39 protein-coding genes and 1 tRNA gene (1 of these 40 running past the window's edge) are annotated in these 57,671 nt (G+C 39.4%); 11 read left to right on the forward strand and 29 right to left on the reverse strand.

Translation table 11 applies throughout. From position 1 onward, the window contains the following. Window positions 1–72 precede the first annotated feature (72 nt). Window positions 73–1,935, forward strand: a complete 1,863-nt coding sequence (locus NF867_RS01155; protein WP_252585703.1) for a BamA/TamA family outer membrane protein — start codon at window positions 73–75, stop codon at window positions 1,933–1,935. 143 nt (window positions 1,936–2,078) lie between these two features. On the opposite strand, the gene NF867_RS01160 is transcribed toward NF867_RS01155, so the two are convergent. The 3 genes from NF867_RS01160 to glmM form a co-directional block, all read right to left on the reverse strand. Then, window positions 2,079–2,645: a porin family protein gene (locus tag NF867_RS01160; protein ID WP_252585704.1), complete on the reverse strand. Its 567-nt coding sequence runs from the start codon at window positions 2,643–2,645 to the stop codon at window positions 2,079–2,081. Window positions 2,646–2,954: 309 nt separating this feature from the next. Then, complete coding sequence (locus tag NF867_RS01165; protein ID WP_252585705.1) at window positions 2,955–4,091, reverse strand: cysteine desulfurase family protein; 1,137 nt, start codon at window positions 4,089–4,091, stop codon at window positions 2,955–2,957. A gap of 115 nt (window positions 4,092–4,206) precedes the next feature. Beyond that, window positions 4,207–5,586: a phosphoglucosamine mutase gene (glmM, locus tag NF867_RS01170; protein WP_252585706.1), complete on the reverse strand. Its 1,380-nt coding sequence runs from the start codon at window positions 5,584–5,586 to the stop codon at window positions 4,207–4,209. Window positions 5,587–5,783: 197 nt separating this feature from the next. Between glmM and NF867_RS01175 the strand changes: the two genes are divergently transcribed. Genes NF867_RS01175 through NF867_RS01185 form a run of 3 tightly spaced genes read left to right on the forward strand, consistent with a single transcriptional unit; the run spans window position 5,784 to window position 7,830 of the window. Next, window positions 5,784–6,524, forward strand: coding sequence for an SAM-dependent methyltransferase (locus NF867_RS01175; RefSeq protein ID WP_252585707.1), 741 nt, complete (start codon window positions 5,784–5,786; stop codon window positions 6,522–6,524). 3 nt (window positions 6,525–6,527) lie between these two features. After that, window positions 6,528–7,103 carry a phosphatase PAP2 family protein gene (locus NF867_RS01180; protein WP_252585708.1) on the forward strand — a complete coding sequence of 192 codons (576 nt, stop codon included), beginning with the start codon at window positions 6,528–6,530 and terminating at the stop codon, window positions 7,101–7,103. After that, a complete protein-coding gene (locus tag NF867_RS01185; RefSeq protein ID WP_252585709.1) occupies window positions 7,090–7,830 on the forward strand; it encodes a ZIP family metal transporter in 741 nt (246 codons plus the stop codon). The genes NF867_RS01180 and NF867_RS01185 overlap by 14 nt, the downstream gene beginning before the upstream one ends. Before the next feature lie 24 nt (window positions 7,831–7,854). Here NF867_RS01185 and NF867_RS01190 read toward each other — a convergent pair whose 3' ends face one another. The 9 genes from NF867_RS01190 to NF867_RS01230 form a co-directional block, all read right to left on the reverse strand. Next, window positions 7,855–8,301 carry a MarR family winged helix-turn-helix transcriptional regulator gene (locus tag NF867_RS01190; protein ID WP_252585710.1) on the reverse strand — a complete coding sequence of 149 codons (447 nt, stop codon included), beginning with the start codon at window positions 8,299–8,301 and terminating at the stop codon, window positions 7,855–7,857. Window positions 8,302–8,383: 82 nt separating this feature from the next. Continuing rightward, complete coding sequence (locus NF867_RS01195; protein ID WP_256471341.1) at window positions 8,384–8,560, reverse strand: C1orf53 family protein; 177 nt, start codon at window positions 8,558–8,560, stop codon at window positions 8,384–8,386. Continuing rightward, window positions 8,560–9,498, reverse strand: a complete 939-nt coding sequence (locus NF867_RS01200) for an MBL fold metallo-hydrolase (protein ID WP_252585711.1) — start codon at window positions 9,496–9,498, stop codon at window positions 8,560–8,562. The genes NF867_RS01195 and NF867_RS01200 overlap by 1 nt, the downstream gene beginning before the upstream one ends. Further along, complete coding sequence (gene coaE, locus NF867_RS01205) at window positions 9,491–10,090, reverse strand: dephospho-CoA kinase (RefSeq protein ID WP_341870019.1); 600 nt, start codon at window positions 10,088–10,090, stop codon at window positions 9,491–9,493. Before coaE ends, NF867_RS01200 begins: the two co-directional genes overlap by 8 nt. Next, a complete protein-coding gene (locus NF867_RS01210) occupies window positions 10,087–11,046 on the reverse strand; it encodes a YbbR-like domain-containing protein (RefSeq protein ID WP_252585712.1) in 960 nt (319 codons plus the stop codon). The genes coaE and NF867_RS01210 overlap by 4 nt, the downstream gene beginning before the upstream one ends. 81 nt (window positions 11,047–11,127) lie before the next feature. After that, window positions 11,128–11,448 (reverse strand): preprotein translocase subunit YajC, encoded by a 321-nt coding sequence (gene yajC, locus NF867_RS01215; protein WP_252585713.1) that lies wholly within the window; start codon window positions 11,446–11,448, stop codon window positions 11,128–11,130. Between the two features lie 15 nt (window positions 11,449–11,463). Further along, complete coding sequence (locus tag NF867_RS01220; protein ID WP_252585714.1) at window positions 11,464–11,892, reverse strand: DUF1573 domain-containing protein; 429 nt, start codon at window positions 11,890–11,892, stop codon at window positions 11,464–11,466. Window positions 11,893–11,910: 18 nt separating this feature from the next. Next, window positions 11,911–12,849: a transcription antitermination factor NusB gene (nusB, locus tag NF867_RS01225; RefSeq protein WP_252585715.1), complete on the reverse strand. Its 939-nt coding sequence runs from the start codon at window positions 12,847–12,849 to the stop codon at window positions 11,911–11,913. Between the two features lie 118 nt (window positions 12,850–12,967). Then, the gene (locus NF867_RS01230; RefSeq protein WP_279639321.1) at window positions 12,968–14,068 is read right to left on the reverse strand and encodes a Glu/Leu/Phe/Val family dehydrogenase; all 1,101 of its coding nucleotides are present in this window, start codon (window positions 14,066–14,068) and stop codon (window positions 12,968–12,970) included. 225 nt (window positions 14,069–14,293) lie between these two features. On the opposite strand from NF867_RS01230, the gene NF867_RS01235 reads away from it, so the two are divergent. Together NF867_RS01235 and NF867_RS01240 are read left to right on the forward strand one after the other, a co-directional pair. Further along, on the forward strand, window positions 14,294–16,087 hold the full coding sequence (locus tag NF867_RS01235) for an ABC transporter ATP-binding protein (protein ID WP_252585716.1): 1,794 nt from the start codon (window positions 14,294–14,296) through the stop codon (window positions 16,085–16,087). A 189-nt stretch (window positions 16,088–16,276) separates the two neighbouring features. Next, window positions 16,277–16,600, forward strand: a complete 324-nt coding sequence (locus NF867_RS01240) for a DUF3276 family protein (RefSeq protein ID WP_252585717.1) — start codon at window positions 16,277–16,279, stop codon at window positions 16,598–16,600. 58 nt (window positions 16,601–16,658) lie between these two features. On the opposite strand, the gene NF867_RS01245 is transcribed toward NF867_RS01240, so the two are convergent. Both NF867_RS01245 and NF867_RS01250 read right to left on the reverse strand, forming a co-directional pair. Continuing rightward, a complete protein-coding gene (locus NF867_RS01245) occupies window positions 16,659–17,234 on the reverse strand; it encodes a TetR/AcrR family transcriptional regulator (protein ID WP_252585718.1) in 576 nt (191 codons plus the stop codon). Window positions 17,235–17,298: 64 nt separating this feature from the next. Next, on the reverse strand, window positions 17,299–18,312 hold the full coding sequence (locus NF867_RS01250) for a glycosylasparaginase (RefSeq protein WP_252585719.1): 1,014 nt from the start codon (window positions 18,310–18,312) through the stop codon (window positions 17,299–17,301). Window positions 18,313–18,452: 140 nt separating this feature from the next. On the opposite strand from NF867_RS01250, the gene budA reads away from it, so the two are divergent. Both budA and ychF read left to right on the forward strand, forming a co-directional pair. Next, window positions 18,453–19,238, forward strand: coding sequence for an acetolactate decarboxylase (budA, locus tag NF867_RS01255; protein WP_252585720.1), 786 nt, complete (start codon window positions 18,453–18,455; stop codon window positions 19,236–19,238). 94 nt (window positions 19,239–19,332) lie between these two features. After that, window positions 19,333–20,430, forward strand: a complete 1,098-nt coding sequence (gene ychF / locus NF867_RS01260; protein ID WP_252585721.1) for a redox-regulated ATPase YchF — start codon at window positions 19,333–19,335, stop codon at window positions 20,428–20,430. A gap of 58 nt (window positions 20,431–20,488) precedes the next feature. Here ychF and NF867_RS01265 read toward each other — a convergent pair whose 3' ends face one another. The 8 genes from NF867_RS01265 to NF867_RS01300 all read right to left on the reverse strand — a co-directional run bounded on the left by NF867_RS01265 (window position 20,489) and on the right by NF867_RS01300 (window position 31,637). Further along, complete coding sequence (locus NF867_RS01265) at window positions 20,489–21,532, reverse strand: SO2930 family diheme c-type cytochrome (RefSeq protein WP_252585722.1); 1,044 nt, start codon at window positions 21,530–21,532, stop codon at window positions 20,489–20,491. A 32-nt stretch (window positions 21,533–21,564) separates the two neighbouring features. Then, complete coding sequence (locus NF867_RS01270; RefSeq protein WP_252585723.1) at window positions 21,565–22,776, reverse strand: parallel beta-helix domain-containing protein; 1,212 nt, start codon at window positions 22,774–22,776, stop codon at window positions 21,565–21,567. Between the two features lie 66 nt (window positions 22,777–22,842). Next, complete coding sequence (locus NF867_RS01275) at window positions 22,843–23,976, reverse strand: histidine decarboxylase (RefSeq protein WP_252585724.1); 1,134 nt, start codon at window positions 23,974–23,976, stop codon at window positions 22,843–22,845. A gap of 921 nt (window positions 23,977–24,897) precedes the next feature. Next, a complete protein-coding gene (locus NF867_RS01280; RefSeq protein WP_252585725.1) occupies window positions 24,898–25,815 on the reverse strand; it encodes a heavy-metal-associated domain-containing protein in 918 nt (305 codons plus the stop codon). Window positions 25,816–25,852: 37 nt separating this feature from the next. Further along, window positions 25,853–28,078 carry a TonB-dependent receptor gene (locus NF867_RS01285; protein WP_252585726.1) on the reverse strand — a complete coding sequence of 742 codons (2,226 nt, stop codon included), beginning with the start codon at window positions 28,076–28,078 and terminating at the stop codon, window positions 25,853–25,855. Window positions 28,079–28,154: 76 nt separating this feature from the next. Continuing rightward, a complete protein-coding gene (locus NF867_RS01290; protein WP_417765069.1) occupies window positions 28,155–28,553 on the reverse strand; it encodes an HYC_CC_PP family protein in 399 nt (132 codons plus the stop codon). A 146-nt stretch (window positions 28,554–28,699) separates the two neighbouring features. Continuing rightward, a complete protein-coding gene (locus NF867_RS01295; protein ID WP_252585728.1) occupies window positions 28,700–29,992 on the reverse strand; it encodes a type IX secretion system plug protein in 1,293 nt (430 codons plus the stop codon). 88 nt (window positions 29,993–30,080) lie between these two features. Further along, a complete protein-coding gene (locus NF867_RS01300; protein WP_252585729.1) occupies window positions 30,081–31,637 on the reverse strand; it encodes an alkaline phosphatase D family protein in 1,557 nt (518 codons plus the stop codon). A gap of 201 nt (window positions 31,638–31,838) precedes the next feature. Between NF867_RS01300 and NF867_RS01305 the strand changes: the two genes are divergently transcribed. Further along, window positions 31,839–32,411 (forward strand): Crp/Fnr family transcriptional regulator, encoded by a 573-nt coding sequence (locus NF867_RS01305; RefSeq protein ID WP_252585730.1) that lies wholly within the window; start codon window positions 31,839–31,841, stop codon window positions 32,409–32,411. A 379-nt stretch (window positions 32,412–32,790) separates the two neighbouring features. Here the strand turns inward: NF867_RS01305 and NF867_RS01310 are convergent, their stop codons facing one another. Then, the gene (locus NF867_RS01310; RefSeq protein ID WP_252585731.1) at window positions 32,791–34,713 is read right to left on the reverse strand and encodes an ABC-F family ATP-binding cassette domain-containing protein; all 1,923 of its coding nucleotides are present in this window, start codon (window positions 34,711–34,713) and stop codon (window positions 32,791–32,793) included. 121 nt (window positions 34,714–34,834) lie between these two features. Here NF867_RS01310 and NF867_RS01315 point away from each other — a divergent pair, with 121 nt between their 5' ends. Continuing rightward, on the forward strand, window positions 34,835–35,866 hold the full coding sequence (locus NF867_RS01315) for a quinone-dependent dihydroorotate dehydrogenase (RefSeq protein WP_252585732.1): 1,032 nt from the start codon (window positions 34,835–34,837) through the stop codon (window positions 35,864–35,866). A 144-nt stretch (window positions 35,867–36,010) separates the two neighbouring features. On the opposite strand, the gene NF867_RS01320 is transcribed toward NF867_RS01315, so the two are convergent. The 3 genes from NF867_RS01320 to NF867_RS01330 all read right to left on the reverse strand — a co-directional run bounded on the left by NF867_RS01320 (window position 36,011) and on the right by NF867_RS01330 (window position 37,252). Further along, window positions 36,011–36,190 carry a spore protein gene (locus tag NF867_RS01320; RefSeq protein ID WP_252585733.1) on the reverse strand — a complete coding sequence of 60 codons (180 nt, stop codon included), beginning with the start codon at window positions 36,188–36,190 and terminating at the stop codon, window positions 36,011–36,013. 94 nt (window positions 36,191–36,284) lie between these two features. Beyond that, window positions 36,285–36,355: transfer RNA gene (locus NF867_RS01325), tRNA-Cys, on the reverse strand. A gap of 135 nt (window positions 36,356–36,490) precedes the next feature. Continuing rightward, window positions 36,491–37,252 (reverse strand): TrmH family RNA methyltransferase, encoded by a 762-nt coding sequence (locus NF867_RS01330; protein ID WP_252585734.1) that lies wholly within the window; start codon window positions 37,250–37,252, stop codon window positions 36,491–36,493. On the opposite strand from NF867_RS01330, the gene tamL reads away from it, so the two are divergent. Next, entirely contained in the window at window positions 37,243–39,609 is a 2,367-nt protein-coding gene (gene tamL / locus NF867_RS01335; protein ID WP_465269303.1) for a translocation and assembly module lipoprotein TamL, read from the forward strand. The two genes, NF867_RS01330 and tamL, sit on opposite strands and share 10 nt — an antisense overlap. Here the strand turns inward: tamL and NF867_RS01340 are convergent. The 3 genes from NF867_RS01340 to NF867_RS01350 all read right to left on the reverse strand — a co-directional run. Continuing rightward, complete coding sequence (locus NF867_RS01340; protein ID WP_252585736.1) at window positions 39,606–40,133, reverse strand: hypothetical protein; 528 nt, start codon at window positions 40,131–40,133, stop codon at window positions 39,606–39,608. The genes tamL and NF867_RS01340 overlap by 4 nt on opposite strands. Further along, on the reverse strand, window positions 40,130–42,421 hold the full coding sequence (locus tag NF867_RS01345; RefSeq protein ID WP_252585737.1) for a patatin-like phospholipase family protein: 2,292 nt from the start codon (window positions 42,419–42,421) through the stop codon (window positions 40,130–40,132). Before NF867_RS01345 ends, NF867_RS01340 begins: the two co-directional genes overlap by 4 nt. Before the next feature lie 189 nt (window positions 42,422–42,610). After that, window positions 42,611–57,671, reverse strand: the 3' portion of a protein-coding gene (locus NF867_RS01350) for an Ig-like domain-containing protein (RefSeq protein ID WP_252585738.1). Its footprint extends 6,644 nt past the window's final position; only the last 15,061 of its 21,705 coding nucleotides appear in the window; its start codon lies off the right edge, out of view; it ends in the stop codon at window positions 42,611–42,613.

Consider the following 57,671-nt stretch of genomic DNA (forward strand, 5'->3'; position numbering starts at 1 on the left):
AACAGAGTATACTTTAAATGGAAAGTTATTTGCGTATATTTTAATGTTATGAAGCTTAAAAGCAATAGGAACATGTCAATAGTTTGGCTCGCTTTTTTAGCTTGCCTATTCATTCACCCATTTCCACTCTTCTCTTATGCTATTTATAGTAAGCCAAGGGATGCCCATTTATCTTTTGGCGATACCATCCTTAAACCTGGTTCAGGGGAGAAAATAAGTTTTACCATCGATTCACCAAAGCATAAAAATCCAGTTGATACCCTATATAAAATATTAAAAAATGCTCCTTATGATGTGCTAAGTGAAAGATTCTATAAGCCGTACCAAGGAAAGGTTATTCGGAATATAATTATCGGACAGGTGAACGTTTTCAACCGCGTCTCAGACGATATTCAACAGTCACGGAATAGCATTCAAAAACTGCAGCATCTCTTGGATTTTTTACACATAAACACCAAATCGAACGTTATCAGGGAAGGATTGTTTTTCAGCGAAAAGAAAGATACGGTGAGTTCATATCTGATGGCCTATAATGCTTATTACCTTCGCCATTTACCCTTTCTCCAAACAGCAGAAATCTATATTCAACCACTTGCAGATACGAAAGATTCGGTGGATGTAATGATCATTACACAAGATGCTTTTGAATTCGGAGTAAGCATTGCTCATTCTAACCTGAGACTATATAATGTAAATTTACTGGGCGGAGGCCAGCGAATTGACGTGGCAGTGAGTCTCGACAAAAATCGCACACCAAAAGTAGGAACAGCCGTCTCTTATGTAAAATACAATGTTTGGGGGAGTTTTGTTGATGCATCCATTGGCTACACAACAATAAACAATGCTATACCGATAGATACTGGCGTTTATGAAACCTCTTTCTTTGTACACCTGGATAGGCAGCTGTATAAGCCGACAGTACGCCTGGGAGGAGGTCTAACTATATCGTACAACTATTCAATGGATGTTTATTCCCGTTCATCAAGTTATTATCGCAACTATGCTTACAGATATTTTGATGTTTGGGGAGCATGGGCATTTAACGTGAAGAAACTACTTAAAAAAGGTTTTGAAAATAGTACTCGTAAAGCAATATCATTAAGGTATAGTCTGATTGATTTTACTCGACAACCGCAACAGGACATTTACCGGCTAGATCCAAATTATAATAACCGGCAGTATATAATTGGCGAGTACAACTTTTTCCAGCAAAGATATTTCAAAACCCGTTATGTATTTGAATTTGGCCGTATTGAGGATATTCCAAGTGGATATAACCTGGCTCTTACGGTAGGAGTGGAAAAATGGATCAATAGAAAACGGATTTATACCGGAGCACAATTCGAACGCTCTAAGATCTATACCCAAGGCAATTTTATGGTCACAGGCATAGGACTCGGCGGTTTTTTTAAGAATGGAATTGAAGATATTGTATTTGGCGTTAATAATGATTATTACAGCAAGCTTTATACGCTTAACACTTGGAAACTTCGTTACCAAATCAATCTGAATTATCTAATTGGCATTAACCCTCATTTTAATAAAGCGATCAACTTAAACGCTGAAAGAGGCATCATTGGTTATAATTCAGCGTTATTACAAGGTTATCAGCGTCTTAACCTTGGTGGTGAAGCCGACTTCTATGCTCCTTTTCGGTTTTTAGGGTTTAAGTTTAATTTTTTCACTGTTGCCCAGATAGCACAACTTGGGGACAAAGGTGAGCTCTTGTTTGGCAACCGACTGTACACTGTACTAGGAACAGGTATACGTATCAAAAACGAAAGTCTTGTATTCCGGACTTTAGAAATAGGAGCTTATCTTTATCCTGGAGCTCCTTCAGATATGAAAAAAGTTGGGCTCACGTTGAGAAGCATACCCAATATACGGTTCAGAACTACTCCTATCCAGCGTCCAGAATTCATCCGTTTTGAATAAAATCCTAAGATCCTATGGCGTATCGTAGCTATAGTATACCATCTATGAAAGAAATGCTATTAGGGCCTTAAACAACATATTTTTCAGAAATCACCCTTTCAAATAGCTCTTGCTTTAACAAACTTTTTTATAAAATGGAAATATTAAAAACGGTAACCTACGCCTAATGAAAACACTGTGTTTTTAACAGCTAAGCCAACAAAATTTTTAGCAATATTAGCCAAACCCAATGTGTAGCGAGCATTAAATAGCAACCCCGTTGGCAAAGCATATTCTGCCCCTACGTTAGCACCGAAATCAAAGGTGTTGTAACTTTCCTTATCGTCAAATGACACGCTGTCCACTTTAGTTTTAGCACTCAATAATAGTCCTATTTGAGGACCAGCTTCAAAACTCAACCCGGCTACTGCATTATATTTAAACATTACGGGAACATTTAAATACAAGGTATTATCACTAGCCCCTTCAAACTTGGCTCCTTGTCCTGAGATCAACAACTCAGGCTGAAGTGCCATTTTTTTTGCTAAACCTAAGGTTATAAAACCTCCCGCGTGAAAGCTTGTAACAGAAGAAACTGAAATATCCAAACCATTTCCCGAATATATATTATTAGCGAAGTTAGCACCTGCTTTAAAACCAAATTTTGTACTCTGGGCCATTGCTGCTCCTGAAAACAACATAGTTGCCAATAAAAAGTAAATTTTTTTCATGTATTAGGTTTTTAATTATTTCGGCAATATTTTCTGGCTTTTTGCCATAAAGCCGATGTTTTAGCACTGCCAGGAAACATACCACATAAAATAAACTTTTTCCTTTCGCATTATTTTTAACATAATGATAGCTAACACGAACACCAATAAGATAAAGTATAGAATGAGAAGTATGTAAACGTTATATAAAAGATATTTTTAATTCTTACTATAAATACACCAAAGGTATATAAAACAAATACGGAAGTAAATATTACAAGAAAGGCGGATTGTTCTCAATCCGCCTTTCTTGTAATATGATTAAACTGTTTATACCGCTACCGGAACAATCTGTTTTAGTTTCTCAACTGTATAGTCAATCTCTTCTTTAGTTGTCATTTTACTGAACGAGAAGCGAACTGAAGGTCTGTTTGGACAGGCACCAATACCGGTTAACACGTGTGAACCAATATTTGAACCTGAAGAACAGGCACTTCCTCCCGAAGCTGAGATACCGTTAATATCCAAATTAAACAGCATCATATCGCCCATATCTGACTCAGGGAAAGATACATTCAATACTGTATATAAGCTCTTCTCAGGATCTGTTTCTCCATTAAATTGGATATCAGCAAAATTCTGCAGCAACTGCTCTTTCATATAGGTTTTTAATTCCTGAACATGATTAGCATGCTGTTCCATTTCATGATAAGCAATTTCCAATGCTTTTGCCAAACCTGCAATACCATACACATTTTCAGTACCACCACGCATATTGCGTTCCTGAGCTCCACCATAAATCAATGGTTTGATTTTCACATTGTGGTTAACATACAAAAATCCAACACCTTTTGGGCCATGTAATTTATGTGCCGCACAAGCTACAAAGTGTACTTTCAAATGACTAAGGTCATGAACGTAATGTCCCATGGTTTGAACCGTATCACAATGGAATAATGCATTATACTTTTCGCAAAGGTCGCCTACACGTGCAATATCAAGCAATGTCCCAATTTCATTATTGGCATGCATTAATGACACAAAACTACGCTCATTAGTTTGAAGTAATTCTTCCAAATGGTTATAATCTACATTCCCCTTTTCGTCAATGTTCACGTAGCTTAATTTAATTAAACCATTTTTCTCCAATGTTTCAAGCGTATGTCCTACTGCATGATGCTCGATTTTGGAAGTAATTGCATGAGTAATACCATTATCGTTGATACCACAACGAATAGCTGTGTTATCAGCCTCGGTTCCTCCTGAAGTAAAGAAAATTTCTGAAGGTGAAACATTTAGCAATTTTGCAACGGTCTTACGAGCTTGCTCAACTACTGAGCGAACTTCGCGACCGTGTGCATGGATGGAAGAAGGATTCCCAAATTGATTCTCCATCATGCTAAACATCACCGCTAACACTTCCTTGTCTATAGGTGTGGTCGCAGCATTGTCTAAATAAACTCTCATTTTTAGGTTATTATTTTGGTATTTAGGTTAAAATCAAATTAGAAGTTAGTTGAACAAAATACAAAGTACCTCCCAGATAACTTTTGTACTCCTAACTTTCTAAATCTTACTTCAATTATATCATTTCCTTGAAATCAGAAATTATTTTGTTTGCCAAGGCATCCGCAACCGTTTCTGAACTTCCCTCTGAATAAATACGAATGATTGGTTCTGTATTTGATCGACGCAAATGTACCCATTGTTTATCAAATTCTATACGAACTCCGTCAATCGTATTGATTGGTTGTTTTTGGTATTTTTCCTGAATTTTCTGCATCAATGAATCAATATCCATTTCTGCAGTCAGGGTAATCTTATTCTTTGATATATGATATTCAGGATAAGTGCTTCTTAATACTGAAATACTTTTACCGAATTTGGCCAAATGTGTTAAAAATAATGCAATTCCAACAAGAGCATCACGGCCATAATGTGATTCAGGATAAATCACCCCTCCATTACCTTCACCACCGATAACTGCATTAGTAGCTTTCATCTTTTCAACAACATTCACCTCTCCTACAGCAGCAGCGTTGTATTCTCCACCGTGACTTTCAGTTACATCTTGTAAAGCACGGGTTGAAGACAAGTTTGATACAGTATTACCTTTTTGATGTTTCAGAACATAATCGGCAACAGCCACCAGCGTATATTCCTCTCCAAATAAGTTACCATCCTCGCTCATAAACACAAGTCGGTCAACATCTGGATCAACGGAAATACCCAGATCAGCTTTTTTCCCAACAACTGTTTTTGACAATTCAGTTAAATGCTCAGCTAGTGGTTCAGGATTATGAGGAAACTTCCCATCTGGAGTACAATATAATTCATGAATTGTTTCAACACCCAGGGCTTTAAGCAGTTTAGGTACAAAAATACCGCCTGTAGAATTAACAGCATCTACAACAACTTTGAAATTAGCATTTTTAATAGCTTCAACATCCACCAACGGTAAAGCCAAAATCAGTTCAATATGTTTATCAACATATGTATGATCAAGTTTATAAGACCCTAAAGAATCAACATCGGCATATTCAACGGCAGACTTTTCAGCAATATCCAAAACTTCCTGTCCATCGGCAGAAGAAATGAATTCACCTTTGTTGTTTAACAACTTTAAAGCGTTCCACTGTTTCGGATTGTGGCTTGCTGTAAGAATAATTCCACCTCCTGCGTTTTCCAAAGGAACAGCTACTTCAACGGTTGGGGTAGTTGATAGATCGAGGTCAATAACATCAATACCTAATCCTTGTAATGTACCTACCACAAGATTTCTAACCATTTCACCCGAAATGCGCGCATCCCGGCCAATAACAATTTTCTTATTACCGGTTTTGTTAATTACCCATTGGCCAAAAGCCGAAGTAAATTTTACTACATCTAAAGGAGTAAGAGCGTTGCCCGGAGCACCACCAATAGTACCCCTAATGCCTGAAATAGATTTTATAAGTGTCAAAGTTGATTTTTATTGATTTATTGCGAACAAAATTAGAATATTAAATTAGAATAGGCAATTACCTGTTTGTAAAGTTTTGGCGCAAGTTAAATTACTAAGAAGTTCTATGTTCAATAGAATCACCTTAATTTTTAGCAACCCCGAATAAATCATTTTTGGCTTAAAATTGCTCGTATTGGTTTTATATATTTGCTGCTATGCCTGATAAACAACAGAAGTGGTACCAAAATTGGTTCAATTCGCCTTATTATCATATACTTTACAACAAACGCGATGAACGCGAAGCAGAGCATTTAATGGATAATCTCTGCGAATATCTGACGCCATCAGCTACGGAGCGAATGCTGGATGTGGGTTGCGGAAAAGGCCGTCATGCCATTTACCTGAATAAAAAAGGGTATGATGTTACCGGTATCGACTTATCTGAAGAAAACATAAAACTTGCTAATATTCACGAAAATGGGAAACTGCATTTTTATGTTCATGATATGCGCAATTTGTTCTTCATTAATTATTTCGATATCGTGTTTAATCTATTTACCAGTTTCGGTTTTTTCGAAAAAGACAGAGATCACCAGCATGCAGTAAATATGTTTTCCCGGTCATTGAAAAAAGGTGGTGTTTTAGTACTTGATTTCATGAATGCTGAAAAACTTAAAAACAATTTGGTGCTACGCGAGGTTCAACATATCGAAAACATCGAATTCCATATTCAACGTAAAATTGAAAACGGGGCGATCATAAAAAAAATTGACTTTGAAGATAAAGGACGCCATTTTGCTTTTAAGGAAGAGGTAAGAGCCTTAAGGGTGGATGATTTTAAACGATATTTTGAAAAAGCCGGTTTTGAAATCGAAGCTACTTTTGGAGACTATGACCTTGGACCGTTTAAACCCGAAGTTTCAGACCGTTTACTATTTGTGTGCCGAAAAAAATAACAAATGCTCGAACAATTAAATTCCATTGACCAAAAAGCATTCTTTTTTGTTAACAGCGATTTATCAAACTCATTTTTTGACTGGCTAATGCCGTTAATGCGTTATCCTGCGTTTTGGGCTCCGCTCTATTTGTTTTTGATCATCTTTTTTATCAAAGAATACAAAATAAAAGGTTTATACCTGATTGCATTCTTATTAATCACCTTTGCCATAGCTGATTTTGTTAGTGCAAGTATTATTAAAGAATATTTTCGACGTTTACGTCCATGCAATGATCCGGCATTAATGGGCTTGGTTAAAGTAAGGCTTTCGCGTTGTTCAGGTGGGTTTAGTTTTATTTCTTCACATGCTTCGAATCATTTTGCCATAGCTACATTTTTAATTAGTACGTTTTACCAGCGTTGGAAATGGGTTTTACCTGTGGCTTTCTTTTGGGCAGCAATTATTTGTTTCGCGCAAGTTTATGTGGGTGTTCATTATCCATTCGATGTATTCTGCGGAGGAATCTTTGGCATAGTAGTCGGATATTCTGTATCTAAACTTCGAAAATCTTTAGTACCTATTGATGGAATTAATTAAAAGCTTAATATTATTTTCAAGCGCCTTTTTAGGCGGATTAGCTGTTTTTTTTGTTCAAAAAGGCAGCAACAGAAAGCTTAAACTTATACTATCGTTCAGTGGCGCATATTTGTTCGCTATCTGTGCTCTGCATCTTATGCCCGAAGTTTATTCGTCGCACAACCCAATGGTAGGAGTGTTCGTATTGCTTGGGTTTGCGTTTCAAATTATTTTGGAGCAATTTTCTGAAGGCGTTGAACACGGGCACATTCATGTTCACCAACATCATCATGGCCCGGCTTTCCCCTATGGATTGATGATCAGCTTATGCCTGCATGCCTTTTTAGAAGCATTACCACTAGCAAGTTCAGCCGCGCAGAATGAATTATTGTTTGGTATTGCAATTCATCATATACCGGCCGCCTTTGCTTTAGGCAGCATTTTACTTCAAAGTCATATAAGCAAGCGAACTACTGTTATTATGTTGGTGTTGTTTGCCATTATGTCTCCGGTAGGCTTTATTTTAAGTCAAAACTTAGGCCCGGCTACATCAGGAGTTCTGTCACAGTATTTCGACTATATCATGGCTGTTGTGATCGGAATCTTCCTGCATATTTCAACCACCATTTTGTTTGAAGCAAGCGAGGACCATAAATTCAATTTCTATAAAACAATTGCTATATTTTTAGGGGCAGGAATTGCAATCGCTTTGTTTTTCAGTCAGCAGTCGTATACACATACGCATTAAAAGTAATGGAGTCAGAGGCTGGTGCTAGCCTCTTAACTTATCGAGAAGATTATTCAATGTTTCAAGTTCATCTTGTGTAAGATTCTCATGAATAAAATCCTGAATTTTTTCTGTACTAACAACACTAAGCAGCTCCAATCCTTTATCAGTAATTAACAAGTCAACAGCTCGACGGTCGCTTTTACAGGTTTTTCGCTCAATAAGTTCTTTTTTTACCAAACGATCAACAATTCGTGATACGTCAGACATTTTATCAATGATACGGTCTTTAACCAAATTAAGCGTTGCCGGTTTGGGAAACTGACCGCGTAAAATACGTAAGACGTTGTATTGTTGAGGAGTAATATCATAGGGTTCGAGGACTTGGCGCATGTTTGACATCAACCAACTTTGTGTAAAAACAATATTTATTATTGCTTTTTGATAATTGTTTTCAAACTTATCCTGAACTATTTCTTTTTCAATCTGCATAATCTTGTTAGATAGTTGTTCACAAATATACAGAGCAATAACATTTAATGTTATTGCTCTGTATATTTTTATTAAGAAATTGTTATTTATTTTTTTTTGGATTTGCCTGTGAACTAATCTCTTTCACTTTTTTCGCAAAATCCCAAGGACAATTTAAGCACGAATTCATACAGCAATATCCTCGTTTTAAATGATACTCACGAGTTAAAACCATTAATCCGTTTTCATTGATAATATAATCTTCGCCGACTTTTAGCATTATTCATTTAAAATTTTAACGGTGTGCGTATTGCTTAAGTGTTTCTTTAATTCATTCCCATCACCATGCAAAGTCCAGATCTCTTTAGCTTCTGATCGTTCAATAAGCCTCAGAATTTGATTCCAATCCGCATGATCGCTTATAAACAGTTTTTCATCACAATACTCCTGCAAATTCCCCCAACCAGAGGCAAAAACCTTATAAACATCCCTGGAGTGTTTATAGCTAGAAAAAGTTAAAGGAGGAACGATATAAACGCTGTTTACAGAGTGTTTCATCGTTTTTCGATCATACATTTGCCACTTCCCTAAACTTACACCAAACTGTTCATAAATGCGGTGTATGGGCGCAATAGAATAATGGACCAATACATTTAAACCATCGCAATATTGGTTAATTAGCTGAGTTACCCTTTGAGCCTTACCTAATGCATAGGCTCCAAAAATGATATTATTATTAAATCTGTTTAGCTTAATAATTTCGTCTTCGGCTTTAGGATGCTCTGTTTCAGAAGAGGCGAACGTTGTTTCAGTAATCAAAACATCCGCTTTAACAAACTCAAAAGGTTCATTGGTAGGGTCGTGCTCTAATTTAAAATCGCCGGTATAAAGTATTCTTTTTCCTTCTATTTCAATTAATACTTGTGCAGAACCTAAAATATGCCCGGCACTATAAAAAGTAATATTAGCTTCGCCTATACTAAATGATTGACGATAAGGAACAATCTGAAAGTTTTTGCCTGCATTTTTTTTATACCGAAGGTCCATTACCGCTTTAGTAGCCTCGGTACAATAAATATTTTCAGAACCACCCACTGCATGGTCGCCATGGGCATGTGATATTACCGCATTTTTAACAGGCTTTTGTGGATCGAGATAAAAATTATAAAGAGGGCAATACAACCCGATTTCTGTCAATTTAAAATATTCTTCAATCATCTGCTCTTTTCAAAAACTCACGATGCAATGTTAAAACCTGAGGAATCAAGGCTTTTTTTTCATCATTTAAAATTATATAATCAGCCAGTTTTAGCTTTTCCTCCTCCGAAAACTGGTTTTTAATACGGCTCTTCACCTCATCTTCTGAGCTTCCGTCGCGCTGCATTACCCTATTAATACGTAAGTCCTCGGGCGCTGTAACTAAAATATTGAAATCGTTCTGTTGGTAGCTTCCACTTTCAAACAATAATGCAGCTTCCTTCAATAGATAAGGCTTTTTGTGAAATGAAAGACTCCAGCGATCAAATGATCGGAAAACTGCTGGATGAACCAATGAGTTGAGTGTTGCTAATTTCTCCGGATTATTAAACACTATATCTGCTAATAACTTACGGTTTAGTGTTCCATCGTCAAAATACACCTGGTCACCAAAATTTTGCTTGAGTCCGGTTATAAGCGTAGCGTCTTCAACCATTACTTTCTTTGCTTCGATATCGGCAATAAAAGCGGGGACACCCAATTGCTCAAAAATTTTAACAACAGTGCTTTTACCACTTCCTATTCCACCGGTTATCCCAATTTTCAGCATCATTTGGCAACTAAGAAATCAACAACTAATGGACTTATATTGATTACACGAATAAAATCAGGTGACCTGAGCAATTTAACATCCAAGCGATTTTTACCCTGATTTTTCCATTGGTTTAAATCAACCTGCGCATAAAACATATCTTCATCAACTAAAGGATATTTATTTACCGGGCATAAATATTTAAGTTTTATTTTACCCGGCAGCAAATTTACATCATAATTGCGATCATTATTTGCCAGGTTAAGCTTTACTGTTATTAAGCCTTCTGTATATTTCTCGACTGGAATTCTTAATGAAACTACATTTGGAGTAATTTTAATGTTATCAGTACTTCTTCCCGAAAGCTTGATCAACCTATAAACACTATCGGATAAATTATGCAGAACAATTTTGGGAGTTACCCAAGCTTCTATTTTTGCTACTTCATCTATAGGTCCACTTACGGTAACGCTATCTGGCTCTAAAACTAAATTCGATGAGTAAAAAAATTGCTTCTTAAACGTAATATCAGCAAACAGCTTCAATGGAATTTGCTTCACTATTCTGCTTGAAAAATCAAGATTGATAGACTCCGGCTTTATAAGCTTTATTCTCAAACCATTATTCATTTGCTGATTCAAACCGTCGATATATTTAATTAATGAAATATGATTCCCTTTAATTTGAGATATATCAAGTTTTAATGGTTTATTCAATAGGTTAACTTTCGAAAAAATCAATTGCCAACCTGTTCCTTCCACTTTCAATGTAATATCTTCTACATTTTTTACACTTAAGGTCTTATCCGTAGGAATATTAGTTAGAATAAGGGATGTATTTACATCAAAAACATATTTATTGGAAAGAGAAGATATAAGCCAAAAAACGATAGCAAATAATAAGCAAACAAAGAATAAGCCTAGCTTATGCCGTTCCCTTCTGTTTAAGTCAAATATTGATCTTTCCTTGTCAGTCATTTAACCGGTTTTACCTGCAATATAATTGAAAAAGCCATCTCTTGTTATAAGAGATGGCTTAAAAAATACTATTATCAGCAATTAAGCTTCTTTTTCAGGGATATTTAATGCTTTAGAATTGTCTAAAGAGATACCTGATTTCTGAATTTTGATACGTACGTTATGATCAATTTCTACCATAAAGAAATCAGCTCCTACCTCAGAAATTTTACCATGTACACCACCAATAGTCACTACTTTATCGCCCTTTTTCAATTCTTCAATGAATTTTTTCTGATCCTTCATTTTTTTGGTTTGAGGACGGATCATGAAAAAGTAAAATACTACAGCAATTAACACCATCATTAAAACTGATTGTGTCATATTGCCTCCTCCTGCTTGTAATAAAACGCTAGCTATCATTTTAATTTATTGAGTTTAATTTTCCTGAACTTCACCTACCAACTCCAAAGTGCTCACGGTTGGATTTGTATTTGCAAATATGGTTATATGTTTATCCTGCAAACCTTGCTTACCTTTACTATTGAATTTTACATCAATAACACCAGTCGCTCCCGGAGCAATTGGCTCATCCGGTTTACTTGGAACTGTACATCCACAGCTTGCAATGGCACTTTTAATAATTAAAGGGAACTTACCTTTGTTTACGAATTTAAATGAATGCTCAACAACCTCGCCTTCGGTAATTTTTCCAAAATCAAACTTATCCTCATCAAATTTAATAACTGTTAATTGACTTGAATCAATTTTAGCAAATAGATCAGATGAAGGCGCATGATTTTTGCTTCCTTTATTACAGGCCACCGCAAATGCTGCAACTACTAATATTAAAATTGTTTTTTTCATATAACGGATAAAAAGTAATTATTCTACTAATCCTCTTCCCACTTTTCTCACCTTGTTTTCAGCCTTCAAATCTATTAGAATCTTATCAAGAATCCCATTAATAAATACTTTACTTTTTGGAGTACTGAATTCTTTTGAAAGGTCGATATACTCATTAATGGTAACTTTAACAGGAATTTCATTAAAGTTAATCAATTCGCAGATTGCCATTTTCATCAAAATAGTATCCATGTACGCAATACGTTCTGGGTCCCAGTTTTGGGTTTTCGAAGAAATATAGTCCTGGTATTCGCCATTGTTTCTGATCGTTAACTTAAACAGATCAATCATAAAATCTCTGTCATCCAACCAGTTGGCTGATATTGGAGCAAGCTTCTGCTTAGTTTCACCAAATTCTTTTAACGTTTTGATCATCATGCTGATCACAGAATCTTTATCAATCGGCCAGTTAATAAAGCGGTCTTCCATCATTTGTTCAAATAAAACAGATTGTGGCAAGACTTTTTTAACAAAGAAAATAAGGATTTCGCGTTCAATACTTAAGGTATGCTCTTCTTCTACACAGTAGGCACTGTATTCAGGTGTTGCACTAAAGTCTTTGAATAATGTTCTGACAACTTCCTGATCATTTGAAAAATCAATCTTCTGCTTTTTGATCTCATCGACAAAAGGTGGAAAGTTTTCAACTAATTTGATAAGCTTATTTTCTGCAATGCGAGTACTTGCATTAAGGTCTTCTTCTGATGGAATGTATTTAGAGGCTCGTTCCTGAGCATCGGTTATTGAGTATTTGGCAACTTCAATAGTAAGATTTAAAACCGTTAGGTAGGCTTCATTTACTTTAGCTACACTTTGTAACAAACTCTTCTCGAAACCCTGAATATCTTTGGTTTCTGCCTGATAAAAAGCATACAATGTTTGTAATGCTTTAATGCGCAAGTGCCTTCTGTTTAGCATCTAAAAGAACAATTAAAAATAAGGCCGCAAAGGTACAACTTAAAAGTTAGATTTTAGAAGTACGATTTTAAAATTTTAGTATCTGAGTCATCTTCTAAATTCTTACTTCTTAAATTATTTAGCTATTTGCTTTTAACTGGCGAATATCTTGAATACGTTTTTCGGCAATTTTTAAGGCTGCAGTATAAGGAGTGATCTGATCTTTTTTCGACTTCCGGAAAATATCGAGCGTAACTTTGTAAATATTTTCAGCCAACTGCATAGCCCTTTTTTTTCCAACTCCTGAAATCTCCGAATTAACACTTATCAAACCTCCAGCATTTATTAAAAAATCAGGAGCATATAAAACGCCCATTTCCATTAACATTTGTCCATGCACTTCTTCATCTTCCAACTGATTGTTTGCTGAACCTGCAATTATTGAGCATTTCAATCTTTTTAAGGTTTCTGTATTTACAGTAGCTCCTAAGGCACAAGGAGCATAAATATCAACATCCAAATCATAAATCTGATGGTTTGGAACTATTATCGCATCGTGTTTGCGCGCTACATAGGTTAATCGCTCCTCATCAAGGTCACTAATATAAACACGCGCACCTTCATCACTTAAGTATTTAACCAGGTGTTCCCCAACATTACCAATTCCCTGAACAGCTATTGATTTACCGGATAAACTATCATTACCCCATTGTTCTTTTGCACTTGCTTTCATCCCCATATAAACACCATAGGCCGAAATCGGCCCTGTATGTCCACTTCCCCCAAGAGATTCAGCAATACCAGCCACATGAGGAGTTTCCATTCGGATGTATTCCATATCCCGAGTGTTGGTACCCACATCTTGCGAAGTAATAAACTCACCGTTTAAATTGTTGATAAACTTCCCAAAACGGCGCATCAAAGCTTCAGATTTGTCTTTATTTGAATCACCAATAATAACGGCTTTCCCGCCACCAAGATTCAAACCCGTTATGGCAGCTTTAAAGGTCATCCCTCTTGATAATCGCAAAACATCATCTAAGGCATCTGCTTCACTTCTGTAATTCCACATTCTGGTTCCGCCAATTGCCGGACCTAAAGTTGTATCATGAATAGCTATTATTGCTTTTAAACCTGTGGATTTATCTGAACAAAAAAGAATGCTTTTATGTGATTGATCTGCCATTTTACCAAATACAGAATCCGTATTAACACCGTTAATTTCCTTGATTTCGAGCATGAGGGGTGGTTTTTAGTTTATTGGTTAGCAATGCCTTATAACAAATCTATATAATTTTCAAGCAATTAAAACAAAACCCGCACCAAAAGATTAATAATTTATAATGATTTTTCACTTTTAGTTATTTCCGTTAAAACCATTATGTGAACGAAAATCAGAGAACACTAAAATCGTTACGTCACTTGAATGAAGAAATTGATACTTTTGTTAGGCAGAAATTAAACAATGGGTGAATTAAGCTATCTAAATAAATACTTTTTAAAATACCGCTACCGATTGATATTAGGGATAGTATTTGTAGTTATTTCAAACTATTTTGGAGTTATTCCGGCTAAAATTATCAGGCGAGCCTTTGATCTGGTAAATGAAAACATTACACTCTACAAACTTTTTTCAGGTTTTAGCAGTCACGACAGTATTTACGCTATTTTTGGTAAAACGATGCTCATTTTTGGGCTTTCTGTCTTGCTAATGGCCATATTAAGAGGTATTTTCTTATTCTTTATGCGCCAAACCATTATTGTAGTTTCCCGGCTAATCGAGTATGATTTAAAAAATGAAATTTACAATCACTATCAGGAACTTTCCCTTTCATTTTACCGCAGAAACAATACCGGTGATTTAATGAACCGGATCACTGAAGATGTAAGTCGGGTACGAATGTATTTAGGCCCTGCTATTATGTACACAATTAATACATTGGTACTTTTCCTATTGGTAATATCCACCATGGCCAGCATCAACCTCAAACTTACCCTATTCGCGTTGTTGCCCTTACCTGTTATGGCGGTGGTTATTTATTATGTAAACTCTATTATCAATTATAAGAGCGAACACATTCAGGAGCAATTATCCAACCTATCGACTTTTACTCAGGAAACATTTTCCGGCATGCGCGTGCTTAAAGCCTATGTACGTGAGGAAAAAGTACGGGAAGATTTTGAAGCACAAAGTGAAGAGTACAAGAAACGCTCGATGAGCCTAGCTCGTGTTCAGGCTTTCTTTTATCCTACGGTTTTACTTCTGGTTGGATTGAGTGTGGTTTTTACAGTTTATATAGGCGGTATTGAAGTCAAGAATGGCAATATCACTCCTGGGAATATCGCTGAATTTATCGTTTACATTAACCAGTTAACCTTTCCAATGATGTCGTTGGGCTGGGTTACTTCGCTTATTCAAAGAGCAGCGGCTTCTCAAAAGAGAATAAATGAATTCTTGAATACACAACCTGAAATTCAATCCAATACGAACGAACAGTTTAAGATAAATGGTGATATCGAATTTAGAAATGTAAACTTTACTTATCCTGATACTGGTATTCATGCCTTAAAAAACGTGAGCTTTTCAGCAAAAGCAGGTGAATTTATTGCTTTTATTGGCAGAACAGGTTCTGGTAAGTCAACAATTGCCAACCTAATTGCACGTATGTATGATGTAAACTCGGGAGAAATACTGATTGACGGCAAAAACATCAAAAGTTATACTTTAAATAATTTGCGGGATTCGATGGGTTTTGTTCCACAGGAGGTTTTCTTGTTCTCAGATACCATCAGTAACAATATTGCATTTGGATTAAATAAAGTGGATAAAGATATGATCCATGAAGCTGCTAGAAGAGCGGCAGTCTATAATAATATCCAAGCTTTCCCTAACGGGTTTGAAACAACGATTGGAGAACGAGGAATAACGCTTTCAGGCGGACAAAAACAACGCGTTTCGATTGCGCGCGCAATTATCAAGGAACCTCAAATTATGGTATTCGACGACTGCCTTTCGGCGGTTGATACTAAAACCGAAGAGGAGATTTTAATTAATTTAGGTAAGGTAATGCAGAATAAAACCAGCATTATTATTAGCCACCGAGTATCATCTATAAAAAATGCGGATAAAATTTTTGTAATTGACGAGGGAATGATCATTGAAAGCGGAAATCACGATGCTTTAATAGCCCAAAAGGGCGAATATTTTGAATTATTCGAAAAACAATTACTAGAAGAAGAGGAAATCTTAGATAATTAAATTATCAATGATTAAGCGAAGCATCTTTGTAAGAAAAGTTTACTATTTTTTCACAATAAATTCTTTTTTATTGAGCTTCAGATAATTAAATTGCAAGAAAAAAGATAGCTATTTAGTAGCTATTTATATTTGGAAAATTGAAAATTATTACTTTATATTTACGCCAAGCTAAACTTATTGACACTAACAATGGGAGATTTTGATAACAAAGAGCGCGAAGAAGTATTCTCAAAAAAGGTAAGAGCAGGAAAACGTACTTACTTTTTCGATGTTAAGTCGACTCGTGCAGGAGATTATTACATTACTGTTACTGAGAGTAAAAAACGTATGGAAGATGGAGTGTTTGTGAAACATAAAATTTTCCTTTACAAAGAAGACTTCGAGAAATTCGCGGAAGGCTTGAATGAAGTGGTTGATTATATCAAATCTAATCAGGACGTTGTTGAAAAACGCTATGAAGCTTTTGAAAGCAACGGTGTTCACGACAAAGTTGACGATGATTTTTCATTCTAAACCAAAAATAGGTTAAATAAAAAAATGCATGAATTAACTTCATGCATTTTTTTTGCCTTTACTTTTTAACGCTAAGCCAGCATGACTCTATTATCTCTTCGATGATAACATCCTCATTAAGATTGATTTCATTAGTTTGATGAAAGCGTACCAAAGCCACAATGGGTCCATAAACCAATGATAAGAGCGCCGTCAAGTGCATCGGCTTTAAATATCCCTTGTCAATGCCCATTCCTAAAATTTCATAAATTGGAGCTAATATCTTTTCGCCTTTCCTTTTTGTGGCTTCAACAATAAATGGGGAACTTGAATACTGTTCTATAAACCTGAACACCTGCAAATTATTCAGGTAAAAATCATATAGGCTATGCCATACATTGGCAAAGTTTTTTTTGTACTCCTCCTCTTCATCAAAAGCATTTTGCACTACATCGTTTATTTTCCTCCTGATCTCCAAAAACAGTTCATTGATCAGCTCTTCTTTACTTTTAAAATAGAGATAAACAGTACCTGAAGCAACTCCGGCATTGTCGGCTATTACTTTCATTGATGATCCATGAAAACCATACTGTGTTATTATTTCTAAAGAGGAATCTAAAATCGATTGACGCCTATCTGCTATTTGTTGTTTCATAAATAAAGATTGATTCTATTAAATATAGCAGTTTTCATAAAATGAACCCTCATTCATAATAATATTAAAACAGACTCTTCCCGTTTATAACAAGTTCTTCCTCGGCTGATTTTACAGAATAAGTAAAACCGGGCTGCAAACAGAATGCACCATACTCACCCTGTTTATTAAGCGCAATAAATCCGATTTGCACTTCCTTCGCCTTTTTGGGATCTCGTTTGGCAATACGTTCAACCGCTTCCTGACATGCCTGCTGAGGCGTTCTACCCTGGCGCATAAGTTCTACTACTAAAAAAGAACCTACAATTTTTATAACCTCTTCACCTACCCCCGTCGCTGCGGCTCCTCCAATTTCGTTATCCACAAACATACCTGCTCCTATAATGGGTGAATCTCCAACCCGGCCATGCATTTTAAAGGCCATCCCGCTGGTTGTACAGGCACCCGACAGATTACCATTGGCATCCAGAGCAATCATTCCAATAGTATCATGGTTGTCTTTTCCACCCGGTAACTTTTTAGGGGCTGCGGCCTTATTCTCAATATTTACAACAGGTTCGTACTTTGAAGTTTTCAGCCATTCATTCCAGGCTTTTTCAGAAGCCGGAGTTAATAAATTTTCTTTCTTAAAACCATTTTGAAGTGCAAACTGCAAAGCGCCCTCTCCTACCAACATTACATGCGGAGTTTTCTCCATCACCAAACGAGCTACAGAAATGGGATGAATAATATGCTCTAAGGCAGCCACGGAGCCTGCATTCCCATGTTCGTCCATTATGCAGGCATCCAGGGTTACTTTTCCATCCCTGTCAGGAAATCCACCATAACCAACTGTTTGATTATTAGGATCGGCTTCCGGAACATGCACACCTTTCTCAACAGCATCAAGCGCTCGTCCTCCATCCTTTAACACCTCCCAAGCAGCAGCATTGGCCTCCTTGCCAAAGTTCCAGGTAGAAATAACTACAGGCTTTTTTATGGCTAAATTATTTTTTGATGAAGCTAAAGCATCGAAAACATAACTCGAGGAAACAGCAGCTAGTCCTGCAGCTTTAACAAATTTTCGTCTGTTAATCATATTTATAGACTTGAATTGATTTGCAATAAATTTAGAATCCTAAAGTTAAATCGGCAATCTTTTTAATATTTTAAATACCTAAAGATTCAGCAAACATTACTATCATTGAATTAGCAAAACAAAACCCTAAAACTTCTATTTTGAAACTTAGACTTCTACTCCTTTTCTGTTTATTGTTAAAGTCGATAAGCAGTTTTTCACAATCAGCTAACCCCTTCAATCAATTTTATCAATATGGTATTGCCGATGCATTTATCGGTGGACTGTACAAAGGCACTCTCACTCTTAATGAGTTAAAACAGCATGGCAACTTCGGACTAGGCGCCCCAGATCTGCTTGATGGAGAGTTGATCGTTTTGGATGGTAAGGTTTATCAAACAAAAGCCAATGGCGAAACCTTCGAACCCAATAATAAGGTTACTACATCCTTATCATTTGTTACCTTTTTCAAAGCAGATACATCATTCGTCATTAATAGTCAACTTTCTGAGCAAAGCGCATCAGCTTATATCCTGAATCTGTTGAAAAACAAAAACAGAATGTATGCCATTAAAATAACCGGAACGTTTGATAAAGTAAAAACAAGAGCTTTCCCTCCTTTTAAGCAAGAACCTTTTCCTCCGTTATCAAGCATATTAGACCAACAACAATTCTTTAATTTCCAAAATATTGAAGGCACACTGGTTGGATTTTATTTGCCTTCTTATTTAAACGGGGTAAGTATAGCGGGTTTGCATTTCCATTTCCTTTCGAGTGATAAAAAACATGGCGGACATATACTCAACTATTCAGGCAGCAATTTTAAGATTGAAATAGCTCAACTCAAAAGTTTTCATTTAGAAGAACAGCGAGACCCTGCCCTACAAAATTTCCAATTCAAAAAGACCGCAAATGAATCATTGGAAAAAGTTGAGAAAGGTCACTAATTAACTAATGCTTTTTGATTCTTTGCTGGGTAGTCCTTCATCCTTACTAATAAAAACTTATCTTTGCGCCTGATTTTAAAAAACCGTACAAGAAATGGCTTTACAATGTGGTATCGTTGGATTACCTAACGTGGGAAAATCTACTTTATTTAACTCTCTTTCAAATGCTAAGGCACAAGCGGCAAATTTCCCGTTTTGTACCATTGAGCCAAACGTAGGCGTAATTACCGTTCCTGATGAACGTTTAAATAAACTTGCTGAGCTGGTAATTCCTCAACGCGTAGTTCCAAACACTGTTGAGATCGTTGATATTGCAGGTTTGGTAAAAGGCGCCAGCAAAGGCGAAGGTTTAGGAAACCAATTCTTAGCTAACATTCGTAATACCAATGCCATTCTGCACGTTTTACGTTGCTTCGATGATCCAAATGTGGTTCACGTAGACGGTTCAGTAGACCCGATCCGTGACAAAGAGATCATTGACACCGAGCTTCAGTTAAAAGACCTTGAGTCGGTTGAGAAGAAATTACAGAAGGTTGAAAAATCAGCTAAAACAGGTGATAAAGATGCCAAAAAAGCGGTTGAAGTTTTAACGCTGGTGAAAAACCTTTTATTAGAAGGAAAATCAGCTCGTGCAGCCCAGTTAGAGGAAAAAGACCTTGAACATCTTGAAGATATTCATTTATTAACGTTAAAACCGGTAATGTACGTTTGTAACGTTGATGAAGCTTCAGTTAACACCGGTAACAAGTATGTTGATATTGTTCGCGAGGCTGTTAAAAATGAAAATGCGGAAGTATTAGTTATTTCTGCAAAAATTGAAGCGGAGATTGCCGAACTAGAAAGCTACGAAGATAAGCAGTTGTTTTTGGCTGACTTAGGTTTAGAAGAATCGGGTGTAAACAAACTGATTCGTGCTGCTTACCGCTTATTAAACCTGGCTACTTATTTCACTGCCGGTGTTCAAGAAGTTAGAGCCTGGACCATTACTTTAGGAATGACTGCGCCACAGGCTGCAGGTGTTATTCACACCGACTTTGAAAAAGGCTTTATCCGCGCGGAAGTTATTAAGTATAATGATTATGTGACCTTAGGCTCGGAGAACGCTTGTAAAGATGCCGGAAAGCTGGGTGTAGAAGGAAAAACTTATGTAGTAGAAGACGGAGATATTATGCACTTCCGTTTTAACGTTTAAGCATAAACAAATAAAACTAAAAACGCCTTTCCGATTTACCCAGAAAGGCGTTTTTAGTTTATTTCATATTCCTGATCCACTCTTTTATCAATTCTACGCCTTCCTTATGCACCTGCTCTCTACCCAATTCAGGCATAGCAACTCCGGGATCTGTTGATTCCATTCGATATACTAAAATAGATTCTTCGGGTTTACCCGGAACAATGTCATAACTCCGATCACCGGAACCTCTTCCTGCAGCAATTGGCGCTTTCATAACACCTAAAACCGCTGGTTGAGTTTCACCTACATTTAGAAATAATCCCGAAGTATTAGCAGGTCCTTCTTTTCGATGACAATGACCGCAGTTAACATCTAAATAAGCCCGGGCTCGTTGATCGAGGGTTCCTGTTGAGGGATCATTCCAAACTGCTAGTTTGGGTATATCTTTTAAGTAGGGTAAATTATCGACCATCCCAATCTTTTGCCAATGCTCCAGCTGGTTTTCAGCTTTTGAAGCATATTGCTGGTTACGATTCAATTCCATTGCGGAAGGCCCAATAGGTTGCATGCTTTGATTTTTATTATGACAACCTTTACACTGATTCTTATTCGGGATGACATAATTGGTTACCACCTTTTTTCCGTGAATATCAACATAAGAAATCTGACGAGTCTCACCGGCTACATCGTAAACAGCATCCGTTTGCTCTTCGTTCCAAATGTATGGCCAAGCCACCCATTCATTCTCTTGCCTTACTAATAAACGTGTTTCAATAATTCGCCTGCCTTTCTTTGGATTGCGAAAGTCATTTGGATAGTAAAAGTTCTTAATGAGAATGGTTCCAACCGGAAACTCTAATGCTCCATCTGCTGTATAAGTGACCTTTGTACCTTCAGGTATTCTAACAAAGCGCAACTTTTCAGCATAGTTTGAAAATAACGGAGTATTTAAGCTATAAGGAACAACCCCTCCAGCAGGGGCGAGATCAGCCATTTTACCACTAAAAAATCCGTATTCAGAGAGCTTATCTTTTTTATCCAGTGAAGGAGTTTTTACCACCTTAAAACTCAATGTACAAGCAACTGCAAGCAAACAAGCAATAACAATAATTTGTCTCATACTCCTCAAATCTTTAAATCGTCACTAAAAAATTATTGAATACTCAATACCACTTCCTTCTGTTTTATACCTTCGCGTTCAAAAGGTTTTATATCGCGAGAAATATTTTTGAAACCATTTTCTGCGTCCAGATTGGCAAAGGATTGATTCTTATTATTAAGGAAACAAATACCAAGCTCAGGCTTTAAACTGCCATCTTCATTTTTAAATTTAGCATCCACAATTCCATCATATTGAATGAACGGAACATCTTTCCCAAATTTCAATTTAAATCGATACATTTTACCCATCCGTCCTTTCATTGTGGCACGTTCGTGTTTGCGTTCAAACACATTATCATGAATATAAATATTGGTTGGATAAGGATAATATTCTTTGTCTTTGATAGGAATTTCAGAAATGTAATAACTCGTTATGGCTGTGCCCACTGTGCGGTTATTGATAATTTTATTATCGAAGATCTCCACATTGTTGGTGGCCAAGATCATCACACCCGTACCCTGAGGCACCTTGGCTACAATATTACCTTTAGGGGCAAAGTTCACGTGATTGTTATCGTGGATATTATTGTTGAACACGCGTACAAATCCGCCTTTCTTTTGCATTAAACCTGGTAAATCAAATACTAAGACACCTCCAACATTATTTACCGCTTCATTTTCGTAAACATCAGCATAAAGGGTGTTTTCAATTTCGATACCTGCTACATTTTCATGCGCTTTACTGTTGCGAACAATTACATTTTGCGACTGACCAACGTAAATACCTGCGTCAGATGCAGCTATTGCTTCGCAACCCTCAATCAATACATTTTTGCATTGCACAGGATATAAACCATAACCCCCATTATCTTTATTTGGACCACCAGTCCATTCCACTTTTACGTTCCTGAAAACTATTCCATCTACTTTTTGGGTTTTAATGCAATCCCCTTTAGAATCCTGAACAGTTAAATCTTGCAAAACGATGTTTGAACCATCAGTAACTTTAATCCCTTCGGCACCACTAATTTGTCCTTTAAATGATAGAATGGTTTTATTCATCCCTTTTCCTTTAATGGTCAGGTTTTTCTTACCATCAATTGAAAGGCTCGCATCTAAATGAAAGGTTCCTTCTTCCAATTCAATCACGCTGCCATTTTCAGCTTCTATAAATTTTGTCTGAAGTTTCTTCTGAACATCTTTTTGTGCAAATGCAGGAATTGTTAGAGCGAGAAAGCATACGGATAGTAAAACTCTATTCATAAAGTTGGCTACAATAAATTGGTTAGAGGGTAAATATATCCATTGTTTTGTGAGTTCCAAGCGCTTCTATAAAAGAATGGTTTCTTCACTATATTTCATTATATCTGCTATCAGTTCATCTATCTGAGCTTCAGTTACATTAGGCATGCAGATAATATGTGACAATCCTTTTTCTGATGCTAACTGCCATTTTTTACGTACCATTTCATGTGGCTGCGGAAACACAACGGTTATTGCATTATGATTTCTCCATGCCTCAATTCCAATGGATTTTAAACGCTCTTCGGCATAAGCAGCAATATTCAAACTATGTTCAACACGCTTCTTTAATCCTTCGTATCCCAAGGTTTTAATGGCGTACCATAAGAAGATTGGGCTGTGACCATTTCGAGAGCCGGTAATTGTCGTGTCAAGACTACCGATATAGGCCACTGAACGAGCTATTCGATCTCTGTGAGATTTCTTTACAAGCAATACTCCAGAAGGAGTTGGTGAACCAATAAACTTATGTCCGCTAATTGCGATACTGTCTGCTCCATCAGCAAAATCAAATGCAGGACGTGGTTCTAAAAACGGACTGATACTACCCGAAAGCGCTCCATCGCAATGAATGTAATAGTTTTGAATAGCGGCATCATTTAAGATCGCTTTAATTTTATTGATATCGTCTTTGGCTTCGGTCATGGTGGTACCAATATTGGCCATGATAATAACCGGCATATGACGATTCATTCGAATGGTATTGCTTAAATCTTCATAGTCAATTTCACCGTTCTTTTGCGTACGAATAACAATGTTAGGCATGTTTAGCAAATGAAGATTCTTATGAACGCTGTAATGCGTGGCAGCAGAATAGTAGACCATTCCCTTTGGATGTAGCTCTCGAGCCATGTAAAGACCGTACATATTGCCTTCGGAACCCCCATTAGTAACATATCCCCACCAGTCGTTTTTAGGAGCACGGAAGATCTCTGCAAAAAACTCCAAGACTTCACGTTCCATCTCTCTTGAATCGACGGCATAAGTACATTCGGCAAATGGATCACCAAGGTTGTTAACGGGGTATTTGAGCAATTCTACTAATTCGGAATAATCGAAATCCTTGGAAACGGGATAACCCAGGAAGTTTTGTGTATTCTTTTCAATTTTTTCACACAATGCCGATAGCTTGCGCTGATCTTCAACACTTAGTCTATTCATAATTATTGATTGATTGGTGCCCAAAGATGGGAAAATTGCAGGAATGTTGGATTGTTATATTGTACCTGCTCTGGACAACAAATTAATACCTTTCAGGTACTAACTTCTCTTTCCGAAGTACTAATTAATACCTCTGAGGTACTAACTTCTCTTTCAGAAGTACTAATTAATACCTCTGAAGTACTAACTTCTCTTTCTGAAGTACTAATTAATACCTCTGAGGTACTAACTTCTCATTCTGAAGTACTAATTAATACCTCTGAGGTACTAATTACTCTTTCCGAAGTACTAATTAATACCTCTGAGGTACTAATTACTCTTTCTGATGTACTAATTAATACCTCTGAAGTACTAACTTCTCTTTCTGAAGTACTAAATTATCCTTGATAGGTACTAAGTTCTTCATCTGAAGTAGTAATTACTTCTTCTATAGTATTAAGTTCCTCTTCGGAGTTACTAAATTGATTGATGGAGGGGGGGTAAAAATTGCAGGAACGCTTCAAGAAAACAAATTAAACACAACTGTATAAAAACTGGGAATAAAATAAATGAGTAACTGACAGGAGACAAAAATTGAGGCAAACACAATTGAATAAATCACCTTGTAGTCTTTTCTAAAAGCCAGGAAAATTATATAGGTGACACTAAATAAAAGCCAAAAACCTTTAGGTATTGGTGCTTGATATTTTTCATCCAAATACACAAACATTGGATATATACCTGAACATATGAGTACAAGTATCACATACAGTAGTAACGTCTTTTTTGTCTTCATTATTCTTTCATTGCTCATTAGGAACAAACCTATACAAATAAGCAAATTCTTCGATATTAAAAAAGGCCATTCCTTTATTACAGGAATGGCCTTTATGGTTTGTTGAGAGCCTGATAAGAAAATCTAACTCCTTTGGGCAAATTTCTCTATTGTGTTACCACTTCGGCAGAATATTTATTGCTTTCACCATTATCGAAATTCTGAATGACCATTTTCATTTGATCAACTGAAATTTTGGTTGAATCAAAAACAACTTTGGCTATTGAGGTATTAAAGTTAACCTCACTTTGCTTCACCCCTTTTTGCCCGTACAGTAGTTTTTCAATGCCTTTAGCACAGCCGTCGGCACAAGTCATGCCTGCTACTTTAAAATATACCGTTTGGATTTTTCCTTTTGAAGCAGGAATAACTGTCGCTGAACTTGCTTGTACATCACGAGAATATTGACAGCAAGAATGCAAATTACTGTAAGCTTCAATAGTTGTTTTTTCACCTTCTGTATCGTAACCTGCAGCAGCGATAGCTTTTTGAATTGCTACTTTATTTGCAGGTGCCACATAACTCACTTTCAATTGCTTACTTTGCTCATCCCAATCTGCTGAAGTAACCCCCTTTACTTTTTTGGTTGCTCCTTCAATATTATTCTTACACATTGAGCAATTGCCCCACACTTTAAAACTTTCGGTATTCCCATCCTGTTTCTCTGGAGCAACTGAAGTTTCTTGAAAGCCCTCACGTGGATACTGGCAGCATTCATGCAATTGATTATAAGACTTTGCAGTTGCCTTTTCCACTTCTGTATCATACCCTACTGCAGCTATTGCTTTTTGAATAACGGGTTTAGTGGCAGGGGCTGAATAACTCACTTTTAATTGTTTGGTATCTTTATCCCAATTGGCTGATTGCACCCCTTTCACTTTTTTTGCGGCGCCCTCAATATTGTTTTTACACATTCCGCAGTTTCCCAAAACTTTAAAACTTTCTGTCGTAATGTCCTGAGCCAAAACCAACTGTGAAACAAGGCACATTATAGCAAACAAACCTATGAACTTATTTTTTTTCATTTTATATCTCTTTTTTTAATATGAATTATCGTTTTTATTATCTATCAATTTTATACCTAAATCCGGCATATACTCTACGACCTTCAATAGGCCCCCAAATATAAGATGCATCAAAGAAGCCGTCGTAAGGATTCGACGCCCCTACAATGTAATTATGCTGCCGAAAGTCAAACAAATTTTCGGCGCCGAGATACATTTCAAAGTTTTTCCAATGACGGGTTAACTGCAAATTAACCATAGAATAAGGGCGAGAAGAACTACTGTAACTACTAATTTCATTGCGTTGAGCCTCATCTAAATAGGGCATCTTTTTGCTTCCAAACCATTGCCAAGTCACATTTGCATTCCATTTACGATTAAAAGATTCATAAAATAACGAAGCAACCGTGCGGTGACGAGGCACATAAGGCTCGGTGATTCGAACTCCATCAGATTTGCGGAATACATCAAGGTATTTGTAAGCAAGCTTTAACTCTACAGGTTTTAAGATATAGTAAGAAGCTTCAACCTGAACATTGTTAGCCAATGATTCCCCGGTTAAATTTGAGAAATACACTTTGGTTGGATCCGTATCATAGTCAGGAATGATCTTATTAGCAAACTGGGTTCTGTAAAGATCCAATCCTACACTTCCTTTGCGATAGTTAAGCTCGAATTTACGGTTAATGTTAAAACCATAGTTCAACGCCTTTTCAAGTTTTAAAGGCTCTGTTATTACAATTTCACGGTTACTTACCTTGATGTTGGAGTTTTCGGCCAAAATATTCGCTGATCTGAAACCGGTTCCTGCTGAGAGTCGAACGTCGGTGTTTTTATTAAGTTCCCATTTAACATTACCTCGAGGCGTAAACACCAATTCACCATTAGCCACATCAGCACGCAGGCCCACAATAACTGAAACCGGACGTTTACCCTGACTCGTAAAGGTATTTTCGGCAAAAACACCGGGCATACTTAAGTCATTGTTGAGATAAAGATCACCAAATTGCTCCTTGATCTTATCTAGACGATAGCTGGCACCAAGATTTACTGAATTATATTTACCCAGGTTTTGATTGTAGATCAAGCGGAGATTTAAGCTTTGCTGCTGGCCGTCATCTTCTCGTAAACCATAATATCCATCCATGTTATGCAGTACATAAGTATACTGCAAACCAAGGCTTTTATAATTGTCTGATGGCATCACAAATCCTGTGCGACCGTAAAACTCGAGACGGTTGGTAACCAATTGCTGGCCATACATGGAGTGATCTGCATGAGGCTGATCAAAGTTAAAATCCATTTGTCCGCCCTGGCGATCCTCATGCAAGTACTTAATAGAATTTTGCGAAAACAAGCCGTTACCCGACTCATATTTCCACTTATTCAGCACGTTGACGTTTTGAAGCATTGGATTATCCAAAAATGAATCGCCGTTCTGATCCATTTTTTGCTTATAACGATCGATATGAAACGAGAATAACGTATTGAGATCTTTCGTAACCTTAAGTGTTTTATCCACATTTAATTCGGCACGAGCAAAACCATCAACATAACCGTTTACGAAGAGGTTATCGGCACGCATTGGATCTTTCAACTCTATATTGATCATTCCGCTGATCGACTCGGGGCCAAAAATCACAGACCCGGGACCCTTAACCACATGAATTTGATCAATTTGGGTTCCGGGAATTCCATAAAGCCCATAGGTAGAGCCAAGCCCCGTAATAGTGGGTGCGTTTTCAGTCAATAGCTGAGTATAGGCTCCAGCCAAACCTAAAACCTGCAATTCCTTGCTGCCGGTAACCCCATCACGATAAGTAACATCAACCGTTGTATTGGTTTGAAAACTTTCGCCCAGGTTGCAGCAAGCTGCTTTTTTAAGCTCTTTCGAAGTAAGGATCTCGGTTTTACGCGGTTGAATAGAAACCATTGAAGCTTCACGCTGATGCGTAATAACCACTTCATTTAACTGCTTTCCTGTTTCAATTAAAACAATGCGCAGGGGGGTATTAGAGTTTACTTTTATAGTATCAGGTTGAAAGCCCAAACATGAAACAACCAATCTTCGATCCGTAATATTAGTTGTTTTCAGGACAAATTTGCCATGGGCGTCAGACAGGGTTCCTACATTGGAGTTTATCCACACAATACTCGCTCCTGCAAGGGGAAGTTCCTTTTTGCTGGCGTTGCGCTCGAACACAGTGCCGCTTATTGTTTGTTGCGCGAAAACCTCAAACCCAAACGCAACTAAACATAAAAGAATAGCTAAAAATCTTTTCATTAAAAATCAAATTCTGTTTTAACAATAAAATCCAGGTAAGTCCATAAGATTACCCTAAAGTTTAAAACAGAAATGATCAGATAAGAAATACTTGTGTGAGATGCCGAATAGAACAACTTCGGAGAGGAGGACTCTTTAAATTAAATGAAACGAGTGTTTCAGGCGCTAATTGTGCATCCAGCGTAAAATGGAATGCAACTAAAAACAGCTGTACCGGAAACAATTTTACCGTTTCAGCATGTGCTAATGAAAGATAACTGTCTTCAATTTTAACAATTTTAACATCGTTACGACAGCAGTCATCCACTGGGGTACGACTATCTTTATCATCATCACCTTTGCTACAGCAACATTCAGGCTTAACAGCAATCCTTGTATCCTGTCTTGTAGTACCGCAATAATGCGTGTATACACCTACTCCTATTGTATTAAGGAGAAAGAATAAACACATTATTATGCCTACAATTTTTTTCATCGCCCCAAAACTAAAAATTATACAACGATAAGAAAGTAATGTTTTTGTTACTGAAAACAAGTGTTTTACGAAGGCTATTTTTCGAAATAAACAATAAAAAGAGAACCTAACTTATACTTTATTTTTATTCTCTAAGCTGCAGATTCTTACCTTATTATAAAAAACATCTTTGAATTAAACCTCCTCACTCCTACCAGTTCATCATAACGTTTGCCCGGGGGTTTAAAATAAACGTAGATCGTGTACACATTATCAGTTTCGAAATGGCAGCCTTCGGTAGCGCACTCATCAGCTACTTTTTGTCCATTAGGAACAAACACATATGAATAGTCATAATAGCCTTGTTTAACCATTTGCTGGGTTTCCAAAGCGCGAGTTACTTCGTTAAAATAAAGCTTATAATCATCTTTGATCTGATAATCTGTAAGTTTTCCGAAGAGGTAATAGTCGCCCGTGGTTGAAGGTTCGGTTTTGGTTAGGGCGAAATGAACTCTTGTATAATCCGCGTCCACCTCAGAGTCTCCTCCTCCGTCCTGGTTTCTGATAGCATAGCTTCCATTTAAGTCGACCACAGTTGAATAGGCAGTTTGTCCATAATTATCGTCTCCAAAAAGGTAAACATCCGTTCTGCTCTTTTCTTTCTGAATATCCTGGATGTGCTGCGAGAAAAACCGCAAACTTCGGGTATCGAAATTCCTAAATTCACTGCCTCCAGTAAATGTCCCCGAATCCATATCGTTATACACCAATTCATTGGTGCGAATAAAAGTTGGACGCATTCCCGAAATCACATTATCCGGTCGATCATTCTGTGTAATTACCGTTTTAATTTCGGCCATAGGGTTCGAAACATTCAATGCAGGATGCTGAATAGTGAAGTTTATCTTTTGCGTTTGATTCCGGTTCTTTATTACGGTTCCGCGCGTTACTTCGGCTGTAATATTCACCTGCTGGCGGTTCACATAAAATCGTCGGGTTAAAACCAAATCATTCGGATCATTATTCAGGTAAACCTTTAACAGGTAGTTTCCGGGAATCAATGGCTTCATGGTATTGGATGGAAATACCAATCCATAATGCGTATACGACTGGATGGTATTAAAAGAATATTTGTATTCGATAATCCGATCTTCGGTATAACCTTCCAAATAATCAATTGATGAAATGTTGCTGGGTTTCCAGTCGGCGGTGCAATGTACTATGGTATAGTAATAATCTTGAGTGCCTGCATTTAAATCATCAAACTGAAGCAATAACTTTTCGGAACTAACCAAGGGAATTACCGGCGCAGGCGAATCCTGGCTGGTAACATTATCAAACTGAACGGTTTTTATATAAGGTTTATACACCCAATCCTGATACTTTAAATCTTCATTTTGGGCGTTTACCTTAACGGAAACAAAAAACACAATAAAAAATAAGGCTAGCTTTATTTTCATTACAGCAGAAATTTCAGCTAACGTAATAAAAAAACCGCTATCAAACGACAACGGTTTCGGGTTTACTTAGGTTTGGTAATTGGTTTTATTATTCGAACGTTGACTTACCGTTTGGAATACTTAACTGAACGGTTGACTTCAACTTCGACTGATTATCAACAATGATATCTTTTATGAAATTCCATTTAACATCGATTCTTTTCAATGAAATATTCATTTCCACAAACCCATGGTCTTTAAAATTGGCCATTTTAATTTGAGGATTATACGTTTTATTAAGGCAGCGAACTTCCGTTTGGATACCAGCAGAAGAGTTTTGATCAATCTGACTCGGAGTAGTTACAGACGGTAAAGTAATTTCCACAAGCTGAGCATATTTTCCTGCAGTCGGGTTATAGTCGGCTTTATTCACAGCTACTTCATTTGCTAATGCCGCTTTAAAACCGCCGTTTGTCACCACCACGTTTTTCAAACTAAAGGCTTTAATAAATTCTAAGAGTTGCGTTTTTTCGGCAGGATGATTATCCCATCGATCAATATCATTCCCGGTACCTGAATCTAAACTTGCATTATTTATCGAGCCAAAAAGATTACTGGTTGTTAAAATCTTCCAGTTTGCGGTCGAATTATTAAGCAGCTTGGTTAGCCAATCGTAATGTATTTGTTCAATAAACGGAGCCGGTTTAACAACAGCCATTTCAGTACTTGCCACCATTCCAACTTGCTCGGTTGGATTGGTATCCATTAGTATTAAATCAAGCATCTTACCAAAACTAAATGAGCGATGAAGCTCTCCATTCTTTACCCGCACAGGCATCCACTCTAGAAAAGCCTGCTCAGCCGCTTTTTGTTTGTTATCCCAGTTAGCGGCTTGCTCCTTACTTCCTTTTAGTGATTGATCTTTCCAAATAGCGATAAAAGGCACTTTAGCATGAGTTTCCATCAGGTTATTATCCAAATGATATTGAGCATAACGAAATCTGAAATCTTTCAAACTTGAGGGTTCGGCTGCCGGTATTTCCCGACGATCGATCAATGTTTCAGCAGTTTCGCCTTCATTAATATATCCCGAAAGCATCACCACTGCATCAACATTCTTTAACTCATTAATACGTTTGTAGGTATTGAAATAGCCCGCTGAATAATTATTTCCCTCAACAAATATCAATTTAACAGGCTCTTGGGAATCATCATCCATTAAGGTTTTAGTTATACCTATCATTGATTTTTTTCCAAAAGCCTCAAACTGATAGTAATAAGTAGTGTTTGGCAATAATCCGGTTACATCCACTTTAACAGTAAAATCCTTCAACTCATCCGTAGCTATATCACCCGACTTAACAATCTGTGAAAAAGCAGTGTCGGTAGCAATTTTCCAATTTACCGGAAAAGCCAGTTTCCAATCGGCATTAGAAGCTTCATTTTGAGAAGGGGTTACCCTTGTCCAAATAATTACGCGATCAGACATGGGATCACCTGATGCTACACCATGATAAAACGGAGCCAGATTTTCATTGAGTTGAAAGCCCTGATTTTTAAGATAGTCAACATAAGAGATATGCTTTATTTGAGCAAAGTTGTTTGTGAATGATGTTAAGAATACTAGCAAAAAAAAGACTAGTAAATGCTTAGATAGATGTTTCATGAGCAAAAAATTTGCGTTGGGTTTACATTGCAAACTTCTCTTCTATATGTTAAGTTTAGGTTTTTAAATATTTATAATTTAGTTATCTTATTGTTAGTTATTTATAGATTATAAAGCATTTTTGTTAACAAATAGTTAAAGCCATCAAAATAAACCCCTTTAAATTCTATTTTGTATCTTAAGCATAAAATATCTGTATCTATGGATGCTTTCGAAAAAATACAAGAATACTTTTCTAGCTATAGCCCACTTTCTGATGAAGCCAAGGAGGCTATAATTAAAGAGGCTGAATACAAAGAATATCCACCCAAAACAGTCTTATTGTCTGAAGGACAAGTTGAAAAACAACTCTATTTTTTAAACAAAGGTTTAGTAAGAGGCTGCTTTAATATGGTTGATAGAGCAATTACTCTTTGGATTTGTTATGAACCTGGCCCTTTTGGTAATCCTGAAAGTTTTTTTAACGAAACCCCTAGTGATATATACATTGAAACCGTTGAACCATCACAAATATTAACAATATCTTACCAAAGATGGCATGAGTTATTGGATCAATTCCCAGAAATTGAAAGAGCAAGTCGAATGATCAGTCAATCGAATGTTCAGCGATTATATCAGAGAATTATGATTTTACACTATGGAACCCCTGAGGAAAAATATAAATATCTATTAGAAAATGAGCCTCAGATTATACAGCGAACCCCACTAAAGTTTATTGCTACCTACTTAAACATCACTCCTGAAACGCTCAGCCGTATCAGAGCAAAAATCTAAAATCAGGCAATAGCAATTCTCAATAAATGACTTAAATCATTTATTAAAAATCTAATAGCCAATAACTTTGTCTCATCAACAATGAGCATATGAGGCAACTTCGTAAATTTTTGAACAAGTATTCCGCTCTATTTATTTGCATCATTCTATTAATCTTTATAGTTCACCGAATGATACAGCACCGCTCCATATTACAAGGTGGTGGTACTCCAATTGTAGAATCAATAAAACATTGATATAACTCGTAAAAGAGTAGATTAGCTGGGAATCTCTGTTGGCTTGGGCTGGCAGGGATTTTTTATTGTTTTAATGAAGACAAAATAGCCCTTGCTTTAATCAAGGGCTATTTGTCTATTCAGTCTGACAATTGAGCAAATTATCAGGCTTCCAGTTCCATTATTTTTTCAGCCATAACTTCCCACTCATTTTGAGCAGAAGAAAGTTGGGCTTTTACTTTCTCATAGGAAGCATTGACCTCATTCAATTTTTTACTATCAGAAAACACTTCTTCTTTGGCCATTTCAGCTTCAAAATTCTTTTTCTGGTTTTCAAGATCCGAAACTAAGTTTTCCAATCGCTCAAGCTCCTGATTCAGTTTTTTAAGCTCTTTTGATCTTTCTTTACTCTCCGAACGATTATCTTGCTTCTCAACCTTAGGTTGTTCAACTTGTTTTTTCGGCTCTTGTGGAGCTTTTGATTGCTCTTTCAACCGTTTATCCTGCCATTCTTCATATTCATGGTAAATGCCCGGATATTCCTTTATTTCTTTGTTTTCAATGAACCATATTTTATTGGCCACATTCTCGATCAGGTAACGATCGTGTGAAACCAGAATAAATGTTCCTTCATATTGTTGTAGCGCCTGAATAAGAATATTAACCGACTGAATATCCAAGTGATTGGTAGGCTCATCCAAAATCAGGAAGTTGGCATCAGAAGTTAAAGTTTTGGCAAGTGCTACCCTTGATTTTTCACCTCCTGATAAAACCTTGATTTTTTTAAATACATCATCACCTGTAAATAAGAAACATCCCAGCAATGAGCGTAGTTCCGTATCAGTACGTGTTGGAGCAAATGCCTGGAGCTCTTCAAGAATAGTATTCTCCAAATGCAGCGATTCTAATTGATGTTGAGCAAAAAATGATTGGAAAACATTATGCCCCCTGTTAATTTCACCTTCCGCTTTATCGGTTCCTGCCACAAGGCGAAGTAAGGTTGATTTTCCTTTACCGTTGGCTCCAATCAAGGCAATTTTATCGCCTTTTTCAATATCTCCATCGGTATTCTTAAGCAGCTCTAGTCCCGGATATGCTTTTGAAATATTTCTTAACTGTACAACGCTTCTGCCTGAAGGACGAGAAAAGCTGAAACGGAAAGAAACCGATGGATTATCATCGTCAACATCAGAAACACGTTCCATTTTGTCCAAAGCTTTAATACGTGATTGCGCCATTTTAGCTTTAGATGCTTTAGCCCTGAAACGTTCAATTAAACGTTCCTCCTCTTTTATTTTTTGTTGCTGGTTCTTAAACTGACCGCGTTGAATTTCTTCACGCAGCGCTTTTTCTTCAAGATAGAAACTGTAGTTACCGGCATATTGAATTAATTGTCCTCCTTTAGACTCAACGATTTTTTGAACAGTTCGATCAAGGAAATATCGATCGTGGGAAACAATGATGTAGGCTCCTTCAAAACTTGTCAAATAATTCTCCAACCATTTAATAGATGGTAAGTCCATGTGGTTGGTAGGCTCATCGAGTAATAACAGATCTGGTTGTTGTAGAAGGATTTTGGCAAGCATTACACGCATACGCCATCCTCCCGAAAATTCTTTCAATGGTCGAACTGAATCTTCAGCACTGAAACCTAAACCAGCTAAAATTTGCTCAGCTTTATACTGAATATTATAGCCATCGAGATTTTCAAACTCGTGCTGCTTATCACTTAACTTATGAAGCAAGTCATCAGAATAATCGTTTTCGAGTTTTTTAAGTAATATCTCAATTTCATCATGTAATTGGTTTTGGCGCTCAAAAGCCTCCATTGCCACGTGCAAAATGCTAAAGTCAGAATGAACAGAAAGTAAATCCTGGTTCAGATAACCTATTTTAAGGTCTTTGGATTTAGATAAGGTTCCACTTGTTGGTTTGTAATCCCCTACCAGCAATTTTAACAAGGTGGTTTTACCGGTTCCGTTGGCACCAATCAATCCAATTTTCTCTCCCGGTTTAATATGCCAGCTCGCTTCATCATACAATGCTCTGGCTCCAAATTCAAACGTAATATCGTTCAGTGCAATCATCGGGCGCAAAGATAGGGCAATACAATTTGAAAATCAGGAATTTTGGAAATTTTGGCAACCAAAAAACATATTCTCTCTTGTAATTATTCGCTCATTCTCTTACCGTGCTTATATTTGCGCCATGTATAATCTTATTAAGCCTATATTTTTCAAATACGATCCGGAAGTAATTCATCATAAAGTATTTAACTGGATCAAAACTGTCAACAAAATTCCGGGAGTATCCTCAGTTATCAGAGGCGTTTATTGTTTAGAAGACAAAAAACTTGAACGTGAAGTATTCGGGATAAAGTTTAAGAACCCGGTTGGTTTAGCTGCAGGATTTGATAAGGATGCCAAACTGTATGAAGAGCTCAAGAATTTTGGTTTTGGCTTTATAGAAGTTGGAACCATTACACCGGTGGGTCAACCAGGAAATGATAAACCTCGTATGTTTCGCTTGGTTGAGGATGAAGCCCTAATCAATCGTATGGGTTTCAATAACGAAGGAGTTGACGAAATGGTTATCCGATTAAAAAACCGTAAAAACAGTTCGTTAATTATTGGCGGAAATATTGGCAAAAACAAGGTTACTCCTAACGAAGAAGCTGATGAAGACTTTGTTAAATGCTTCGAAAAGCTTTTTGATTATGTTGATTATTTTGTAGTGAATGTAAGTTCGCCAAACACCCCCGGTTTGCGCGATCTACAGGATAAAGAGCCATTGAAAAAACTCCTTTTCCGCTTACAGCAACTTAACCAGGCAAAAGTTAAATCAAAACCGATCTTATTAAAAATTGCTCCTGATTTAACCAATGAGCAGCTTGACGATATAATTGAGATTGTTCAGGATACAAAAATTGCGGGTGTGATTGCTACCAATACTACTATTTCGCGTAATGGCTTACGGTCAAACCCTGAGCTTGTAAAACAAATGGGGGGATTAAGCGGTATACCTGTGAAAGATCGTTCAACGGAAGTTATCCGTTATCTGTCGCAGAAGTCAAATAAATCGTTCCCAATTGTTGGTGTTGGAGGTATTCACAGTGGCGATGACGCTATTGAAAAATTAAAAGCCGGTGCTTCGCTGGTTCAAATCTATACCGGTTTTATTTACAAAGGCCCGGGATTAGTGAAAGAGATCAATCAGAAGATTTTGGAAGAAGGGATATAAATTGTTGAATTGATAAATTGTTTTATTGTTGGATTGTTACTTTTAACAATTTAACAATAAAACAATTTGACCACATTAATATAAAAACAAAAAAATCCCGATCAAAAACTGACCGGGATTTAAAGTATTGTTTTAAAGCAGAAATTATTTCGCAGCTTTTTCTAGTTCAGCGATAACATTACGGTTTTTAACAACCTGACTTGTCGCTTTTTCTCTTGAACGGCTACCTAATTCAATGTTAGTAGCTAATTTCAAATGTTGAACCTCTAAACGCGAAACAGTTTTATTCTTTCTGTCTTTTCTTTTTAATCTTGTAACTGCCATGATTTCCCTGAAGTTAATATTGTTAATGGTTAATGTTAATCGCGGTTTACTTCTATTATTAAATTAACAATTCACCACATCGATTAACAAGTTGAGGTCGGAAGCGGATTCGAACCGCTGTAGGAGGTTTTGCAGACCTCAGCCTAGCCACTCGGCCATCCGACCTTCTTTCAACGAGGTTGCAAATTTAAGAATTAATATCTGTTTACCAAGAACTCTTTTTAAATATTTTATGTCCTGCTGATTATCAAACTACTATTCTTATTTAATTTTTATGCCGGTAAAGAAATTTGATCTCCTCTATTGCCTGCGACGCATTTCTGAACAAAAAATTGCTGTGGCAATTCCAACGTTTAACGACTCTGCTTTGCCAAAAGAAGGGATCGAAAGTGGAGCAGTTATATACTTCCTGATCTTCTCTGAAACCCCTTTCGATTCATTGCCCATCAGAATAATTCCGGGTTCATTAAACTCTGCTTTATAAAGGTCTTCTCCTTCCAGTAAGGCCCCATAAATTGGCACTTCAACCTGCTTAATCACTTCTTCAATATCCACCCTTAATACATTCACCCTAAAAATTGAACCCATTGTTGATTGAATCACTTTGGGATTGTAGGCTTCCACCGAATTTATAGAAGTGATCAGCGTTTTAATGCCAAACCAATCAGCTATACGAATGATCGTCCCCATATTGCCCGGATCTTGCACATCATCCAACATAATTGTCCATTTACCTTCAACATCATCCTTGTTCCAAGTGTTGGTTTTAAAATCTTTTGGCACTTCGACAAGTGCTAAAACCTCATTCGGAGTGTGTAAACAGCTTATCTTTTGCAGTTCGGTTTCCGAAACCACATTGACTTCGGTTTTTTTATCTATCCGATTTATATTTGTAAGGTTTTTTAGATAATTTTCAGTCGTAAAAACAGATTTTATACGATAGGAAGATTCGAACAGTTCATTCACCATTTTAACGCCTTCAACAATAAATAAACCGTGTTCATCGCGGTATTTTTTATTATGAAGTGATTTAACAAAACTCAATTGCGACTTTGAAATCATTTACATCTAAAAATTTAAACAAAACTATACTTATATTTTTAATCTCACTAACAATGGTGGGATGTAAACCTTCTCGCTATTTAAAGGAAAATGAAGTTTTGATTGATAAAGTTGTAGTACGTGGCGTTGATAAAGACCTTGAAGAAGATGCACTATCATTTGTTCCTAAAGCTAACTCAAAACTACTTGGCAAAAAAATATCTTTAGGCCTTTACAATACATTTAACACCAAAGACGGAAAATACAAAAGCAAAAGAAAGAAAATAGGCCAAGAACCAGCAATTCTCGATAGTGCCAGAGCAATTCAGGCATCACAAAAAATGAGTCGATTTTTGCAGAATAAGGGCTATTTCAATAATGTGGTAAGCCTTAAAATTGATTCTTTAGGAAAGAAAAAAATTAAACTAACCTATACCGCTATTGAGCGAAACAGGTTTACTGTCAGAAATTTCAAGTTAAATATTCTTGATACAGCCTTAAAGAGCTTGTACAGTAAAAAATATAAAGCTCCAATTGATTCGGGTGAATATTATGATTATTATCGACTTGAACGAGAAGTTAGCAACATCAACAATCTGTTTAAAAGAAATGGCTACAAGGACTTTGAAAAATCGTATGTAAAGTTTAAAGCCGATACCTTATTTAATGACAGCATTAACGCCAAAAATGAGAAGGATCGCCACCAAACAGACATCATAACGATTATCAACAATCCTAAAGGTTCCAATTATCATCAGGCATTTACCATGAATGATACCTATGTAACCATTAAGCCCAATGCCAGAAGAAAAGAAATAAAAGCAGACACCATTAAAGCCCGTGAAGATTTATACTTTTTAGACAAGGAAGGCATCTTTAAACCCCAGCGTTTTTCGGACCTGATCTTCTTTAAAAGAGGAGCTTTATATAACAATGATGACTTTTTAAAAACCTATACCCGATTAGGTGACTTAAATCTCTTCCAATTTATTAAAACAGAGTTCAGGTCGGTTGATCAGGATAGCACTAAGCTAAACACCTATATCGAATTAACGCCTGCTAAAAAGCTATCAGCAACAATTGAAGGAGAGTTAACTTTAAGTGGAAGTTATTTGGGTGGAAATGCGGGTATTAGCTTTATGAATAAGAACTTTTTTGGAGGGGGCGAAATTTTTGAATACCGGTTAAAAGGAGGTTTGGAGTTTCAACCAACGAGCTTTAACGGAATTCCTCAGCCAGCAATCAGAGAAAAAACTCTTGAGACCAGTGCCAGCATTCTGTTCCCACGTTTATTGGCTCCTTTTAATATCAGTCTTAGCAAATACTCACTTCCAAAAACAAAAGTAATTCTTGGATATACCTACGAAGGCAGGCAAGAACTATTTACCACTGGTAACACCTATACCAACTTAAATTACGAGTGGCGCGAAACATTACAAAAAAGCCATTATTATACACCGATAAATATTTCACTAGTAAACTCAACCTTGGACAGTGCGGTGGCCAGAGCTTATATTTTATCGGGTAATAGATCAGCGCTGAGTCGTTATGAGTCTTATTTTTCTTTGAGCAGTCAATACACCTATTTATACAATGATTACCGGGTACGTTTTGGCGGCGACTTTATTTATTTCAAAGGAAGCATTGACCTAGCGGGTAACCTTATGTACCTGGGATATGAAGCATTCAACGCTCAAAAAAACAAACTTGGACAATACACCGTTTTAGATCGTCCGTTTTATCAATATACCCGGCCAGAGGTGGAAATTCGGTATTATAAAATGGTTAACAAGCGTCAATTGGTTACTCGTTTTAATATTGCAACAGGCTTTGCCTACGGAAACACCCCTACAATGCCTTATGGTAAGTTATATGGTACCGGTGGGGCAAATAGTTTGCGTGGCTGGCGCGCGCGACAAGTTGGGCCGGGTTCTTTCCCCCGAAACGACATAAAGCCACAAAACAGTAGCGATAGTATAGCTATTCAATTGGAGCAAATTGGTGAAATGAAAATTGAGGCTAACGTTGAATACCGATTTAATATTACCCGCAACTTTATAGGCTTTAAACTCGATGGAGCAACCTTTTTAGATGCCGGTAACGTTTGGAACATCACCAGTTATTTCGATGATCTATATCCGCAAGGAAGGTTTCGTTTTAACCGATTTTATAAAGAGTTGGCCGTAGGAACAGGTTTAGGACTTCGTTTAGACCTAAGTTTTCTGGTATTCAGGTTCGATGCAGGATTAAAACTTCATGATCCTCAATTCAAAGAAAACCGATGGGTAATTGGTAAATTCTTTGATAAAGATTTCAAAAATGAATACCCTAGTTTTAGGTTTATGAATTATAATATTGGAATTGGTTTTCCTTTCTAGATTAACCAGTTCCATAATACTTCGAAGTAACTCCCTAGGTTTAATCCCTTGTTAAACAAAAAGAAAGCTAATAAAATACCTATGAAGAGAAAAATTAGTTTCCTTACAAAATAGCCTATTATAAAAAACACAATTGGAATAATAAGCAATAAAGAAATAGGGATTTTAACAGGCCAGTGGTAATCACTGATTTGTTGAAGGTAATACAATTTTATAGTGCTAACGGATTGATTACTTGATCGAAAATAAGCAAATGTTGAACCCGAGAATTGTTGCTTTACCGTCGCTTCACCATCTTTAAAATTCAAAGGCACATCAATACCGCTAATTGAAAACATAAAACTACCGTTCACCTTTTCATCTATTTCCTCATTATTGGTGGTTAACGCTACAATTTTCAATTTGCCGCTTTCCTCAATCAATTTAAAATCTTCAATCTCTTTAATTTTGGTTGTTTGAGCTGAAACAGCCTGCAACGATGCTATCAATATGAAAAGGAAAAATACCAGGTAAGACGATCTCATTCAAGTGATTTTTTATTGTATAACAGAAAGCCCAAATGTAACAGAACTCCCCATCTTTTTTGCGGGTCATCATAATAATTAGCACTTAAGCTGATCGGACCTATAAAACTTCTGTATACCGCCCCAGCTGTAGCAGCCAATCTGAAATACTGATCAGGGGCCGCAACTACCGCTTGCTGATTGAACCCTTCCTGCAGTTGATCGAAAGGGATAAAACCATATACCTCAACCCTAAAATCAAGATTCCGTCGAAAAGTGAATACATTTCTCAATCCGGTGTTGAGATAATTGTAAGCTCTGAAATTGGCTAAAAACAATGAATGTGAGTCTTGCATTAGATATGCAGCAGGCTGTTCAACCAATGAGCTCCGATAAGTTGTAAAGCTTGGCTGATTCGACCACAACCCTTCCAAAGCATAACCAATTGTGTATCGTTTACTTAATTTGAAGTAGCGCTCAGATACAGCTTTAAGGGATAGCCATTGTCTTTCTTTATTATTTACCGCTGTCACTGTTGACACTGAGCCGGGCGTAAAATCTTCAAGCCCACTTATATAAGCAACGGACAATGATGTCAATGATCCTTCGGTAGGATATTGCTTCCTGTTGAAAGTTTTGCGCTCAAGAGTGAAGGAAGTTTTCTGGCCGTCAAATTCAGTTTGATCTAGAATATCTAATGAGGAAAAATCTTCTGTCGGACTATATTTATCAAAATTTCTGATCAATGAACCTTCAACTATTAAACGGGTATTGCCTTTGTATGGAAACCCAAGCCGTAAGGCCAGTTTTTTATCTGATTGATCCAAAGGAACCGCATTCAGGTCTTCTACAAATATTTCTGAATTTCGGAAGTAATTCCAATGATTATAGGTATAGTCAAATTCAACAAAAGCCGGTACAATGCCACCAATATCAATTCGGGAGCCTAACTGCATTGACTCATAAAACCTGCCCGAATAAAAATTAGCGCAAAGTGTATAAGCTTCTCGGTTTACAAAATTATACTGAAGACCTAAAAAGATGTTACTGATGGGTCGGGTAGATAAATTTCCACCAAAATCTATTTTGAAATTTCTATCGGGTTTAATATTCAGATTAAAGTTATAGGTATTCTTTGTTGAATCGTGTTCTATTCGAGGATAAACCGATTCGAACACATCGTCGGCCATTAATTTATAATAGCCTTTTTTTAAATCTCCCATACTCATCTCCCTCCCATCTTTACCCAATACATCTTTAATATAACGTCGTTGCTGGCTTTTTACTCCCGAAATCATTACATCCTGAATAGATACTATTTTGTTTTTATTCAGAAAACCAGTCCTTCTTGTCTTCAGCTCTTCCGGAGTGGTTCTTCGTAAAACTCGTGCCTTTATTACAGACATATTTTTCATTGCTGCATCATAACCACGCTGGATTAAGGCTTCAACAGGCTCAAAATTTGTAACACTAAATTCTTTAAGTTCGGGTTGAATATAAACCCCGTTTTGGCCAATTTGTGTAGAGTCGGACTTGGAAAGGAACAAAAAAACAGCGAATCGCGACATTAATCGCTCATCAATTTCTTTAGGATAATCATTATAAATTTTGGAAGAAACATTACAACCAATCAAAACATCAGGATTAAAATCTTCCTTCATCACATCAACCGGAAAGTTATTGTAAACTCCTCCATCGAAAACATATTTATTATCAATTTTAATCGGACGGTAAACGAAAGGCACACTCATGGTTCCTCTAACAGCATCCGTTAGATTCCCCTTTTTCAGAATAATGGGTTCTTGTGAGAGTATATCAGAAACAACGCACCTGAACGGAACAAATAAACTATCGAAATCATACTTTGCACTAGCCGAAGCCTGTGAAAATAATTCAAGCAGGGCAAAATTCAAGGGAACATCATTGATCAGGTTAGCCTGTAACTTAATCTGGAAGGCTGTATCAACCGCAATACGAGCGGTAATAAATGAAGCATTGTCGGGTTTGTTTTGGTAGAAAAGTTTGTAATCACTTTTTAAGCGACCGTTTACCCAGTTTTGAAAATAAGGACTGGTTGCAACACGTTCAATTTGTGATGGTGTATAACCGGCAGCATACATGGCAGCTACAATTCCCCCCATGGATGTTCCGGCGACGTAATCTATTGGTATGTTATTCTCTTCCAGCGCTTTTAGCAAACCAATATGAGCCAAGCCTTTTGCACCTCCACCACTTAAAACCAAACCCACTTTTTGGCCGAAAACTGTTGAACTGATCAGGAATAAAAAAAGTAAAAGGTAATGCTTCATCAAAAAGTAACGCTCTAAAATGCTATATGTTTATGATTGCAAAGTATGAATATCAAGAAAAAAGGCCGGATAAGCCGGCCTGTCTATAAAAAACTTAGTTACTCATTTACTTATGAACTTCTAAAACTATCAAACGCTTGAAGATCACCTAACTTATCAAGCTGTAAAACAGCTCAATAAGTTGAAATACTACCTGACAATGGTTACTGCTCCTGCAAACTTTTGAATTGCATTATTCTCATCTCTAACGGCCACAACATAATAATAGGTAGCTGAAGGCAATGATGAGCCATCCCAATCATTCTGATAATTACGTTTACGGATAATTTCATTCCCATAACGGTTATAAATAATCAGCTCGCTATCCATCGTTTCAATGCCTTTTATTACGAATAGATCGTTAATACCATCATTATTTGGCGAGAAAGCATTCGGAATAATAAAGCCCATGACTGTTTTACGTACTGAAGAAACGTTGTTACTCAAATTTTTGTCGTCGCCTGGTGCAGTAATAGTAGCCACATTGGTAAACGTTCCTACTTCTTTAACTCTCACCCTTAAATTTAAAGTCAGCTGTTCCCCTGCCCTCAAACTATCTATATTCCATTCTAATCTTCGTTCAGATGCATTGTAGGTGATCGCCCCTTTTAAAGCTGATGCATCAACATATTCCAATCCGTCTGGAATTACATCTTTTACCAAAATTGTATTCACAGTAATTGACGACAAATTACTTGCAACAATAGTATACGAGAAAATATCATCGATAACTACAGGATGAGTTTCAGCGGTTTTCTTTATAGCCAGATCCATTTCACTAATTTTTACTTCGAGCACATTAATCACAACGGTGGCTACATTACTGGTTAGTGCTCCATCGCTTACAGTATAAGTAAGGGTATCCATTCCAACATAATCCTTATCCGGAGTATAGATAAATGAACCATCAGCATTAAATATCACAGATCCATGCTTAGTTTGAGTAATAATGGTTGCAGTAAGCGGATCCCCATCTTCATCAGAATCATTACTGATGGCACCATTAGTTGCCGAAACAATTAAAGCTTCATTTTTTTGAGTCGAATACCTATCATTAACAGCAATAGGAGCATGATTAGTGAATTTAACATTGATAGCTACCGTAGCTGTATCTCTTAAGCCGCAGTCATCAGTCACATAATAAGTAAAAGAGTCTGCCCCGCTGAAATTAGTCGTTGGCTCATACTGGAAAGCCCCGGTTTTATTAAGAGTAAGCGTTCCGTTTTGAACACCGGAAATCAAATCAACACTAACGATCTGTCCATCGGTGTCAAAATCATTGATCATTACATTACCGTTTATCGTATTATTCTGCAAACCCGAATATTGATCATTTTCGGCAATTGGATAAATTTCATTCACTCCTACCCTTGCATCAACGGTTGATTCGCAGCCATTAGCATCGGTTACTATTACCTGGTAAACTCCAGGCGACAAGTTTTGGAGATTAGCGGCAGTTGTTCCATCCGACCATTTATATGTGTATGGAGCTCTTCCTCCCGAAACAGTTAAGAATATAGAGCCGGTGGCTGCACCATTACATGCTGAATTTGTAACTGCCGATGCAACCTGTAAGGATCCTGATTCAGCAATTGTGATATCGAATAAATAATCACAGTTGCCATTGTCGGTTATCGTCAACACATAATCACCAGCTCTAACACCTGTTATATCTTTTGTAACTGCGGCAAAACCTCCAGGGCCCGACCAATTATAAGTGTATCTGCCCGTTCCTCCAGTAACAGTTACACTTGCCGCTCCTTTGCTTTCGCCATTACAACCAGCAGCCGTAGTGGTAGAAGAAATAACCACTTCCGAAGGTTCTGCAATTACCGTTGCTATCTGTGTTTCACATCTGTTGGCATCCCTTACAACCAGGTTATAATTTCCAGAGAGTAGATTGTTAAATATATTTCTGTTATTAAATGTATTACCATCAATTGAGTACTCAAATGGAGCTTTTCCTCCTGTTACATTGATGGTTATTACCCCGTCTGATTTACTAAAACAGCTCACATCCGATTTCACAATGCTTACAGTTGGCCCATTTTCATCATTGACAACAATAGTTAAATCCGCAGAGCAATTATTTGCATCTCTAACAGTAATCGAATAAACTCCTGATGGAAGGTTATTCAAGTCCTCAGTTGTTTGTCCGTTCGACCAGTTATAAACATATGGTGCAGTTCCACCCGAAACCATAATATCTATTGAGCCGTTTGATTGAGTACAGGTTGAATTGGCATGAACTTCTGCCAAAGTTAAAGCTGAAGGTTCCGTAATTACTACCGCAGCTGTGCCCTTACATCCATTTGCATCTGTAACTGTTAAAGTATAATTGCCTCCAGAAATTCCAAAAATATCTTCTGAAGTTTGTCCTGTGTTCCACAAGTAGGTATATGGAGCTTTACCTCCTGAAGTTGTAATCTGAATTGCACCATCCAATGCACCATTACAAGTAACATTATTCTGATTCACAACACTAAGTACCGGTCCATCCAGGTCACTTAAGGAAATTGTAAGGGATTGTGAGCAATTGTTCGCATCTGTAACTGTAAGTGTATATACACCGCTAACCTTACCCGAAACATCTTCGATATTTTCACCCGAGTTCCAGCTGTAAATATAAGGCACTGTGCCGCCAGTAACTGATACATCTATAGCGCCAGTTGCCTGGTTACAAGCCGGATCTGTATGGGTTTCGCTTAAGATGATCGCAAGTGGTTCACTTAACGTTACGCTTGCCGAGGCTTGGCAATTGTTTCCATCTGTCACTGTAAGCGTGTAAGTTCCTGCTGCAAGGTTTGCTAAATCCTCGGTCATAGCACTAAAGCCATTCGGACCAGTCCAGCTGTAAGAAAGTGTTCCAGTACCGCTGGAAGTTACATTGATCGCCCCGTCTGCAGCGCCGTTACAACTTACGTTCTTTTGATTATCAACTGTAATAGATGGACCTAAAAGGTCATTTAGATTCACAATGATGCTTTGTGAACAATTATTAGCGTCGGTTACTGTTAAGGTATAGCTGCCCGATGGAACTAAACCCAAATCTTGAGTTACCTGACCCGTCGACCAGCTGTAGGAATATGGCGAGGAACCTCCAGCTACAGTTATGTTAATAGCACCCGTTGACAATCCGCAAACTGGGTTAATATGAGTTTCTGAAAGTGTGATTACTTGTGGCTCAATCAGTGTCACACTGGCCGTTGCCTGGCAATTGTTGACATCCGTAACAGTTAATGTGTAAGTTCCTGCAGGAAGATTAGTCAAATCCTCTATTGTTTGTCCACTGCTCCAACTGTATAAATATGGAGCTGTACCGCCGCTTACACTTACCTGAATTTCACCATCTGCTGATCCATTACAATTAATATTGACTTGATTATCCACTATTACTTGAAGACCGCTTTGATCATTCAGGCTCACGGTAATGCTTTGCGAACAATTGTTCGCGTCGGTCACCGTAAGTGTGTAGCTACCGGAAGCTTTGTTGGTCAGATCCTGGGTCGATTCTCCGGAGTTCCAGCTGTAGGTATATGGTGCTGTGCCGCCCACTACGTTCACGTCAATGGCCCCAGTAGCCTGGTTACAAGCCGGATCGGTATGGGTTTCACTTAAGCTGATCACTGATGGCTCGGTAAGGGTGACACTGGCTGATGCCTGACAATTGTTCCCATCGGTCACGGTCAGCGTATAGGTTCCTGCAGGTAGTGATGATAAGTCTTCAGCCTGAGCACTAAAGCCATTTGGACCACTCCAACTGTAAGTCAAGGTGCTAGTACCGGTAGCGGTTACATTGATCGCCCCGTCTGCAGCGCCGTTACAACTTACGTTCGTTTGATTGTCCACCGTAATAACTGGACCGTTTTGATCACTCAGGCCCACGGTAATAGTTTGCGAGCAGTTATTGGCATCGGTTACTGTTAAGATGTAAGAGCCTGCTGCTTTGGCAGTAAGATCCTCTGTTGCTTCACCACTACTCCAAGAATATGAATACGGTGCTGTGCCGCCGACTACGCTCACATCAATGGCCCCAGTTGCCTGGTTACAAGCCGGATCGGTATGGGTTTCACTTAAGCTGATCGCAAGTGGTTCAGTCATCGTTACGCTTGCCGAGGCTTGGCAATTATTTGCATCGGTCACGGTTAAAGTATAGGTTCCTGCTGGTAGAGCAGATAGATCTTCGATGAATTGTCCGCTTGACCAGCTATAGGTATATGGAGCGGTTCCTCCGCTTACACTCACTTGAATTGCACCATCCGAAGCACCATTACAGCTCACGTTTGTTTGATTATCCACCGTTAGCTGCGGACCGTTCAAATCATTCAGATTTACGGTAATGCTTTGCGAGCAGTTATTGGCATCAGTCACCGTTAAGGTGTAGCTGCCGGATGCTTTAGTAGTAAGATCCTCTGTTGCCTCGCCACTACTCCAAGAATATGAGTAAGGGGCTGTGCCTCCGGTAACTGTTACATCAATGGCGCCGGTAGCCTGGTTACAGGCCGGATCGGTATGGGTTTCTGTTAAACTGATCACTGATGGCTCGGTAAGGGTAACACTGGCTGAAGACTGGCAGTTGTTTCCATCGGTCACGGTAAGCGTATAGGTTCCTGCTGCAAGGCTTGTCAGATCCTCGGTCGTAGCACTAAAGCCATTCGGACCACTCCAGCTATAAGTCAAGGTGCCGGTGCCACTTGCTGAAACATTGACAGCTCCATCTAAAGCACCATTACAACTTACATTCGTTTGATTATCCACCGTTAGCTGCGGACCGTTCAGGTCGTTCAGGGTTACGGTAATACTTTGCGAGCAGTTATTGGCATCGGTTACTGTTAAGGTATAGCTGCCTGAAGCTTTATTGGTCAGATCTTCTGTTGCCTCGCCACTACTCCATGAATATGAATACGGTGCTGTGACGCCAGTAACTGATACATCTATAGCGCCAGTTGCTTGGTTACAAGCCGGATCTGTATGGGTTTCGCTTAAGATGATCGCAAGTGGTTCACTTAACGTTACGCTTGCCGAGGCTTGGCAATTGTTTCCATCTGTCACTGTAAGCGTGTAAGTTCCTGCTGCAAGGTTTGCTAAATCCTCGGTCATAGCACTAAAGCCATTCGGACCAGTCCAGCTGTAAGAAAGTGTTCCAGTACCGCTGGAAGTTACATTGATCGCCCCGTCTGTAGCGCCGTTACAACTTACGTTCTTTTGATTATCAACTGTAATAGATGGACCTAAAAGGTCATTTAGATTCACAATGATGCTTTGTGAACAATTATTAGCGTCGGTTACTGTTAAGGTATAGCTGCCCGATGGAACTAATGCCAAATCTTGAGTTACCTGACCCGTCGACCAGCTGTAGGAATATGGCGAGGAACCTCCAGCTACAGTTATGTTAATAGCACCCGTTGACAATCCGCAAACTGGGTTAATATGAGTTTCTGAAAGTGTGATTACTTGCGGCTCAATCAATGTCACACTGGCAGTTGCCTGGCAATTGTTGACATCCGTAACAGTTAATGTGTAAGTTCCTGCAGGAAGATTAGTCAAATCCTCTATTGTTTGTCCACTGCTCCAACTGTATAAATATGGAGCTGTACCTCCACTTACACTTACCTGAATTTGACCGTCTGCTGAACCATTACAACTAATATTGACTTGATTATCCACTGTTACTTGAAGACCGCTTTGATCATTCAGGCTCACGGTAATGCTTTGCGAACAATTGTTCGCGTCGGTCACCGTAAGTGTGTAGCTACCGGAAGCTTTGTTGGTCAGATCCTGGGTCGATTCTCCGGAGTTCCAGCTGTAGGTATATGGTGCTGTGCCGCCCACTACGTTCACGTCAATGGCCCCAGTAGCCTGGTTACAAGCCGGATCGGTATGGGTTTCACTTAAACTGATCGCTGATGGCTCGGTAAGGGTAACACTGGCTGAAGACTGACAGTTGTTTCCATCGGTCACGGTCAGCGTATAGGTTCCGACAGCTAAAGCCGATAAATCTTCAGTCGTAGCTGTAAAGCCATTCGGCCCGCTCCAGCTGTAAGTCAAGGTGCCAGTACCGGTAGCGGTTACATTGATCGCCCCGTCTGCAGCGCTGTTACAACTAATATTCGTTTGATTATCCACCGTTAGCTGCGGACCGTTCAGATCGTTCAGATTCACCGTAATGCTTTGCGAGCAGTTATTGGCATCGGTTACTGTTAAGATGTAAGAGCCTGCTGCTTTGGCAGTAAGATCCTCTGTTGCTTCACCACTACTCCAAGAATATGAATACGGTGCTGTGCCGCCCACTACGCTCACATCAATGGCGCCACTAGCCTGGTTACAAGCCGAATCTGTATGGGTTTCACTTAAACTGATCGCTGATGGCTCGGTAAGGGTGACACTGGCTGATGCCTGACAATTGTTTCCATCGGTTACGGTCAGTGTATAGGTTCCGGCAGCTAAAGCCGATAAATCTTCAGTCGTAGCTGTAAAGCCATTTGGACCGCTCCAGCTGTAAGTCAAGGTGCCAGTACCGGTAGCGGTTACATTGATCGCCCCGTCTGCTGCACCGTTACAACTTACGTTCGTTTGATTATCCACTGTAATAGCTGGTCCGTTTTGGTCATTCAGAATCACAGTAATACTTTGCGAGCAGTTATTCGCATCGGTCACCGTTAAGGTATAAGAGCCGGATGCTTTATTGTTCAGATCCTCTGCCTGCTCGCCACTACTCCAAGAATATGAAAACGGTGCTGTGCCGCCGACTACGCTCACATCAATGGCGCCGGTAGCCTGGTTACAAGCTGGATCTGTATGGGTTTCGCTTAAGGTGATCGCAAGTGGTTCAGTCAGCGTTACGCTTGCCGAGGCTTGGCAATTGTTTCCATCGGTCACGGTCAGCGTATAGGTTCCGGCAGCTAAAGCCGATAAATCTTCAGTCGTAGCTGTAAAGCTATTCGGACCGCTCCAGCTGTAAGTCAAGGTGCCAGTACCGGTAGCGGTTACATTGATCGCCCCGTCTGCAGCGCCGTTACAACTTACGTTTGTTTGATTATCCACCGTAATAGCTGGACCGTTTTGATCATTCAGATTTACGGTAATGCTTTGCGAGCAGTTATTGGCATCGGTTACTGTTAAGATGTAAGAGCCTGCTGCTTTGGCAGTAAGATCCTCTGTTGCTTCACCACTACTCCAAGAATATGAATAAGGGGCTGTGCCGCCCACTACGCTCACGTCAATGGCGCCACTGGTCTGATTACAAGTCGGATCTGTATGGGTTTCGCTTAAACTGATCGCTGATGGCTCGGTAAGGGTAACACTGGCCGATGCCTGACAGTTGTTTCCATCGGTCACGGTCAGCGTATAGGTTCCGGCAGCTAAAGCCGATAAATCTTCAGTCGTAGCTGTAAAGGCATTTGGACTGCTCCAGCTGTAAGTCAAAGTGCCGGTGCCACTTGCTGAGACATTGATCGCGCCGTCTGCAGATCCATTACAAGTTACATTCGTTTGATTATCCACCGTAATAACTGGACCGTTTTGATCATTCAGATTTACGGTAATGCTTTGCGAGCAGTTGTTCGCATCCGTTACTGTTAAGGTATAGCTACCGGAAGCTTTGTTGGTCAGATCCTGGGTCGATTCTCCGGAGTTCCAGCTGTAGGTATATGGTGCTGTGCCTCCGGTAACTGTCACATCAATGGCTCCACTAGCCTGGTTACAAGCCGGATCGGTATGGGTTTCACTTAAACTGATCGCTGATGGTTCAGTGAGCGTAAAGCTGGCTGAAGACTGGCAGTTGTTTCCATCGGTTACGGTCAGTGTATAGGTTCCTGCTGGTAGAGCAGATAGATCTTCAACACTTTGTCCGCTTGACCAGCTATAGGTGTATGGAGCGGTTCCTCCGCTTACACTCACTTGAATTGCACCATCCGAAGCACCATTACACCTTACGTTTGTTTGATTATCCACCGTTACCTGCGGACCGTTCAGGTCGTTCAGATTTACGGTAATACTTTGCGAGCAGTTATTAGCATCCGTTACCGTTAAGGTATAACTGCCGGACGCTTTATTGGTCAGATCTTCTGTGGCTTCGCCACTATTCCATAAGTATGAGTAAGGCGCTGTGCCTCCCACTACGCTCACATCAATCGTACCGGTCGACTGGTTACAAGCCGGATCTGTATGGGTTTCGCTTAAGGTGATCGCAAGTGGTTCAGTCAGCGTTACGCTTGCCGAGGCCTGGCAATTGTTCGCGTCAGTTACGGTCAGTGTATAGGTTCCTGCTGGTAGAGCAGATAGATCTTCGATGGATTGTCCGCTTGACCAGCTATAGGTATATGGAGCGGTTCCTCCGCTTACACTCACCTGAATTGCGCCATCCGAAGCACCATTACAACTTACATTGGTTTGATTATCCACCGTTAGCTGCGGACCGTTCAAATCATTCAGGTTCACCGTAATACTCTCAGAGCAGTTATTGGCATCCGTTACAGTAAGCGTGTAGCTTCCTGAAGTTTTATTGGTCAGATCTTCTGTTGCCTCGCCACTACTCCAAGAATATGAATACGGAGCTGAGCCTCCGGTAACTGTTACATCTATGGCGCCACTGGCCTGGTTACAAGCCGGATCTGTATGGATTTCACTTAAGGTGATCGCAAGTGGTTCACTTAAGGTTACGCTTGCCGAGGCCTGGCAATTATTTCCATCTGTCACTGTAAGCGTATAAGTTCCTGCAGCAAGGTTTGCCAGATCCTCGGTCGTAGCACTAAAGCCATTTGGACCGCTCCAGCTGTAAGTCAAGGTGCCAGTACCGGTAGCGGTTACATTGATCGCCCCGTCTGCAGCGCTGTTACAACTAATATTCGTTTGATTATCCACCGTTAGCTGCGGACCGTTCAAATCATTCAGATTCACCGTAATGCTTTGCGAGCAGTTATTGGCATCGGTTACTGTTAAGATGTAAGAGCCTGCTGCTTTGGCAGTAAGATCCTCTGTTGCTTCACCACTACTCCAAGAATATGAATACGGTGCTGTGCCGCCCACTACGCTCACATCAATGGCGCCACTGGCCTGATTACAAGCCGGATCTGTATGAATTTCACTTAAGGTGATCACAAGTGGTTCACTTAAGGTTACGCTTGCCGAGGCCTGACAATTGTTTCCATCAGTTACGGTCAGTGTATAGGTTCCAGCAGCTAAAGCCGATAAATCTTCAGTCGTAGCTGTAAAGCCGTTCGGCCCGCTCCAGCTGTAAGTCAAAGTGCCAGTACCGGTAGCGGTTACATTGATCGCCCCGTCTGCAGCGCCGTTACAACTTACGTTTGTTTGATTATCCACTGTAATAGCTGGACCGTTTTGGTCATTCAGAATCACAGTAATACTTTGCGAGCAGTTATTCGCATCGGTCACCGTTAAGGTATAAGAGCCGGATGCTTTATTGTTCAGATCCTCTGTTGCCTCGCCACTACTCCAAGAATATGAATACGGTGCTGTGCCGCCCACTACGCTCACATCAATGGCGCCAGTTGCCTGATTACATGCCGGATCGGTATGGGTTTCACTTAAACTGATCGCTGATGGCTCAGTGAGCGTAACGCTGGCTGATGCCTGACAATTGTTCCCATCGGTCACGGTCAGCGTATAGGTTCCTGCTGGTAGAGCAGATAGATCTTCACTGCTTTGTCCGCTTGACCAACTATAGATATATGGAGCGGTTCCTCCGCTTACACTTACCTGGATTGCACCATCCGAAGCACCATTACAGCTTACATTGGTTTGATTGTTCACCGTTAGCTGCGGACCGTTCAAATCATTCAGGATCACCGTAATGCTCTCAGAGCAGTTATTGGCGTCGGTCACTGTAAGCGTATAGCTGCCGGAAACTTTATTGGTCAAGTCCTCTGCCGCCTCGCCACTACTCCAAGAATATGAATAAGGTGCTGTTCCACCTACTACGCTCACGTCAATGGCGCCAGTTGCCTGGTTACAGGCCGGATCGGTATGGGTTTCACTTAAACTGATCGCTGATGGTTCACTCAGCGTTACGCTTACTGAGGCTTGGCAATTGTTTCCATCTGTCACTGTAAGCGTGTAAGTTCCTGCTGCAAGGTTTGCTAAATCATCGGTCATAGCACTAAAGCCATTCGGACCACTCCAACTGTAAGAAAGTGTTCCGGTACCACTGGCTGTTATATTAATTACTCCATCTGCTGCACCATTACAACTAATATTCGTTTGATTATCCACCGTAATAACTGGACCGTTTTGATCACTCAAGCCCACGGTAATAGTTTGCGAGCAGTTATTGGCATCCGTCACGGTTAAGGTATAGCTGCCGGAAGCTTTATTTGCCAGATCCTCTGTTGCCTCGCCACTACTCCAAGAATATGAATACGGTGCTGTGCCACCGACTACGCTCACATCAATGGCGCCGGTAGCCTGGTTACAGGCCGGATCGGTATGGGTTTCACTTAAACTGATCGCTGATGGCTCGGTAAGGGTGACACTGGCTGATGCCTGACAATTGTTTCCATCGGTTACGGTCAGTGTATAGGTTCCAGCAGTTAAAGCCGATAAATCTTCAGTCGTAGCTGTAAAGCCATTTGGACCACTCCAACTGTAAGTCAAGGTTCCGGTACCGCTGGCAGTTACATTAATAGTTCCATCTCCGGCACCATTACAACTAATATTCGTTTGATTATCCACAGTAATAACTGGACCGTTTTGATCATTCAGATTTACGGTAATACTCTCAGAGCAGTTGTTCGCATCGGTCACGGTAAGGGTGTAGCTGCCGGATGCTTTATTTGCCAGATCCTCTGTTGCCTCGCCACTACTCCAAGAATATGAATACGGTGCTGTGCCTACGGTAACTGTTACATCAATGGCGCCACTGGTCTGATTACAAGCCGGATCTGTATGGGTTTCGCTTAAGGTGATCGCAAGTGGTTCAGTCAGCGTTACGCTTGCCGAGGCTTGGCAATTATTTGCATCGGTCACGGTTAAAGTATAGGTTCCTGCTGGTAGAGCAGATAGATCTTCAGTCGTAGTTGTAAAGCCATTTGGACCACTCCAACTGTAGGTCAAGGTGCCAGTACCGGTAGCGGTTACATTGATCGCCCCGTCTGCAGATCCGTTACAAGTTACATTCGTTTGATTATCCACCGTTAGCTGCGGACCGTTCAAATCATTCAGATTCACAGTAATGCTTTGCGAGCAGTTATTCGCATCCGTTACCGTTAAGGTATAGCTGCCGGATGCTTTATTGGTTAAATCTTCTGTTGCCTCGCCCGAATTCCAGCTATAGGTATAAGGTGCTATTCCACCACTAACCGATACATTAATTGCTCCGTTCGAGAGTGCACAAGAGGCATCTGTATGAACTTCTGAAAGACTTAATACAGACGGTTCAGTCAGGACAACTGAAGCAGTTGCCTGGCAATTGTTCGCGTCCGTTACGGTCAACGTATAGGTTCCTGCTGGTAGAGCAGATAGATCTTCGATGTTTTGTCCGCTTGACCAGCTATAGGTATATGGAGCGGTTCCTCCGCTTACACTCACTTGAATCGCTCCATCCGAAGCTCCATTACAGCTTACATTGGTTTGATTATCCACCGTTACCTGCGGACCGTTCAGGTCGTTCAGATTTACGGTAATACTTTGCGAGCAGTTATTAGCATCCGTTACCGTTAAGGTATAACTGCCGGACGCTTTATTGGTCAGATCTTCTGTGGCTTCGCCCGAATCCCAGCTGTAGGTATATGGTGCTGTTCCGCCCACTACGCTCACATCAATGGCCCCAGTTGCCTGGTTACAAGCCGGATCGGTATGGGTTTCACTTAAGCTGATCGCAAGTGGTTCCAAAAGGGTTACACTTACTGTTACCTGGCAGTTATTGGCATCGATAACAGTCAAGGTGTAAGTTCCTGCAGCAAGGGTTGTCAGATCCTCGGTCGTAGCTGTAAAGCCATTTGGACCGCTCCAGCTGTAAGTCAAAGTGCCGGTGCCACTTGCTGAGACATTGATTGCGCCGTCTGCAGATCCGTTACAGCTTACGTTCGTTTGATTATCCACTGTAATAACTGGACCGTTTTGATCATTCAGATTTACGATAATACTTTGCGAGCAGTTATTGGCATCGGTTACCGTTAAGGTGTAGCTGCCTGATGCTTTATTGGTCAGATCTTCTGCCTGCTCGCCACTACTCCATGAATATGAATACGGTGCTGTGCCTCCGGTAACTGTCACATCAATGGCTCCACTAGCCTGGTTACAAGCCGGATCTGTATGGGTTTCACTTAAGCTGATCGCAAGTGGTTCAGTCAGGGTTACGCTTGCCGAGGCCTGGCAATTGTTTCCATCTGTCACTGTAAGCGTGTAAGTTCCTGCTGCAAGGTTTGTCAGATCATCAGCCTGAGAACTAAAGCCATTCGGACCGCTCCAGGCATAGGTCAAGGTGCCGGTGCCGGTAGCGATTACATTGATCGCCCCGTCTGCAGCACCATTACAACTTACGTTCGTTTGATTATCCACCGTTACCTGCGGACCGTTCAAATCATTCAGGGTTACCGTAATGCTTTGCGAACAGCTATTGGCATCAGTTACCGTTAAGATGTAGCTGCCAGATGCTTTATTGGTCAAGTCTTCTGTTGTTTCGCCAGTACTCCAAGAATATGAGTAAGGTGCTGTGCCGCCGACTACGCTCACATCAATGGCGCCGGTAGCCTGGTTACAAGCTGGATCTGTATGGGTTTCGCTCAAAGTGATCGCAAGTGGTTCCAAAAGGGTTACACTCACTGTTGCCTGGCAGTTATTGGCATCGGTAACAGTCAAGGTGTAAGTTCCTGCAGCAAGGGTTGTCAGATCCTCAGTCGTAGCTGTAAAGCCATTTGGACCACTCCAACTGTAAGTCAAGGCTCCAGTACCGGTGACGGTTACATTGATCGCCCCGTCTGCAGCGCCGTTACAACTTACGTTCGTTTGATTATCCACTGTAATAACTGGACCGTTCAAATCGTTCAGATTTACAGTAATACTTTGCGAGCAGCTATTCGCATCCGTTACCGTTAAGGTGTAGCTGCCGGATGCTTTATTTGCCAGATCCTCTGTTGCCTCGCCACTACTCCATGAATATGAGTAAGGGGCTGCGCCGCCCACTACGCTCACATCAATGGCTCCAGTTGCCTGGTTACATGCCGGATCTGTATGGGTTTCGCTTAAGCTGATCGCAAGTGGTTCAGTCAGGGTTACGCTTGCCGAGGCCTGGCAATTGTTCGCATCAGTTACGGTCAGCGTATAGGTTCCTGCTGGTAGAGCAGATAGATCTTCAATGCTTTGTCCGCTTGACCAGCTATAGGTGTATGGAGCGGTTCCTCCGCTTACACTCACTTGAATTGCGCCATCCGAAGCTCCATTACAACTTATGTTGGTCTGGTTATCCACCGTTACCTGCGGACCGTTCAAATCATTCAGGGTCACCGTAATGCTTTGCGAACAGCTATTGGCATCAGTTACCGTTAAGATGTAGCTGCCAGATGCTTTATTGGTCAAGTCCTCTGTTGCTTCACCACTACTCCAAGAATATGAATATGGTGCTGTGCCGCCCACTACGCTCACATCAATCGTACCGGTCGACTGGTTACAAGCCGGATCTGTATGGGTTTCGCTTAAGGTGATCGCAAGTGGTTCAGTCAGCGTTACGCTTGCTGAGGCTTGGCAATTGTTCGCATCAGTTATGGTCAGCGTATAGGTACCAGCTGGTAGAGCAGATAGATCTTCAATGCTTTGTCCGCTTGACCAGCTATAGGTATAAGGAGCGGTTCCTCCGCTTACACTCACCTGAATTGCACCATCCGAAGCTCCATTACAACTTACATTGGTTTGATTATCCACCGTTACCTGCGGACCGTTCAGGTCGTTCAGATTTACGGTAATACTTTGCGAGCAATTATTAGCATCCGTTACCGTTAAGGTATAACTGCCGGACGCTTTGTTGGTCAGATCTTCTGTTGCCTCACCACTACTCCATGAATATGAGTAAGGGGCTGTACCTCCGGTAACTGTCACATCAATGGCGCCACTGGCCTGGTTACAAGCCAGATCTGTATGGGTTTCACTTAAGGTGATCGCAAGTGGTTCAGTCAGCGTTACACTTGCCGAGGCTTGGCAATTGTTCGCATCAGTTACGGTTAGCGTATAGGTACCAGCTGGTAGAGCAGATAGATCTTCAATGCTTTGTCCGCTTGACCAACTATAGGTATATGGAGCGGTTCCTCCGCTTACACTCACTTGAATTGCACCATCCGAAGCACCATTACAGCTTACGTTTGTTTGATTATCCACCGTTACCTGCGGACCGTTCAAATCATTCAGGGTTACCGTAATACTTTGCGAACAGTTATTCGCATCGGTCACCGTTAAGGTATAAGAGCCTGCTGCTTTATTGGTCAGATCTTCTGTGGCTTCGCCCGAATCCCAGCTGTAAGTATATGGCGCTGTTCCGCCTACTATACTCACGTCAATGGCGCCGGTAGCCTGGTTACATGCCGGATCGGTATGGGTTTCACTTAAACTGATCGCTGATGGTTCACTCAGCGTTACGCTTGCCGAGGCCTGGCAATTGTTCGCGTCGGTCACAGTCAGCGTATAGGTTCCCCCTGCAAGATTTGTCAAATCATCCGCCTGAGCACTAAATCCATTCGGACCACTCCAGCTGTAAGTCAAGGTGCCGGTGCCACTTGCTGAGACATTGATCGCTCCATCTAAAGCACCATTACAACTTACATTGGTTTGATTATCCACCGTTACCTGCGGACCGTTCAGGTCGTTCAGATTTACGGTAATACTTTGCGAGCAATTATTAGCATCCGTTACCGTTAAGGTATAACTGCCGGACGCTTTGTTGGTCAGATCTTCTGTTGCCTCACCACTACTCCATGAATATGAGTAAGGGGCTGTACCTCCGGTAACTGTCACATCAATGGCGCCACTGGCCTGGTTACAAGCCGGATCTGTATGGGTTTCACTTAAGGTGATCGCAAGTGGTTCAGTCAGCGTTACACTTGCCGAGGCTTGGCAATTGTTCGCATCAGTTACGGTTAGCGTATAGGTACCAGCTGGTAGAGCAGATAGATCTTCAATGCTTTGTCCGCTTGACCAACTATAGGTATATGGAGCGGTTCCTCCGCTCACACTCACCTGAATTGCTCCATCCGAAGCACCATTACAA

The sequence above is a fragment of the Solitalea agri genome, assembly GCF_023914155.1.
Taxonomy (GTDB): Bacteria; Bacteroidota; Bacteroidia; order Sphingobacteriales; family Sphingobacteriaceae; genus Solitalea; species Solitalea agri.

Coding starts and splice junctions, on each gene's coding strand:
- NF867_RS01155 (WP_252585703.1), top strand. CDS start 73: ATGTCAATAGTTTGGCTCGCTTTTTTAGCTTGCCTATTCATTCACCCA.
- NF867_RS01160 (WP_252585704.1), bottom strand. CDS start 2,645: ATGAAAAAAATTTACTTTTTATTGGCAACTATGTTGTTTTCAGGAGCA.
- NF867_RS01165 (WP_252585705.1), bottom strand. CDS start 4,091: ATGAGAGTTTATTTAGACAATGCTGCGACCACACCTATAGACAAGGAA.
- NF867_RS01175 (WP_252585707.1), top strand. CDS start 5,784: ATGCCTGATAAACAACAGAAGTGGTACCAAAATTGGTTCAATTCGCCT.
- NF867_RS01180 (WP_252585708.1), top strand. CDS start 6,528: ATGCTCGAACAATTAAATTCCATTGACCAAAAAGCATTCTTTTTTGTT.
- NF867_RS01185 (WP_252585709.1), top strand. CDS start 7,090: ATGGAATTAATTAAAAGCTTAATATTATTTTCAAGCGCCTTTTTAGGC.
- NF867_RS01190 (WP_252585710.1), bottom strand. CDS start 8,301: ATGCAGATTGAAAAAGAAATAGTTCAGGATAAGTTTGAAAACAATTAT.
- NF867_RS01195 (WP_256471341.1), bottom strand. CDS start 8,560: ATGCTAAAAGTCGGCGAAGATTATATTATCAATGAAAACGGATTAATG.
- NF867_RS01200 (WP_252585711.1), bottom strand. CDS start 9,498: ATGATTGAAGAATATTTTAAATTGACAGAAATCGGGTTGTATTGCCCT.
- coaE (WP_341870019.1), bottom strand. CDS start 10,090: ATGATGCTGAAAATTGGGATAACCGGTGGAATAGGAAGTGGTAAAAGC.
- NF867_RS01210 (WP_252585712.1), bottom strand. CDS start 11,046: ATGACTGACAAGGAAAGATCAATATTTGACTTAAACAGAAGGGAACGG.
- yajC (WP_252585713.1), bottom strand. CDS start 11,448: ATGATAGCTAGCGTTTTATTACAAGCAGGAGGAGGCAATATGACACAA.
- NF867_RS01220 (WP_252585714.1), bottom strand. CDS start 11,892: ATGAAAAAAACAATTTTAATATTAGTAGTTGCAGCATTTGCGGTGGCC.
- nusB (WP_252585715.1), bottom strand. CDS start 12,849: ATGCTAAACAGAAGGCACTTGCGCATTAAAGCATTACAAACATTGTAT.
- NF867_RS01230 (WP_279639321.1), bottom strand. CDS start 14,068: ATGCTCGAAATCAAGGAAATTAACGGTGTTAATACGGATTCTGTATTT.
- NF867_RS01235 (WP_252585716.1), top strand. CDS start 14,294: ATGGGTGAATTAAGCTATCTAAATAAATACTTTTTAAAATACCGCTAC.
- NF867_RS01240 (WP_252585717.1), top strand. CDS start 16,277: ATGGGAGATTTTGATAACAAAGAGCGCGAAGAAGTATTCTCAAAAAAG.
- NF867_RS01245 (WP_252585718.1), bottom strand. CDS start 17,234: ATGAAACAACAAATAGCAGATAGGCGTCAATCGATTTTAGATTCCTCT.
- NF867_RS01250 (WP_252585719.1), bottom strand. CDS start 18,312: ATGATTAACAGACGAAAATTTGTTAAAGCTGCAGGACTAGCTGCTGTT.
- ychF (WP_252585721.1), top strand. CDS start 19,333: ATGGCTTTACAATGTGGTATCGTTGGATTACCTAACGTGGGAAAATCT.
- NF867_RS01265 (WP_252585722.1), bottom strand. CDS start 21,532: ATGAGACAAATTATTGTTATTGCTTGTTTGCTTGCAGTTGCTTGTACA.
- NF867_RS01270 (WP_252585723.1), bottom strand. CDS start 22,776: ATGAATAGAGTTTTACTATCCGTATGCTTTCTCGCTCTAACAATTCCT.
- NF867_RS01275 (WP_252585724.1), bottom strand. CDS start 23,976: ATGAATAGACTAAGTGTTGAAGATCAGCGCAAGCTATCGGCATTGTGT.
- NF867_RS01280 (WP_252585725.1), bottom strand. CDS start 25,815: ATGAAAAAAAATAAGTTCATAGGTTTGTTTGCTATAATGTGCCTTGTT.
- NF867_RS01285 (WP_252585726.1), bottom strand. CDS start 28,078: ATGAAAAGATTTTTAGCTATTCTTTTATGTTTAGTTGCGTTTGGGTTT.
- NF867_RS01290 (WP_417765069.1), bottom strand. CDS start 28,553: ATGAAAAAAATTGTAGGCATAATAATGTGTTTATTCTTTCTCCTTAAT.
- NF867_RS01295 (WP_252585728.1), bottom strand. CDS start 29,992: ATGAAAATAAAGCTAGCCTTATTTTTTATTGTGTTTTTTGTTTCCGTT.
- NF867_RS01300 (WP_252585729.1), bottom strand. CDS start 31,637: ATGAAACATCTATCTAAGCATTTACTAGTCTTTTTTTTGCTAGTATTC.
- NF867_RS01305 (WP_252585730.1), top strand. CDS start 31,839: ATGGATGCTTTCGAAAAAATACAAGAATACTTTTCTAGCTATAGCCCA.
- NF867_RS01310 (WP_252585731.1), bottom strand. CDS start 34,713: ATGATTGCACTGAACGATATTACGTTTGAATTTGGAGCCAGAGCATTG.
- NF867_RS01315 (WP_252585732.1), top strand. CDS start 34,835: ATGTATAATCTTATTAAGCCTATATTTTTCAAATACGATCCGGAAGTA.
- NF867_RS01320 (WP_252585733.1), bottom strand. CDS start 36,190: ATGGCAGTTACAAGATTAAAAAGAAAAGACAGAAAGAATAAAACTGTT.
- NF867_RS01330 (WP_252585734.1), bottom strand. CDS start 37,252: ATGATTTCAAAGTCGCAATTGAGTTTTGTTAAATCACTTCATAATAAA.
- NF867_RS01340 (WP_252585736.1), bottom strand. CDS start 40,133: ATGAGATCGTCTTACCTGGTATTTTTCCTTTTCATATTGATAGCATCG.
- NF867_RS01345 (WP_252585737.1), bottom strand. CDS start 42,421: ATGAAGCATTACCTTTTACTTTTTTTATTCCTGATCAGTTCAACAGTT.